Source organism: Asticcacaulis aquihabitans, from assembly GCF_032490435.1.
In the GTDB taxonomy this organism is placed as follows: domain Bacteria; phylum Pseudomonadota; class Alphaproteobacteria; order Caulobacterales; family Caulobacteraceae; genus Asticcacaulis.
Window position 1 is genome coordinate 965,269 of record NZ_JAVGWM010000001.1, and the last position, 57,671, is coordinate 1,022,939.

The window sequence follows — 57,671 nt, forward strand, 5'->3', positions numbered from 1 at the left end:
AGTTGCGATGCCAACATAAACTGCGCGCTGTCCGTTTCAGCGAAAATCAGTTGCAGACTCGGCATGATCGCCCTCAAGCGCCCAATACGCTCAGGATCACTCATCATACTGCCACCATATTGAGTAGCCAGTTCCTGGAACAATAGGGTGGCGGTCATACCCTGATGAGCCTTGGTCGCGGCTTCAAGGCGTTCCATCAGCATATCGAAATCCGGCTTAGGCGACAGTTCGGTTTCGGTCACCGAGGCAAATGCCTTGTTGAGTCCACGGGCTTTCAGGCTCTCCCCTTTGGCTTCCACGGTCAGCGCAGATATAAGGCCCGGCGGCAAAGGGTATTCGAGCGTTTGACGCGACAACGCCGTAAAATGGAAGGTTTCCGTTTCCGCCTGATCCGCATTGTAGCGTTCAATCGTAATATCCGACGGCAACTGCCCAGACGCTAGTATCGCCCGTAAGACCTGCGGATGCAGGTCCATATGTCTTGCGAGATACCGCGCAATTCTTTGGCGCTCAGCCGGGGAAAAAGGGTAAACGGTGAGACTCGTTCGTACAACCACGCGATCATCCAGGCGATAGTCCGTCGACGATGAAGTTGTGTGAACCGTCAGCGTGTCGGACGGCTTATCCTGAACTGCCAATTCCTGTTCGGCCCAGTAAGGTTCAAGATTTTCCGGCTTCTTGGTCTTATTGTCGACAGCCGCGGCCAGCATACGGTGCAGGCCTTGACGATTATACAATTCTGCAAGGCGAAAGGCCGGGCCAAAGAAGCAGCTTTGGTTGTCTAATTTGGGTTGGGCGGTTTTCCACGTCAGAACACGACAGAGCGTGAAGTCATCGAGCGTATGCTCCTGCCCCTGCTCTATTACGTTAAAATCGGAGCCGAGGGTTACAGTTCCCGTTTGGGTCGAAACTAGCTTGCCATTGGATTTAACTGTTTGCGTGAAATTGAAAACCAAGGCTTCTGAGGCCAACAGCGATCGAGCGGCTAAAATTTGGTCGGACCCTGCCGCCGGCGACATGCGAGGAACAGCTAGTGCTGGCACGCCAAAGGCCGATACCGCCAGGAAAAGAGCCAGCCCCCCAATTATAGTTTTTAACATTTAACTGCCCCCGTTCTGCGTGCAGCTTTGGTCCATGTAGAAAATATGTCAACCCTAGGTGACAGGGTCGATGCGGCCAATAGGTGGCGAAACGGGCAGGCCTTCTCGACCTGCTGGAAGCAGCCCCGCAGTGTCTTTCGCCTCAAAGACAGGGGCTTTAACGTCCTGTCAATTTGCCGGTGTCACGTTGACAACCTTCTGCATCAGGGTGTCCACTTTACGCCACTTGCATGCCTTGACGGTCTGATGGCGCTCTATCGTACATAGACGCGGCGTTACTGTGCGCCCATGATTGCCCAAAGGCCTTTGCCCCTGGGTCAGAAAAACCATCCGCTTACCGTCATGGCTGAGAAGACCGCCATCACGGGGATCTTCACAAGTTGCGACTTGGCCTTCGGCTACGTCTCCCCAGCACCTGTGGCCGTTAATATAAAAAACGATCGTCTTTTCATCGTCGCTAAATATTGGATGAAGCGTTTCCATCTTCAGAGCGACGTTGGTTTGGCCGTCTGCGGGGCCTATCCCCCAATCTGATGCCTTTGATAGGGGGACGTGCCCCTTCATGCCGATATCGCCTGTCGGCATCCGGAACAGCATACGTTCCAGGAAGCCATGGTCTTTTTCCGTATAGGTTTCGATATCGGACGGATGGTGAGCCAGGAACAGCGAAGAAAAAGCGTCGCTTACAGTCTTGCCGACCTCGTCCTGAACCTCGCTCGGTGCGGCGGGATCGTAATTGAATTCGATCGCGCGCGTTAGACCAAAGGCATAAAAGAAGATGTTGGTGGCAGTTACCTGAAGACCACTTAGCATATTGCCCTGAGGCGCCATGAAGGGACCGACAATCTCTTCTGTTTGCGTGTCCAATGCGTATCGGGCCACATAGGCGCCAGCCGAGCAGCAAAAGTACTGATGCGTATACCGGGTGACGGGGCCAGTGACATCTCGGCGGTGAATATCCTCCGTGCTGCGGGCATAAAACAGGTAGGCGCCAGTGCTGTCGAATGCGAGTTCTGGGTTATAATCGTTCGCATTCGATTTAACCGGCCTGTAGGTTCCTGCGAGTGTGTCGATGAGGATGAGACGGCGCTGCTCCTGGAAATAAGTCTTGCCGGTCGTTTGTGACTGGATGGAAGTGCGTTCGTTGACAAGAGCGGCAGCAAGCCTGCCATCCCGCGACAGGGCAACACGCACGACATCGGTATTAGGTTCCAGATTGTAAAGCGTCGCTTGTTGATTCGCCGTGTCGTAGATGACGAAGCTATTTTCGGTCCCGGCCGGCAGTTCGGCGATTTGACTGCCCGAACCGTTAATCGATTGATAAGCGCCCGACACCGAGCGCGGCCTGGGTGTCATGTTTGGCGTCTGAGCCATTACTGGCATTGCCGCAAGCCCGATCGCTATCGACAACGTGTTTAAACCTGCTCTCACAATCTGCCAATTCATTCACTTCCCCCAAACTCGTCGGCCATCAGCCTCGGACTTGATCGGCCTGTTGCAGGCGCATCCCCCCTCTGGATTGGGCATCAAGGCGTGATTCGAGACGTAAAAATTCATCGCTCGACAGGTAAGAACTGTAGCCTAGGCGCAAGGCATATATTTAGCACTGTCTTGTCAAGTGCGGGCAGGCGAATAAACAGCTTAGGGTGGCGCATTTATGGACCTGACGGTGGGGCATGCGCTACCTGCTTGGCGAAGATCCAATATGCCTTCTAATATATTGGTACGGCTAAGACGGCTTAGCGCCAACCCACCCTTCTGCCAGCAGCAGCCCCCCATCTCCACGTGCAACAAATATTAAGCCCGACCCCTTAGGCTCTGCGCTCTGGAGATGCCGAATGCAGATTGAGCAGTGCCGCAACATCATCATGCTGTACCGTTTACGGGACCGCGCGCGACGCCTTGTCGAAGCCAACCGTAAGGCCGGCAATCCGGGCGCGGCCAAGATCTACACTCAAATCGACGACTGGCTGGCCGTCCACATGTCCCACGCCATTTCACGCGCCCGGAGATAGGCGCCCCCTCACCCCTGCGCCAGAACATAGTCCAGGGCCGCGCACACTGCCGCGACCTGAGCGTCGTTGCAGTTTTGCGGGGAAACGCGGGGGCTGTCCGGATAGACCTCGGTCGTGGTGGTGTAAGGCGCGCCGGTTATGCCGGTACACATGGCATATGCCGCCACTGGATATTCAATCACCCCATGCGCCACCACCGGGCAGCCAATGATGTTACCGTTCGCATCGGCCGGCGCTATATGGGTGACGGCTTCGACGGCGGCGATAATGGCCTGTTGAAAGGCCGGTTGCGGATGGGCGCTATCGTCGACCAGGTAGAAACCGTCGGGCACCGTGTCGGGTTCATAGGTCTTGCCGTCACGCGCCGCCAAAGCCGGACGGAACTCGCTTTCGTCGCTGTCGGTCGTTTCGTGCAGGTCGATGTGCATCACAAACTGCCCGCGCAAAGGCGCAACCCGCGCCATGAGCGCCGCGGACTCCTGAACCGGCGTGCCCGCGCGGAAATTGCGGTTGGGGTCCAGGGCGTCGTAGTTCCAGCGGTTGATGCGCTCATAGGCCCACGGGCTGACGCAGGGCGCCACAATCAGGTTGATCCGGCCCGCATAAGCGGCGGCCTGAGTTTCCAGAAAAGCCAGCGCGCCCATAACGCCGCTGGTTTCGTACCCGTGCACCCCGCCCGTCACCAAGGCGGCCGGCAAAGCCGGATCCCAGTCGCGCGAACAGATGGCGAAAAGCGTGTAGGCTTCGTCCGCATAATTCAACTCGCCGTATGGCGCCACATCGAACCGGCCCGACAGCGCCAATATGCGCGGCAGAACCTCTTCGGCATAGCTGCGCAGACGCACCCGATCCTTACGCCACATTTCCCTTTCCGAGTCGTCCCAAGGGGCTCCAGGTCGTCCGATGGGATAAATGGCGTCGGTCATAATCACAGTCTCACAGGTTTACGTTTTGCCGCGTCTCACATTAGCCGCCCGGGTGCAGGCCCGGGGCTTCCTGACCCGTGCGGGCCACATATTCGCTATAGCCACCGTCATAGCGATGCACGCCTTCGGGCGTAAGTTCCAGCACGCGGTTCGACAGGGCCGCCAGGAAATGCCGGTCGTGCGACACGAACAACATGGTCCCTTCGAAATCGGCCAGGGCGGCGACCAGCATTTCCTTGGTCGCCATATCCAGGTGGTTCGTCGGTTCGTCGAGCACCAGAAGATTGGGCGGATCGAACAACATCTTGGCCATGACCAGGCGCGCCTTTTCCCCGCCGGACAGCACCCGGCATGGCTTTTCGACATCGTCACCGGAAAAGCCGAAACAGCCCGCCAGTGTCCGCAATGCCCCTTGGCCTGCCTGCGGGAATGAGCTGTCCAATGACTCGAAAATCGTCTCTTCGCCGTCCAGCAGATCCATGGAATGCTGCGCAAAATAACCCATCTTGACGCTGGCGCCGACGGTCACTGTCCCCTCATCGGGCGCCGACGCACCGGCCACCAGCTTGAGCAGCGTGGACTTACCCGCGCCATTGGCGCCCAGCACACACCACCGTTCCTTACGCCGCACCAGGAAGTCCAGCCCGGAATAGATCGACTGGCTGCCATAGCTTTTGTGCACGTTGCGCAGGTTGAGCACGTCGTCGCCCGAACGCGCCGGCGCGCGAAACTCGAACTGCACCGATTGACGCCGCCGCGGCGCTTCGACACGTTCGATCTTGTCTAGCTTCTTGACACGGCTCTGCACCTGGGCAGCGTGCGACGCGCGCGCCTTGAACCGTTCGATGAACTTGATTTCCTTGGCCAGCATCGCCTGCTGGCGCTCAAATTGCGCCTGACGCTGCTTTTCGGTCAGCGCGCGTTGCTGTTCGTAGAAATCCAGATCGCCCGAATAGGTGATGAGCGAGCCGCCGTCGATTTCCACCACCTTGCCGATGATGCGGTTCATGAAGGCGCGGTCGTGCGACGTCATCAACAAGGCGCCATCGTAATTCTTCAGGAAGGCCTCCAGCCAGATCAGGCTTTCAAGGTCAAGGTGGTTGCTCGGTTCGTCGAGCAACATGCCATCGGGCCGCATGAGCAGGATGCGGGCCAGCGCCACACGCATCTTCCAGCCGCCGGACAAAAGCCCGACATCGCCATCCATGCGTTCCTGGCTGAAACTCAAGCCCGCCAGCACTTCGCGCGCCCGCGCTTCCAACGCATAGCCGTCCAGTTCTTCGAAGCGTCCCTGCACATCGCCATAGCGTTCGATGATGGCGTCCATCTCGTCCGCCTGGTCCGGATCGACCATGGCGGCTTCCAGCTTGGCCATTTCGGTGGCCAGCGCGCTCACCGGGCCTACGCCATCCATCACCGCCGCCACGGCGCTCTGGCCCGACATTTCGCCGACGTCCTGGCTGAAATAGCCGATCGTCATGCCGGCATCGATGCCGACCTGGCCGTCATCGGGCTGCTCCTGACCCGTGATCATGCGGAAAAGCGTGGTCTTTCCGGCGCCGTTGGGCCCGACAAGCCCGACCTTCTCGCCCTTCTGAATCCCCATGGACGCATCGATGAAGAGGATCTGATGGCCGTTTTGCTTACTAATATTATCGAGACGAATCATACGGTTCTTACTGACTGAAAAACAGGGAGGCGGCGGGGAAGGCAGACGACGTGCGCCATGACCGAATAAACCATGACCTGACGCGGCATGGGCAGCGATTTACAGTGACATGCAGATTAAGGAAAGGGCGCAAACCGATTTAACACGGGGCGACGACCCTATTTCCGTTCCGTCCCGTTCCGCCACCCGGCTCTCCCTCACGAAATCCAGGCGACAAGTGCCGCGTGGGCTGATATGGCAGGAACCGGACTGACTCAGGAGTTTTCGTGCTACGACGCCTTTATAACTGGCTGCTTAATCTGGCCGGCACCAAACATGCCGAAAAGGCGCTGGCCGCCGTTTCCTTTGCCGAAGCCTCATTCTTCCCCATCCCGCCCGATATCATGCTGATCCCCATGGTGCTGGCACGGCCGGAACGCGCCTGGCGCACCGCCGCCATCTGCTCCATCGCCTCGGTGGTCGGCGGCTTTCTGGGCTACGCCATAGGCTACTATGCGGGGCCTCTGGGCGTATGGATTCTGGGCCTGTTCGGCCATCCCAACGGCCTAAAGGAATTCCACGACTGGTTCGAAAAATACGGCGTCTTCCTGATCTTCGCCAAGGGCCTTACCCCCATCCCGTATAAGCTGGTGACCATTTCCGCCGGTCTGGCGCAGTTTTCGCTGATGTGGTTCTTCATCGCCTCGGCCATTACGCGCTCCTTGCGCTTCTTCCTGGTCGCTGGCCTCGTCAAAAAATTCGGCCCTGAAATCACAGAACTGATGGAAAAGCGCTTCTATCTGGTCGGCACTATTGTTGTCGTCCTGATCGTGGTAGGGATTCTTGCCGTTAAACTCCTGCCCCATTGAGTCATGAGCGCTTCCCGCACCAGCCCCCCCAGATCGAATAAAACCCTAAAGCGCCTGGCCCTGGCGTTCAGCCGGTGGTGGAGCATCACTGCCCTGGTGCTGTCCCTGCTTATGCTGGCCACCGCCTGGTCGTTTCAGTTGTTCGCCCATCTGGCGCCGTGCCATCTATGCCTGAAACAGCGCGACATCTACTGGATCGCGGTCGGCGTCTCTCTGGTCGCCAGTGTGTGGGCGCTGTTCACCGGGGCCAAGGGCCCGCCGCGCGTCTTTTCCTTCGTGCTGTTCGCCATCTTTGCAACCGGCGCAGCCATCGCCCTCTTCCATGCCGGTGTCGAACTGAAATGGTGGACCGGCCCGCAAAGCTGCACCGCGTCGGGCCGTGACATCAGCCTGGACGACATGGCCGCCTTCATCGCCGGGGCCACGACACGGGCGCCGATGTGCGATGTGGCGCAATGGCGCATGTTCGGCGTGTCCATGGCGGGCTATAATGCCATCGTTTCCGCCATCCTGGCCCTGCTCAGCCTGATCGCCTCGCTGCGGTTCCGCCCGAAGAGCCGACACCACTACTAAAGGCCCTTTCCGAAAGGACGCCGCGCCATGTCCACCAGTTCCCCCTCTGTAAGACCCGTTCCGCCCCGCCCCGGCTATGGTGCATCGCGCCGCCGTCTGGAAGAGATCCTGCGTGTCGATCATGCCGGAGAGCTGGCCGCCGTGCAGATTTACAAAGGCCAGAGCATGGTCTTTTCCGATACCCCCAAACGCGACCTCAGCCGCCAGTTCAGCCAGATGCAGGGCGAGGAACAGGTTCACCTCGACGCGTTCGAAGGGCTGATGCGCGACAATAGGGTCCGCCCCACAGCCATGACGCCGATCTGGCGGCTGGCGGCGCTGGGCCTCGGTGTCGGCACGGCCCTGCTGGGCGAAAAGGCCGCCCACGCCTGCACCGAAGCGGTCGAAAGCGTCATCGGCGACCATTATAACGAACAGATCGACGAACTGAGCACCTCCGATCCGGACCTGGCCGCCCGCCTGCGCCAATTCCGCGACGACGAACTGGGCCACCACGACCGCGCCGTCGATCAGGGCGCGCGCGAAGCGCCGGGCTATCCGCTGCTCAGCGCCCTCATCAAAACCGGCTGCCGCGTCGCCATCAAGATCAGCGAAAAAATTTAGCCGCGCTGCCCCCGCCTTCCGTATCGACTTCCGGTCCGATCTGTGGATCATCCCCGCGGACACGCACACAACGGACTCAGCGCATGGCCGACACCGGCACGGACGACAAGAAAGAAGAAAAAGACCAAGAAGATAGGGGCCTGACGAAGTGGCTTAAGCTGCTTGGACCTGGTCTGGTGACCGGCGCCAGCGACGACGATCCTTCGGGCATTGCCACCTATAGCCAGGCCGGCGCGCAATATGGCCTCAACACCCTTTGGACCGCGCTCATCACCTTTCCGCTGATGGCCTCGATCCAGGAAATGTGCGCCCGCATCGGCATTGTGACGACGCGCGGCCTGACCGGCATTCTCAAAAAACATTACCCGGCGCCCATCCTGTGGCTGATGGTGGTGTTTAGCCTGCCCGCCATCATCCTCAATATCGGCGCCGATATCGCCGGCATGGGCGCGGTCGCCAACCTCATCATCCCCGCCGTCCCCGCCCTGTGGTTCAGCGTCATCTTCACGGTTCTGCTTCTGGGTGCCATCATCTGGCTGCCCTATGCCAAGGTGGCGTCGGTGCTGAAATGGCTATGCGCCGTGCTGCTCGTCTATCTTATCGTACCCTTCCTGGCGCATCTCGACTGGGCGAAGGTGGCACGCGACACGCTGGTGCCGCACATCGAATGGAACAAGGCCTATATCAACGTCCTGGTCGCCATTCTCGGCACCACCATCTCGCCCTACCTCTTCTTCTGGCAGGCCAATATGGAGGTCGAAAACGCCAAGCAGTCGAAGGGGCTGATCGTCGATCGCAAGCAGATCAAGGAGATGGGCTTCGACGTCGATATCGGCATGTTGTTTTCCAACGTCGTCATGTTCTTCATCATCCTGACGACCGGTACGGTGCTGTTCAATGCCGGCATCCACCAGATCGACACGGTGGAACAGGCGGCCAAGGCGCTTGAGCCCCTGGCCGGCGATGCCGCCTACTACCTGTTTGCACTCGGCATCATCGGCACCGGCTTTCTGGCCATTCCGGTGCTGTCCGGGTCTTTATCCTATATCCTGTCGGAAACCTTCGGCTGGGAAGAAGGGCTGGATAAGCGGTTCAACGAAGCCCCGGCCTTCTACGGCGTGATTATCGTGGCGCTTCTGGTCGGGCTCGCCATCAACTATGTCGGCATATCGCCGATCCAGGCACTGATCTGGTCGGCCATACTGTACGGCCTCACCTCGCCGGTCATTATCGCCATCGTACTGCATATCTCCAACAACAAGGCGGTGATGGGCGAATTCACCAATGGCCTGTGGTCGAATATCCTGGGCGCCCTGACCTTCGTGCTGATGACCGCCGCGGCGGGCTTCATGCTCTATTTCCAGTTCGCCGGTTAGGTCCTATAGTCGCCGCATCCGTACCGAGGGGGAAAAGCGTATGATAAAGACGATAGCCGTGACCGTCGCCTTGGCGCTTGCCTTCGGCGTGCCCGCCTACGCCCAGGACAAAGCCGCACCAAGTTCTTCCAAAGCCCTGTTCGCCGACATGAAGGCCCACGCACCGTGGGACACGTCGGGCGATCTGTTGTGGACCTTCTATTTCGTCGGACCGGACAAGGCGGACCTTCAGGCCGTGGCCACCCTCCTGGCCGCCAAGGGCTATACGGTGGTGGACATCCGCCCACAGGACAAAGCCGATAAGGCCGCGCCCGCCCTGCTGCAGTTACAGGTCGAAAAGGTCGAACGCCTGACCCCGGCCAAGCTCGATGCCCGCGAACAGGAACTCTATACCCTGGCCGAAGGCCATGGCGAGGTCCTCTATGACGGCATGGACGTCGGTCCCGCGCAGTAAACCCCATGAAAAGCGGCTTCAATCCCGCCCGGCGAAACCGGAACATCGGCACCTTGCCAGACCGGCCGGAGTTTGCAGCGTATACAGAGCGCCTGACAGCGCGCCCCGCGGCGATAAGGGCGCGAGAAATCGATGACGCGCTGATGTCGCTACCAAGTTGATACGACCTCATCTATTGCTGCCGATAGTCGCGATAAGATCGAAATCGGCCTTCTGGTCCGGCCCGTAGACATGGCTTTGACGTGAAGAGTCCTGCTCCGACAACATAGAGCAACGCAAATGGATACATTCCATTTTCTCCGCCTGTACGACGCTTATTTTTCGCGAAAGGCTGTTCCGGTTCGGGGTATTTCCGTTCGATCCCGATAGACGGCTCTGAGCCACCGCGACCCGGCGAAACAATAGTGATGCGCTATCGAGAGCAGGAAGTTGAAATAATATTGTACCTCCCTGGCTTTGCCGGGGAGGGGGACCGCACGACGACGCAAAGCGTCTAGATGCGGTGGTGGGGTGCCTTGCTTCTCGCTGTTTTAAGGGGAACGTCGGCAGCAAGATGTCACGATTATACCTAGGCAAGAAACCCCACCACCGCACCTAGGCAGCAAGCTGCCGTCGTGCGGTCCCCCTCCCCAAGCAAGTTGGGGAGGTACAATATTAAGTGTCCTTGTTCCTCCCCTACTCCACCAGTGCCCAGAAGGCCGCCTTGCGGCCATGGCTGGCCTTGAGACGCGCATCATAGGCCTCATGCGTCTCCACCCCGTCAAAGTCATCGATGCGCGGCGCTAACCTGCGAATATCGGCATAATAGCCGGCGGCGCGTTCGTAATCATGCGTCTGAAACCCGGTCAGGATCATGTCGATCATCCGGCGCAACAGGATCGTCGCCGCCAACGGATAACGCGTCTCCAGCTTTTCCACCGCCGGGGCCAGCACCGCGTCGGCATGGCCGTCGATCTCGCCCGCCCGGCGCAGCACCACCCGCGCCGCCCGATCGAGTGACGGCCAGCGGACCAGAAACGCCAAAGCCGCCTGCGCGTCGCGGACGGTTTCCACCTGATCCAATGCCGCATCCTCGGCTTCCACATCGTCGAAATCGGGCAGGCGTTTCAGATAGGCACGCAGATGATCGGGATTGAGCGTGCGATGGAATATCTGCAACCGGAAGGCCTGCGCCTCTTCGGTCCGCCCCAAAGCCTGCAACACCTCCAGCCGCACCGCATCCCACTCCGGCGGATGAACGCCACGCGCCACATCCAGCGCGGTCAATGCTTCCGCCGCCCGATCCGCCTTGAGCAGCCGTTCGGCGATGTGCGCCGCCACATCGGGCAGGCGCGGATCGGGCTGAAGCGCGATATAGGCATCGATATCGCCCAAGGCATCGGCGATAGCCAGCAGGGCCAGGCGCACCGCGTGGGCGCGCGGCTGACGCTGGGGCGCATCGCGGGTCTGGCTGCGACTGCGCCGCCAGCGCGACGTCTTGCGGCTGCGGCTCGGCGCGCGTGTATCGGGTTGGGCGGCACCGGCCAGGACCGCTGCCCGCACCTGACGCAAACCGTCCGCACCCAAGGCCGTCGCCACAGCGGCAATGACGCCATTGGCCTGGCCGTAGCCATTGCTAAGCACGGCATCGACCACACGCGGCGCCAGATCGTCGGTAGACGGGCGGGCTTCGGTGGCAATGGGGCCCAGATCGTCACTGGCTTGGCGAAAGATGGCCAGCACCTCGCCCGACGCATCGGCCGCCCGGTCCAGCACGCCGTCAGCCATGGCGCTGAACTGCCACATGAGGTCCAGCGCGTCGGCGGGCGACGCCTTGGCCACCTGCTCCACGATCAGGCGGCGCTGGGTATTGAGGTCGGATTTGAAGCCCTTCAGGCTGCGCCAGCCGACCGTGACCGTCGCCGCGGCAATGGCCGTCAAGCGTTTGCGGATTTCGCGGATCAGCTTGTCAGGGCTGTCCAGCCCCGCCAGCTCCATGCGTAACAGACGCTTGGCATTGGCATTGCCGGTACTGATTTCCATCAGCAGTTCCGCCAGACGCCCCGCGCCCAGGGCTTCGAGATTGCTTGCGTTCAGAGTCGTTTTTGAAGCCATCCCGCCAGTCTATAGCAGATGCGCCGCAAGGCAAATGCAGTAGGGAAAATGCGGTTCCGCCATCCTGCGCACCTGACCAAAAGACGGTCAGGCCTTTGCGGGCTTCATTTCAAAATCCAACACGGCGATGCAGCGCGCCCGGCGCACTAGTATCCCACTAAGGATCGCCAGCCCCACACATACAGCGATAAGCAGAAAGCCAAACACCAAGGCAAGACGAGCCAGCCCCCGCATGACGGCTGGCGACACAGCGCCGGGATCGTAAGTGCCATTGCCGGGCGGCTGCCCGTTCGCGGCCAACCACTCGCGCATGATCGCCGTCCGCCAGCGGAGACTATCCGTCGCATCTGCCATATGCCGAGGATCGATTGCGTCCATATGACGCTTGGCTTCGTGTACATCGCCCAGCAGATATGCCCGTTGCATGAAGACATAATGCAGGGTGTTCTGCGACCATCTTGGGTCGCAACCGACGTGTTCGATTTTGTTTTCGACGATGCGGCTGGTATCTGCAAATCCGCCAAGACACAGCCGGATATCCTTGGCGGGGTGCCTGGCGTCGACGACCGGTGTCGGTCCGAACGCGTCTTTCGTCGCAACCTGCAGGGCCGTGGGGGACAAAGCCCCGACCGGCGCGCGATCATAGCCGATGCGCACGCCGACGCCCCAGGACGCGGCAAAACTCAGATGGATCAGGATAGCAATCACAGCAAGGGCTTTGTACTTGCGGAAGATAAGGCAAAGAACGGCTGGCAGAAAAAGCACGTAGCGCCCAAACTGCGGCACAAAGTTCAAAACTTCGCCCGATACCGGGCCAAACCGATCATATTCCATGTTCCGGATCTGGACACCGAGAGTTTTCCAGTAGTCGGCGTAGGACCAACTAAAGGCCACATTTGAAAATGCCGTGTGACTTGCCGCGCCCGGCAACCCGTAAACCCAGCCCAGGCAAAGCAGATAGATGCCAATAACCGCCACCCAGGCCGCAATCACCCGATACTGGCCTGCGCGTCGCCAAAGGTGCGCAGTGAATACCGCCGTCATGAGGTTTGTGCCCCCAGATTGAGGTTTTGTAGCCGCACAACCCGCCGCCGTATAACTATCGAGAAAACCAGAAAAAGGCTGAAGATAACCAGGCCTACACAGCCGAGTGCCAGACCAACAGTCGAAATTACCCGACACACCCCCGGCGGCATGATCAATGGAAAGTAGCTGTTTTTGGCTGGCACAAAGCCCTTTGACTCCGCCCATTCACCCGCCAACCGCACCCGCCAGTTCATCATGAGGGAGTCCGGCGTCATATGAAGCGCATTCATCCCGTCGATATGGCGCTTCACCGCTGGCGCATCGCCTTTGAGATAGGCGTATTGCATGAGGACGCTATGTAGCTGGTTCTGACGCCATCTTGGATCGCACGGCACCACAAGTCCTCTGCTCGTGACGATGTAGGGCGTGTCGCTGGGGTTCGACTCGACTTGCATGGCTCCGCCACCCAGAAGGGGTATGAAGAAGGTATCTGTCTTCGGGCATAAACGCGACAGTGTGGCCGATCCTGGCTCAGCCGAGGCCATATTCGCGCTGGCGTCTGCATCTGCTTGTGCGAGGAGGTTGGCGGAGAAGGCTTGGGCGGGCAGATTAATATCGGCGCCATGGGTCTGAGATGCGGTTGAAAACTCGGACGCCAGTTGCATGGCGATCGCCACAACGATCAGCCCTTTAAATTTCTTCTTGATCAGGCAGGCGATTGCACCACCGATAATAATCAAATAGAGCACCGGGGAGACGGTCGCCAAAAAGGTCCATACCTGGATTGCGAAGGGGCGTTCGCCGCTTGGAAGTTCAATGCCCGCACGGCGCCAATAGGGGTATTCATTCCAGTCGAGACCAATGCTGCTAAAGCCGGTATTGGACGAAGCAGGCGGAAAGCTGTAAATGGCGGAAAGCAATAATCCAGCAACAGCGACGACAACCGCCCAGATGGCGATGGAGCGATACTGCCCGGCGCGTAGACGAAATTGATCGATGAAGCCTGCCCTCATCCGACGGTCCGAACGGGGCGCAATGCCTCCAGTTGACTTTCGATCTTGCCAATACGCTTGATACGCCGATGCAAAAGGCCTGTGAATATACTGAAGGCGAAGGCGCACAAAAAGAATAGTTGCATCATCAGGAACAGGACTTGCGTCCCCTGCGCCAGAAACGATTCCGGACGGGGCGAAGGGGCAAGCGCGATCAGCGACGCTTTCAGCACGCGCAACCGCGACGCCTTGTAAGGCGACGCATGGAACCCGCGGCCATCCACAGGGCCGATCGCTTTCAATTTCTCCCAGTCATGATGAATATATGCGATTTGCGCGCGAACATATTTCGCCGCACCGTCCGTGTCGTTCATCCTCGCAAGCGCGGCCTCCACCGCCTGCACCTTTCGCGCTTCCACGACGTCGGAATCACGATGGACAATGAGCGAATCCCTGGACGCTTCGGGAGTCATCATCACAATCAGGCCCCACGCAACCACAGCGGGTATCGCCACTTTCCCAATTTCCTTCGGCTGACTCTTGACCAGACACCGGCAAACCGCCAGGAAGGCGATCAGTATAACAGTATCCAGCGTCGCCCCATCGTACCCGAACGGCGCTCCAGGAATCGCCAAGCCCGCTATACAGGCCAGCAAAAGGTAATAACGCCCGCGCAAGGCCGCGATGACACCCGTAATGCCAATGATGCCGATAAAGGCGGTGTAACCCACCCATGGCATGAACGTCCTGTCCATCGCCGGGGGAATATTGCGTTGTAAATCAACGCCGCTTGCGACTAGGTATGGCGCGACGCTTGCCGGTACATCTACCAGGCTCTGCATGTAGTCGTTACGGAGCGGGTGAATTTCCGTGACATACCCGCAGAACAGAGCAAAAAGCAGTTGCGCTATCCAAATAATCTCCCCGGCATAGACAAATTTCTGCCAACGCGCCTCGAGTATCTTTCCCCCAGACGTCACTCGACACTAGCCCCGGCTGGCCGTAAGGGTGGCATCTCGCCCGGCAATCCGCTGATAACCGGCCGTCATTTCGTTGCGCAGTCCTTCAAGTTCGCCAGACAAAGCATCGCGGCGCTTGGCGCCTGCCTCGTGTGCCGCCTTGACGTCCATCAGGGTCTCAAGCACCTTTTCATGAACGTGCCGCAAGGTATCGACATCGATAACCATGCGCTGGTTTGCTTTAGCTGTGGCAACCGAATTTTCGTGTAGCAGGTCTGCATTTCGCTTCATGAATGCGTTGGTGGCATCGTCAATCGTGTTCGCCAGACCGACGGCGGCCTTTTGCTCCTCCAGGGTCAAGGCCATCAGGAAAGCCCGCTTCCACGCGGGCAAGGTCAGATTCCGTACGACGTGAAACTTGTCGATCAGGGCAATATTGTTCGCCTGCATGACGCGGATCATGGGCAAGGTTTGCAGGGCGCTATGCTGAAGAATCTTCAGATCCGCCGACCGTTTGGCCAAGGCGTTGCGCGATCCTTTCAAAACGGCGGCGCGCTCTGCCCCGTCCATGTCGTCACCAGTACTGACGATGGCAATCTGCGCGTCAACCTGCTCGATATAGTGATCGATGGCAGCAATATGCGCCGCCAAGCTCGCATGCTCGGCTCTCACCCCATCGTACATGGTTTGAAAGTCGACACTTCGCTTTTCCAGCGTGCGCGATGTCTTTTCAACGTTGTCGACCAAGTCGTCCATCTGGCCCTTGACCGTCTCAAACCGCGATAGCATTCGCTCCTTGGTCAGAACCAGCTTTTTTAACAGTCCGCCGACGACGGGCGTTCGCGACCATTTCGCGTCCAACGACGACATGTTGAAATCCTTAGCAACGACGACAATCGCGTTCAGTTGCTCTCCCATACCGTCGAGGTCGCTGGTTCGGGCGGCGGACAGCAACGTATCCGTATACGCCGCCGTCCGATCGGCGACGTCGCGGCCGAACGCCATGATCGACATGGGCGATGCCATATCCAGTGTGCCCATAAGGCGGGCAACCTCCGCCGGATCGGCTTCGGAGGACATCGCGTCCGGAAGCGTTGCTTCTGGGGCGAGGCTTATCGACACGTTAGTACGCAAATCGGTGGCGGCGGACGCTTGGGTCATTAGCGGATCTTTCAAAATAGCTTGGCGAGAAACGCGTCATGCGTTCGGACAAAGGCAAGCGCGAGCGGCGACGATTTTTTTACCGGCTTGGCCGACTGGGCCACAGCCAGAGCATCGCGTTGCCAGAGGTTGAAAAGCGTCGTCGTCACGTCATCGAGACGGTCGATTAGCGCGGTCATATTCGTATCGGCTAAAGTGATCTGCGCACAGGTGACATCATTGGACGCCTGTAACGCATCCAGATTCGCCAGGCGACGTTGAAACCTGTCCATTAGAAATGGGTCGGCGCCAGGGTCCGCGGCGATAGCGCGCCGGCCCGCAGCGATAACGCGGTGCAGTCGCTCCTGCTCGGCCAGTATTTGCGCCCGTGTACGTCGCAGATCATGCCGTAATCGCTTGGCGCTATAGGCCTTGGCCTGTAAGTCGCGAACATCGGCGCTAACCTGCCGCACCCCCAGATCAAAGCGCATTTTTGCCTCGATGTCGGCGCCGGTCAGTTGGCTGAGCGGTCCCTGGCTGCGAAACAGCTTTTCCATATTAAGGCTGCGCAACTTTTCGATAAGCGACTGCATCCCCGCCGTCAGGTCGCGAACCGGACTCTGGGTAAGGCTGTCTTCCGGCATAGGAATGCTGCGGGCCACGCGTCCCATAAAGGCGATAGACGCTTCGTCAATCGCTATCTCTCTGCCCTTGCGAGGTTCTGCGGCGGGCGGTAATTCTTGAGTTTGCAGCAAAGGCCCCTCCATTCGGATGGTAACCTTATACGACAATGCAATTAATGGTGGTTTAAGCCCGTTCGATTTTGTTATCTTCTTGACGTAAGCCGCCCACTACGCGCCTATCGACCGTAACGATGAGACGATGCCCAATTGCGCGTCGGTCTATTTTCGCCGTAGCCCAAAAACCCATCCCGCACAGTTCCCAGCAAAGGCAAGATTATGGCAGTGCCCTAATGGGGACTTTTGCATGGCTACACCACAAGCCATGCAACCGTTGGAAGCAAATCAAAATAACGCCCCCTAATGCCTTTAATAGCTGGGACGGCGCGGGCTACGCATGACAAGCCCAAGCACGATGCCGATACCCAGGCTGATCAGGGCCGCCGGCACCGGATTGCCGCGCACGCGGTCGGTCAGGTGATGCGCGGCATCCTTGACCTCATGACGGGCCTTGTCGGCGAAATGGCGTATCTTGTCATTGGCGTGGTCGGCATAGCTCGATACATCGTCCGCCGCATCGCTGATCAGCTTTTCAGCGTGGCTGGCGGCGGCATGAATGTCGTGGCGGGCGGTTTTGAACTCGTCGCGGGCGTCATTTTCGGCGCTGGCTTCGGTGGCTTCGGCGGCGCGCTTGGTAAAGGCGGAAAACATGAGCTGGGCCCTTTCTAGTGTTGAACCAGTGGCGCACAAACAGGCGCCCCGGGGCTCATCTAGACGCAGGCCGTGATCGAAAGCGATGGCGGGATATGGCTGTAAATATAAGGCGGCCGTTGGGAGAAAGGCTCTAGGCCGCCGCCCCGGCCTGCGCCCGGTTTGGCCACACCCCGGACAGGGCGGCGCGCAGGGCCACGATGACAGTCAGGCAGCCGAACAACAGCATGGCCATGGGCGTGCGGTGCCAGCCTTCGATATGCAGGATATAGGTCAGAATGCCCCAGACCATCCAACCGGAGAACAGCCACGACAGCAAAAACCGGAAGACCCCGCCGCCGACGCGATAAGCCACCGCCATCAGCAGGGCCGCGTAGGGCACGATCAGGATCATATCGTAATCGAGGATGCGCGGCGTCATCAACGGCACCAATCCCATGCCGAACAGCAACCGTTCGTCGTCGTCCATCCGGCCCCAATGGGCGATAGCCATCCCGGCAAGGGTCATGACCGCCATGAAGCCCAGCGCCAGTTGCCAGTTCAGGTCCGACTTGCCCGGCACATGAAAGACGAAATTGGTCAGTTCGAACCATCCCATGCCCGGCTGGCGCGCCAGCGTCACCGAATGGAGCGTCTTCTGCCACGCCTTGCCGTAATGGCCATCGGTCAGGATCATGATCTGGTTGACCGCGACACCCGCCACCGCGCGCCAGCCAAAGGCGAAGCCGCGCCGCCACAGGGCGATGTCATCGAGCAGGAAGATAACGAAATAGGCCAGGAAGGTCGGCTTGACGCACGAACACAGCAGCACCGTCACAGTGAACGGCCAGCGGGCATAGCGCCATCGGTCGTCACCGGCGACATGCCCTGTCCTTGGGCCCGCCCCTTGCCCCGGTTGGAAAAAGAACAGACTGGCCAGTACCATGGAGTGCATGACGATGCCGACATTGGCGCACACGAAGGTCATGGGCGTAAGGGCGGCAAAGGCCAGCCACCGCCAGCGGATGTCGATGCCATCGAAGCGCTTCACCAGCGCAAACCACAGCAGGAACAAAGTCGCCGGCGCCAGAAGGACAATAAGGAACAGGGTCCGCGCCCCATTTACCCCGAATGCGTCGATAAACGGCACGAACAGGCGCGCCACCTGGGGCGCGTAGACATAGGCCGCAGGCCGATTGCCGCCGCAGCTCGGCGGATGGATGGCATAGGGCGAATGGCCGGACGCCAGCGTCTTGGCGCCGCACAAGACGGCGTCGATATCCATCAATATCCACGCCCCATGCGTCAGCATATGGTACAAGCCCGCCACCACCGGCCAGGCACAGAACAACATGAAGAGCAGCAATAGCGGCTTGAACCGGGTCAGGCGGCGCAGAACGGTCAGGGCATCCACGGGTTAATGGGCCTCGAATTCGTGGCTCTGGCGCAGGTGCTCCAGAATGATTTCGCGCACGTCGTCATCGACCCCGGCCAGGTCAATATGGGCGTCGCCGCTATCGAGCATGCGGATTTTCACCCGCTCTCCCATATAGACGAAACTATGGATCTTGGGGCCGAACAGGCGTTCGCGGCGGACCTCGAACCGGACGCCGAGCGTCTGCTCAAGCGCGGCCTGCAACGGCTCAAGCGGAATACGCGTCCGCCCCTTGGGCCGCGGGAACGACACAAGGCCAAAACGACGTTCATCCAGGATGAAACGCACAGGTGCAGGTCTGTCAAACGACATGTTCTATGCCACTTTAAATCCGGTCAAAGCAGAAAAAGCTCCCCGATACGCCGCCGAATACCCCCTGCGCGCCGGAGATTACCCTTCCAGTAACGTATCCCAATACAGGTAGTCTATCCAACTTTCGTGAAGATAGTTAGGGGGAAAACGCCGCCCCAATTCCTGCAACTGATACATTGTCGGCCGGTGTGGGTTTTTTGTCGGCATCATGCGTGCCTGCTGGGGAGTTTTTCCCCCTTTGCGCAAGTTGCACGGTGCGCACGCGGTCAGGATGTTGGTCCAACTGCTCTTGCCGCCCTGGCTGACGGGCACGACGTGATCAAAGGTCAGGTCTTCGGCAATGCCGCAATACTGGCACGAAAACTGATCGCGCAGGAAAACATTGTATCGGGTGAAGGCCGGCGGGCGGTTCTGGTCGATATAGGTTTTGAGCGACACCACGCTGGGCAGCCGCATCTTCATCGACGGCGAATGGATTTCAATGTCGTAGGTCGACACAACGTCAACGCGGCCTTCAAAGACGGCCTTTACGACATCCTGCCACGGCTTGGTCGACAGGGGATAATAGGACAACGGGCGGAAATCGGCATTGAGCACGAGGGCGCGCCAATCCGAAGGCGGGCTTTTCAGAATCTGCATGACAGTCTCCTGTCAGCGGAAAGCACTCTCATCACAGTGTGTTTGAAGACGTATCCTCCTTAGTCAAGCAGGTTAGTCACTGTGGATAGTCTGAGCCCGATTCCGCAGAAAAGAAACCCAATTTTTTATGACGGGAACGTTAATGTGGCGGTGCGGGAAGATCGCGCGCCCGGATTCTGGACAGGGTTCTGGAAAGGTATTCGTCCCTGCCCTATGGTGCGGGCATGTTTCGCTCCCGCTTCGCCCCCTCGCCGACCGGCTACCTGCATCTCGGCCACGCCTATAGCGCCCTGACCGCGTTCGAAACCGCCCGCAGCCAGGGGGGCGAATTCATTCTGCGCCTGGAAGACATCGACCATACCCGCTGCCGTCCGCCCTACGAAGCCGCCATCTATGACGACCTGGCCTGGCTTGGGCTCGACTGGCCCCGCCCGGTCCTGCGCCAAAGCGCGCACCTGGCCGACTACGCCGCCGCGCTGGACACCTTAAAACACCTGGGCGTCCTCTATGCCGATACGCGCACCCGCAAGGGCGAGGCCGAAGCCGCCCTCAGCGCACCCCAAGGTGAGGCCATGGTGGATGACGGACCGGCCACGCCCGCCTGGAAGCTGTCGCTTGAGGCCGCCCGTCGTCATCTGGGGGGCCGTTATGACGACCTCAGCTTTACCGAACACGGCGAAGACCGCCGCGCCGATCCTTCCGTCAACGGCGATGTCGTATTGGGGCGCAAGGATATCGGCGTCGCCTATCACCTGGCCGTGGTAATCGACGATGCCCGCCAGGGCATAAGCCGCGTCATCCGCGGCCATGACCTCTACGACGCCACACACACCCAGGTGCTGATTCAGGCCCTGCTGGGCCTGCCGACGCCGCATTACGCCCATCACGCCCTGCTGCTAGACGATCAGGGCCGCCGCCTGGCCAAGCGCAAGGGCTCAAAGGCCCTGCGCGACTATCGTCAGGACGGCCTGACGCCCGACGATATCCGTGCCCTGATCGCCGCTACGCCGAAAGCACTTTAGAACTGAAACGTCCGCAAGGCTTCGGGCGCGAAGACCATCCACGCCACGAACAGGCCATAGAGCAAGCCGATCGCCGCCAGCCACCGGCTGTCGACCTTTGCCTTGTTGAGACGGAACACGCTCCACAGCACGATGATGGCCAGCCCCGTGATCAAGCCCGAGACCAGAAGCGTGCCGTCGAAGCGCCACGGCGTGAAGAACAGGCCCAGGGCCGACGGTATGGTCGCCTGGATCATCATAGCGCCGGAAATATTGGCGAGCGCCAGGCGTTCCTTGCCCTGACGGACCCAGATGATGGCGTTCATGATTTCCGGCAGCTCGGTCGCCACCGGGCTTAGCAAAAGCGCCACGATGTGCGGCGACAAGCCGGCGAAATGGCCGATGGCTTCAAGCTGGCCGACAAACAGGTGAGAGGCAAAGGCGATGACGCCGAGCGCCAGACCGGCCTGCAACCCGGCCCAGGCCAAGCTGGGATTCCCCGGTCGGATTTTCAGCGGCTCCAGATCATCTTCCTCGGCGCTGCTTTCACCGCTATTGATCTCGCGCCAGACATAGAGGGCATACGCGGCCAGGAACAGCAGGCCGAGCCACGGCTTGATGGTAAAGGCGACCAGGCCGAGCGCCACCTTGACCACGAAAATGGCCAGAAACGACAGTTGGTCGCGCGCCAAGCCCGCGGCATCGACATCGACGCCGTGATCGGCTCGCCGCAGCTTGCGTTTATTGAGCCAGAGCGCCAGCCCGACCACGCCATAGGCGACAGTGGCCAGAACCAGCGGCCCGCCCATGGCGGCGCCGACGCCGATATCCTTTTGCTGGGCTGTCTGGCCAAAGGCGACGGCGGTGAAGGTGACGGCGCTTTCCGGCAAGGCGGTGCCGAACGCAGCCAGAACGGTGCCAACGGCGGTGGCGCCCAGGTTAAGGCGTTTGCCGAACCATTCGACGCTGTTCACGAAATACTCACACGCGAAGTAAATCGCGGCGGCTGAGCCCAGGAAAAGGGCGATAGTCAGGAGCATGGTGTCATTCACGGGCCGGGCAAGCTAAAAAAACCAATGGCGCAAAGATACGGCTCACCCGGCGAAGGTGTCGCATCCCTGACCAAAGGTCTTGCCTGCTGACGAAATCGTCAGTGCCTGCGCCATGAACCTGCGGGTCCAAGTGTGTTGACGCGTGCCCGTCGCGAACGACGGCGGCTACTCCCCAATGACAGTGTCTCCGTTATGCATGATTTCGGACCTGCCGCAATCCCTAAGGCGCCAAATTTGAGGATGAACCTGAAAAACAGACCCGGATCAGGCATGAAAAAAGCGCAGAGCAGCCTTACGCCACCTGCGCTTTTCCCGTCAGGACAACGGTCCGAAGACCGGAATGCCTTAAGATGCGATCTTACAGAAGCTGAATATCGACCGCAGCGGTCTTGCCGCGCTCGTTCTGCAACTCGTAAGATACCTTCTGACCGTCGGCCAGGCCTTGCAGGCCGGCGCGTTGAACAGCGGAAATGTGAACGAAGACGTCATTGCCGCCTTCTGAGGGCTGGATGAAACCGTAGCCCTTGGTGGTGTTAAACCATTTGACCGTACCTTCGGCCATGTGCGCTCTCCTTGGGTCTCGAGCTGTTACGAGGCGTGAGGCTTTTACCCCCCACAAGACAATCGTGTATCTCGGTAGCAGCGGGCGAGACTGAACGGCATGCGGCGCGGGCACCGAACCCTTTCAAATCCCTTTAGCGTAGGCAGCCAGACTAACGGATTGTGGAGATATTAAGCCGCAGGTTTTTAAAACGGTCAAACAGAAATATGCCGCAATTGGCGAATCTGACGCGCATTTTACCGGAAATTTGATCAAAATGCCGCAGTTTGCGAGATTATTTATCGCACACCGCTGCGTTCCGGGCGCGAAAGGTGCTACATCCGTCCCCCCGCCTTGCGTTTTCGCCGAGCCTTTTCCATGCGCCTGCCCGCCTTCGACACCCGCTTTCTCAACACCTGGCTGCTGAAACGCGCCCTGTCCCTGCCGGCGGCGGTGTTGCGGTTCGTGTCGGGCGGTGGGGTTGTCCACGTCGCTGGCCGCACCCTCGATCCCCAGATTCAATGCCTGTGGCGCGCCCTGTATAGCCAGGCCTCCGGCCGCACGGGGCTCAGCCTGACCGCCAAGAGTCTGGAAACCGCGCGCCAGGAATGGCAGGAGGCTGCCGCCCTGTTTGGCCTGCCATCTGATATTCGGGTACGGTTCGAATCCATCGGCGGTGAAGGGGCCGCCGCCGGGACCATTCCGCGCGGCCTGCTGATCCGGCCGGCGCGGGTGTCCGAAGATGCCCCCCTCCTCGTCTTCTTTCATCAGGGCGGCGGCGTGCTCGGCGGCCCGGACCTCAGCCGCGCCTTCGCCGTCCGGCTGGCGCACCAAGCCCGCTGCCCGGTCTTCCTGCCCGAATACCGGCTGGCGCCTGTCTACCGTTTCCCCGCCGCGCTCGATGACGCCCGCGCCGCCTTCGACTGGGCTCAGGCCAATGCCGCACGTCTTGGCGCACCGTCGGGCCGGGTCGCCATTGGCGGCATCCTGACCGGCGCGGGGCTTGCCTTGCGCGTCAGCCTGGACCTGCGCCGCGATTTCAAGCCCTCGCCTGTGGCGCAACTGCTCGTCACGCCCCTCGCCGATCTCAGCGACACGCACAGTCCCGCCAATGCGGCGCTTGGCCTGTGGCCGCTGTCGAGCGCGGATATCGACCTGCTGATCGGACATTATGCCGGCGGCGGCGCCAGCCTGACCGATCCGCGCCTGTCTCCGGCGCTCGAACCGCTCCTGGTGGGCCAGCCGCGCACCTTCGTCGTCTCCGCCGGTCTCGACCCCCTGGCCGATCAGGCCGAAACCCTCGTGCAACGCCTGATCGCGGCGCGCGTCCCGACCGTCTATCGCCGCTATGACACCCTTCCGCTCGGCTTCGACCTGTTCGCGGCCGTGGTCGATGCGGCGGCGGAAGCCACCGACGACATCGCCGACACCTGGGTCGAGCTGCTGCGCTCGGGCCAAGGAGAGCCCGAAGCAGAGCCAGAAGCCGAAACCGACAGCGCTACGGCGGTGGCGTGATGGATCTGTCGCGCCTGTATGACGACATGACGGTTCAGGCCGGTCCGCCGCCGGTCGATACCTGGCATCCCCCGTTCTGCGGCGACATCGACATGGTGATCCGGCACGACGGCACCTGGCATTACAACGGCACGCCGATCGAGCGGCACGCCATGGTGCAATTGTTCAGCCGCATCCTGCGCCGCGACGGCGAAGCGTTTTTCCTGGTGACACCGGTCGAAAAGGTCGGCATCCGCGTCGAAGACGCGCCCTTCATCGCCGTCGAAATGACCGAGACCGCGCCTCTCACCTTTCGCACAAATGTCGGCGACATTGTCGTCGTCGGGCCGGATAATGCCCTGCGCTTCGACACCGGCGCAGACGGCTTTCGTCCCTATATCCATGTCCGCGGCGGTCTGGAGGCGCGCCTGTCGCGCGACCTCGCCCGCGAATTGGCCGATCTCGCCCAGGTCGAAGACGGCTGGTTCGGCGTGCGCGCCGGCGGCGCTTTCTTTCCTATTTCGCCTGCGGAAACTGTACCTTAAACCTGACAACAGCGTTCATGCACGGTTCAGGCGACGGGTCATATAGTGATCTTCATTGGGGGTGATTAAGAAAAGGAAATCGCCATGAAACGCTTTTTGACATCTACGGCCCTCGCTGTTCTCGCCGGCACACTGGCGTTCGGCAGCGTCGCCTCAGCAGACCCGCGCGATCACGATCGCTATGATCGCCACGAACGTTACGACCGTCATGATCGCTACGACCGAGGTGATCGCGACTGGCGCCGTGACCGCTATGACCGCCGCGACGCCTATCGCGATGGATATCGGGATGGCCGCGACCGCGGCTACCACAATGGCTGGCGCGACCGGTCCGACTGGCGCCGCGGCGGCTACGTCTCCTACGTCGACTGGCATCGCGGCTACGTGGTAGACTATCGCCACCATCACCTGCGCCGCCCGCCCTATGGCTATGAATGGCGCCGTGTCGACAACAACTATGTCCTCGCCGCCGTGGCCACCGGCCTGATCGCTTCGGTGATCATCAACAGCTACTAAATAGATACGCGGAAACGGCGCCTCTCACGGGGCGCCGTTTTTGTATCGGGGTTCAGCCCTTGACCATCTTGGCCGCGACCGCATCTTCAAGGCCCAGCGCCTTGAGCGCGGTCAAGGCAATACCGGCGGCATCCAGTCCCGCCTCGGCATACTGGTTCGCCTGACTGTTCTGATCCTGATAAATATCGGGCAAGGTCAGGGTACGGATCTTGAGCCCGGCGTCCAGCGCGCCTTCGCCCGCCAGGTAATGCAGGACGAACGCGCCGAACCCGCCGACCGCGCCTTCTTCGACCGTGATGAGGCATTCGTGGTGACGCGCCAGTTGCAGCACCAATTCCTTGTCGATCGGCTTGGCGAACCGGGCATCGGCCACCGTGGTCGACAGGCCGCGCGCCGCCAGCATGTCGGCGGCTTTGAGGGCGTCAGCCAAACGCGTGCCCAACGACAGAATGGCGATCTTGGAGCCTTCGCGCAGGATACGGCCCTTGCCGATGGCCAGAGGGCTGGCCATTTCGGGGATGGCCACGCCCGTCGCTTCACCGCGCGGATAGCGGAAGGCGGACGGACCGTCGTCATAGGCCGTGGCCGTGGCGATCATGGCCGCCAATTCGGCTTCGTCGGCCGCCGCCATGATCATCATGTTCGGCAAGGCGCCGAGATAACCGATATCGAAGCTGCCCGCATGGGTCGCCCCGTCGGCGCCCACCAGCCCCGCCCGGTCGAGCGCGAACCGCACCGGCAGGTTTTGCAGGCTGACATCGTGCGCCACCTGATCGTAGCCGCGTTGCAGGAAGGTCGAATAGATGGTGCAGAACGGCTTCATGCCATCCGCCGCCAGCCCCGCCGCAAACGTCACCGCGTGCTGTTCGGCAATGCCCACATCGTAGCAGCGCGCCGGGAAGACTTCGGCGAAACGATCCAGCCCCGTGCCCGACGGCATGGCGGCGGTGATGGCGACAATACGGTCATCTACCCGCGCCTGCTTGATCAGTTCGGAGGCGAAGACGTCGGTGTAGCTCGGCGCATTGGCCTTGGGCTTTGATTGTTCGCCGGTGATGACGTCGAACTTGGCGACGCCATGATACTTGTCCGGCGACGTTTCGGCGGGCGCGTAGCCCTTGCCCTTTTGCGTCACGACATGGACCAGCACTGGACGGTCGTTGATGTCGCGCACGCGCGTCAGGACGGTCAGCAGATGTTCCATATTGTGGCCGTCGATCGGCCCGACATAATAGAATCCCAGCTCTTCGAAGAAGGTGCCGCCCGTGACATAGGTGCGCGAAAACTCTTCGCTCTTGCGCACCAGCTCGAAGATGGAGCGCGGCAGCCGTTCGGCGACGCTCTTGCCCCAGCGGCGAACCGCCTGATAGGCCCCGCCCGACACCAGATTGGCCAGGTAGGCACTCATCCCGCCGACCGGCGGCGCAATCGACATGTCGTTGTCGTTGAGGATGACGGTCAGGTTGCGCGTCGTTTCGGCGGCGTTGTTCATCGCCTCATAGGCCATACCCGCCGACATCGATCCGTCGCCGATCACGGCGATGACCTTGTTGTGCTCGCCCTTCTGGTCGCGCGCGGCGCAGAAACCGAGCGCGGCGGAGATGGAGGTCGCCGCATGGGCCGCACCGAACGGATCGTAGACGCTTTCGCTGCGCTTGGTGAAGCCCGACAGGCCGCCACCCTGGCGCAGGGTGCGGATGCGGTCGCGCCGCCCGGTCAGTATCTTGTGCGGATAGCATTGATGCCCGACATCCCAGATCAGGATATCCTTTGGCGTCTCGAACACATGGTGCAGGGCGACGGTCAATTCGACCACGCCAAGCGCCGAGCCGAGATGGCCTCCGATCTTCGACACCACGTCAATGGTTTCGGCGCGCACTTCGTCGGCCAAGGCCTTGACCTGCACGGGGGTGAGATCGCGGATATGCTCGGGTTGGACGAGCGTATCGAGTATAGGGGTTTCAGGCATTCAATAAACGCAACCGGTTGCTGGCGTAACGGCAGTCTCAGTTGCGCCGATTAAGTACGAAGTCAACACTTTCACGCAAGTATCGCGCCCTTGCGCCGAAAATATCAAGACGGGATTTGGCCTGCTCCGATAAAATCTGTACACGGCTTTTCGCCTCGTCCAATCCAAGCAGGGTGACGAAATTCGTCTTGCCCTTGGCGGCGTCCTTGCCACCCGCCCCCTTACCCAGCAAATCGGGATCGCCTTCGACGTCCAGCAGGTCGTCGGCGATCTGGTACGCCAGCCCCAGATCCTGGGCAAAATGCATCAGGGCCATGCCGTCTTTTTCAGGCGCATCGGCGATGATCAGCGGGATCTGGAAGGCATAGACGATCAGCGCACCGGTCTTCAGCCGCTGCATACGCGCCACGCCGCCCAGATCGTCCGACACCCCGATGAGGTCGATCATCTGGCCGCCCGCCATGCCCTGCGCACCCGACGCCTGGGCCAGCATACGGATCAGGTCAACGCGGACCTGCGGGTCTTCATGCGTGTCTTCCGAGGCCAGGATTTCAAAGGCGACGCTTTGCAGCGCATCGCCGGCCAGAACAGCGGTCGCCTCGTCATAGGCGCGGTGAACGGTCAACTGCCCGCGCCGAATATCGTCGTCATCCATGCACGGCAGGTCGTCATGGATCAGCGAATAGGCGTGGATGCATTCCAGCGCGCAGGCGGCGCGCAGCACGGCGTTTTCTTCTGCATCGAACAGGCGGGCCGCCTCCAGCGCGAAGAAGGGGCGCAACCGCTTGCCGGGGCCCAGCGCCGCATAGCGCATGGCTTCGGTCAGCCGCATTTCCGGGCCTTCGCCGCGCGGCAGCAGTTCATCCAGCGCCATCGTCACCAGATCGGCCGTTTCGGCCATGCGCGCCATCAGCGGCGGCAAATCGGAATTGGCGGCGACGGGGGTCAAGATGAGACGGCTCCTGTTTTGGTGTTTCCGGATTTCGGCTTCGAAATCCGGCAAGGGCGAGGCCCGCCCGAGCTTATGCGAGGCAAGCCCCGCGGCGTTTGAGCGACCTAAGAGAACTCGGCGGGCGCCACGCCTTCGACGGCGCCGGCCTTGGTGAGCGAAATCTTTTCGACCTGCAGCCGCGCCGCTTCCAGGCGAGCCTCGCACAGAGCCTTCAATCGAGCGCCTTCCTGATAAAGTTCCAATGATTTTTCCAGCGGCGCCTGACCGGATTCCAGTTCGGTGACGATCTTTTCGAGTTGCTTCAATGCATCTTCGAAGGAGAGTTCAGTGGTTTCGCTCATGATCGTGTCCTGACTTCGTAGCGGCGGCAACCCCAGTATTTGAACCCCTGCTCCAGAGCCTTTATATAGCCCATTTTCTTCAGTTCAATACTGATCATCAAATTGAAAAAGCCGTGGGCCAGAACCAGCACGTCGCCGCCCTCGCGCGCCCGCTCCATCAGGAACTCCGCCGCGGCCCGCGCCCGCTTTTTGGCCTGGTCCCGGCTTTCCAGCCCTTGATGGACGTTGAAATACCACCACCACACCCGCGCCATGAAGCCCCATCCCCACGAATTGGGCGACAGCTTGATGAAGGAGGGAAAATGCGGCGGCGGCAGGGGCGCTTCGATCAGCATGTCGAGCGATTCGAACGCGCGCTCACCGCACACGGCGCGCGCCGTCTCAATGGAGCGCCGCAGGGTCGAAGAATAGATATAACGGGCATCGCGCGCGAAATCGTGGAGCAGCGGCGGCGGCGTCTGTCCGGCCAGAAGCCCGGCCTGATCGTATTTGGCCCACCACGCCTCGTACCCGCGCCAGTCGAACTTGACCCGCCGCGACAGATTGGGCTCCCCATGGCGGACAAGGGTAATCGCGCCGATATGCCCGGCGGCCATCTTTCCCGTATCCATCGTATTCGTGTCGCGCAACAGACCCCCAAACCGGCAGAATCCCGCAAGGCAAGATTCGCCGTTGGCCATTTCATTAAGGCCCGTAGGTAACGTCCTTACAGGTGACGGGCAAGTTTTTTGTGCTGCGTCCCGTGTTTCCTCCTGTGGGCACAGCTTGACACGCGCCAGTTTCATTTGCTTTTTTCAACAATTTCGGAAACAAATGCGGTTTTCCGTAAACCGCCCAGAACCTCAGGGTCCCGCCCTTGCCCTATTCAAAAGAAATCAGCGCCCGCACGGTTGACGCGTTGATGAGTCAGGTGCTGGACGCCGTCGTGGTCATCGATGCCGAAGGCGATGTCCTCGCCTGGAACCGCCTGGCTACGGAGATTTTCGGCTGGAACGAGTCGGAGGCATTGGGCCACTCGCTGGCCGATCTGATCGTCCCCCCGGCCCACCGCGACGGCCATCGCCTGGGGATGCAACGCCTCGCCGAAACAGGCGTGGCGCGTGTTTTGGGCCGCCGCATCGAAATCACTGCCCTGCACCGTGACGGCCACGAATTTCCGATTGAATTGTCCATTGTTGCCGCTCCGGCCGGAGGCGACGCCGCCTTTATCGGCTTTATCCGCGACATCACTGCGCGCCGGGCGTCCGAAACGCGGCTGGTCTTAAGCGAAGAATCGCTAAGACTGACCACGGATGCGGCGGAAATCGGCACCTGGGATCTCGACATGGCCACCCAGGTCCTGACCTGGTCGGACCGCACCTACCTCATGTTCGGCGTACCCACCGGCACCCCAGTCACGATGGATGATTTCTACGCCGGGCTGCATCCCGACGATTTGGCCGATACGGCTGTCGCCTTCCTGGCGGCGCTCGATCCCCAAACGCGGTCCACCTACGATGTGGAATTCCGCGTCATCGACCGCCAGGACCGGCGCGTGCGCTGGCTCGCCGCGAAGGGCAAGGGCATTTTCGATGACAGCGGCCAATGCGTCCGCGCTGTCGGCACCGCCATCGACATTACCGCACGCAAGCGCGCCGAAGTACGCCAGTCGGTGTTGCTGGAACTCACCGATCTGCTGCGCAGCGGCAATACGGCGGAGGCGCTCGAAGCCGCCTGCGCCCTCATGGGCCGTCATTTCGGCGTTTCGCGTGTCGGCTTCGGCCAGTTCGACCCGGTGGCAGACGTCTTCGACTATACGGTGTGCTGGACGGACGGCACTGTGCCGCCCCTCATGGGCGACTACCCGGCCAAGGCCTTCGGCGAAAAGATCGTAGCGCGGCTGGGCGCCGGAGGCACGGTGGTGGTCAACGACCTGTTCGCCGATACCATCAGCGACGAAGCCCGCACGCGCGAAACGGCGGGCAGCGTCGACACCCGGGCCATACTGGTCGTGCCCTTCCTGCGCGGCGACCGCCTGCGCACCATTGTTTACCTCAATTCACGCCACGCCCGCCCCTGGACCGCCGATGAGGTCGCCTTCATGGAAGCCGTCGCTGAACGGACGCGCGAATTGATCGACCGGGCCGAAGCCGAGGCCGCCCTGGCCGCTCGCGAAGCGCAGTTCCGCCTCCTGGCTCAGGCCATGCCCAACCACGTCTGGGCGGCGGGTCCCGACGGCACGGTCGACTGGTTCAACGATCAGGTCTACGCCTACAGCGGCGCACAACCGGGCGAGTTGGACGGCGGAAAATGGGCCGATATCATCCACCCCGACGACGTGACGGTCGCCGTATCGGCCTGGATGGACGCCGTGAAGGCGGGCGAGACCTATGAAACCCAGTTTCGCATTCGTCGCGCCGACGGCGTCTATCGCTGGCACCTGATCCGCGCCGTGCCGCTCCATACGCCAACAGGCAGGATTTCGACCTGGATTGGCACCAATACCGACGTCGAAGCGCAGAAATCGGAGCTCAACGACACGCGCGACTTCGTCCGCCTGGCACTGGGCGCGGTCGACGGCATCGGCGCCTGGACCTTCGATGTGGCCAGCGACACCTTCTTCTTCGACGACTCCGTGGCCGCCGTCTACGCCCTGCCCCCCGGTGCCGGCAAGACAGGCCTGCGTCGTGAGGCCTTCCTGGCCAACGTCCACCCGGAAGACATGACCGCCCTGCGCGCCACCATGGCGGCCGGACTGAAAACGGCGGGTGAACTGGAACTGGAATACCGCATCCTTCACCCCGACGGGTCGGTCCGCTGGGTGTTGTCGCGCGGCAATACCTATTTCGAAAACGGCCTGCCTGTCCGCCGCATTGGCATTGGGGTCGACATGACCGACAAACGCCGCCTGGAAGAACAGTTGCGCCAGTCGCAAAAAATGGAAGCGGTCGGTCAGCTCACGGGCGGCATTGCCCACGACTTCAACAATATGCTGGCCGTCGTGATGGGCTCACTTGACCTGCTCAATCGCCGCGTCACCCTCGAAGACCCCCGCGCCCGCCATTACGTTCAGTCGGCCGCCGACGCCGCCAAGCGCGCCGCCAACCTGACCCACCGCCTGCTCGCCTTTTCGCGCCAGCAGCCGCTCCAGCCGGAATGCATAGACCCCAACCGTCTGGTTGCGGACATGTCCGACCTTCTGCGCCATTCGATCGGCGCCGACATCCGGCTGGAAACCGTCCTGACCGGTGGTGCCTGGCGCATCGAGGTCGACCCCAACCAGCTCGAAAACGTTATCCTCAACCTGTCGGTCAATGCGCGCGACGCCATGCCGAACGGCGGCAAGCTGACCATCGAAACCCAGAACGCGCATCTCGATGCCCGCTACGTCTCCAGCGAATTGGGCGTCCCGGCCGGCCAGTACGTGATGATCGCCGTCACCGACACCGGATCGGGCATGCCGGACGAGGTGATCGCCAAGGCCTTCGACCCGTTTTTCACCACCAAGGCGGTGGGCAAGGGCACAGGCCTGGGGCTCAGCCAAGTCTACGGCTTCGTCAAGCAGTCAGGCGGCCATATCAAGATCTATTCGGAGGTTGGTCATGGCACGACGATAAAGATCTATCTGCCGCGCGGCGGCGATGCCGACACAACCGCCAATCACGACGTGGACAATACCCTCGCGCTGTCGGGCGACCACCGCGACGTCATACTGGTCGTCGATGACGAGGACGCGGTGCGCCAGTTCAGCGCCGACGCGCTCGAAGAACTGGGCTATCGCGTGCTCCAGGCCGATGGGGCCGCCGCCGCCTTGCAATGTTTGCGCGACAACCCCGATGTCGTCATGCTGTTCACCGACATCGTCATGCCGGAAACCAATGGCCGCAAGCTGGTCGATGAGGCACTCGGCCTCTATCCGCACCTGAAGGTGCTCTACACCACCGGCTATACCCGCAATGCCGTGGTCCACAACGGCGTGGTGGACAAGGGCGTCGAACTGATCGGCAAGCCGTTTAGCATCGACGAGCTGGCCGCGCGTGTCCGCGCCCTGCTCGACGCCTCCTGATCTGTTCTATTCCGAGCGCTGCAACTGAAGATGCACGACATTGGTGCGTTCGGTGCGGAATCCCGCCTCGCAATAGGCCAGATAGAACAGCCACAGCTTGCGGAAATGGGCGTCGAAGCCGGTGATACGGCCTTCCTTCCACGCCGTCTCGAACCGCTGACCCCATTGTTTCAATGTTTCGGCATAGTCCTGGCCGAACTTGAAATTGGACATGAGCTTAAGCCCGGCCGATTGGGTTTGTTCCAGCAGCTTCTGGGCCGACGGCAGCATACCGCCGGGGAAGACATATTTCTGGATGAAGTCGGCGCGCGACTTGTAATCGTCGAACATGTCGTCGGCGATGGTAATGATCTGCAAGCCCGCCTTACCGCCCTTTTTCAGGACGTCATGCAGCTTGGTGAAATAGGTGTGCCAGTAGCTTTCGCCCACCGCCTCGAACATTTCGATCGACACCACGGCGTCATATTCGCCCTTGATGTCGCGGTAGTCCATCATGACGATCTCGACCTTGTCGTCCAGGCCCAGCCGCTTCATGCGCTCGACGGCATAGTCATGCTGCGCCTGGGAGATGGTCACACCGGTGACGCGCGCGCCGATGGTTTCCGCCGCATATTGCGCGAACCCGCCCCAGCCGCAGCCAATTTCCAGCACGTGCTGACCCGGCTTGAGATCGACTAGTTTGGCCAGCTTGGCATATTTCGCCGTCTGAGCCGCGCTCAGGTCCTTGTGTTCGGCCAGCCGGTCGCCTTCGAACAGGGCCGACGAATAGGTCATGGTCGGGTCCAGCCACTGGTCATAGAAGCTGTTACCTAGGTCGTAGTGGTCGAAAATATTGCGTTTCGACCCCTGCTTGGTGTTCTTGCGAAAGGCGTGCAGGATGTTGTTGACGGTGCGGGTTATAAAATTGCCGGTGAACAACTGGCCCAGCTTTTCGCTATTAAGCGTCAGCACCTCCAGCAGGGTCGCCAGGTCGGGCGTATCCCACTCCCCTTCCTTGTAGCCGTCGCAGAAGCCGATATCGCCGGACGCCAGCACCCGCTTCATGAAGTTGAAGTCCTTGACCAGCAAGGTGGCATGCGGTCCCGGCCGTGTGCCCGATAACCGCATCTGGCCGCCATTGGGCATGACGATGTCCATCTCGCCGAATTCCCATACCTTTCGCAACGTCTCCACCCCCTTGCGCACAGCGAACGGCTGGCCCTTGAGGTCGTCGATAGCGATGGTCTGGGTGGTCATGAACGAGGCCTTTCGTTGAGAGTTATGACTCTTGTACGGTACGCCGCGCCGGGTGGATGCCCCGGCCACACAATTCAGATATGGAAACCGCCAATCAAAAAACAATAGGCAAAAACAATAGGCACAAAATCGAAAAAAACAAACGGCAAAAAGCCGCACTCAAAAGAGCAAGATGTGCGACCGCCCCGCTCCTGCCCGGCAAAGGACAAGAACGGGGCGCATCGCTATCACAGCCGCGATTAGGGCCGCTTTACAGTGATCGCCGCACCGGAATAGGCGACTTCGGCGTTGAAATCGTCGAAGGCCGCGCTGGTCGATACGCCCGGCTGGACGAAGCGAATATGGAAGACGCGGTTGGTGATCATGCCGGGATAGCTGCCGGTGCGCGCACCAATGCTCAGTTCGCCGGTCTTTTCGTTGTAGGCCAGCGGAATACGGCTGAATTCACCGCGCGTATACCCGTTGGACACACCGTCGTCTTCGTACAGGCTGAACGATCCGTCGGCGCCGGTATAGACGGTCAGGGTCAGCGGCGCATCGGGCTTTTCATCGACATATTGCGTCACCGGGCCCATCGGCACCACCGAACCCGCCTTGACGAACAACGGCATCTGGGTGAGCGGCGCAGCGACCGTGACGCTTTGGCCGCCCTTGACCTTGGCGCCGGTATAGAAATCGTACCAGTCGGCGCCGGCAGGCAGGTAGACGGCGCGCGAGCGGGCCTTGTACTCATACACCGGCGCGACCAGGAAGGCCTTACCGAACATGTATTCGTCCTTGATGTTCTTGCCCTTTTCGTCGTTCGGGAAGTCCATGGCGAAGCCGCGCATGATGGTGCCCGAGGCATGATAGGTGTCCGACGCCGTGGCGTAGATATACGGCATCAGGCGGTAACGCAGCTTGTCATACCACACCATGTTATCGCGCATATCCGAGCCTTCGGGCGCGATGATGAAGATTTCCCGCTTCACGCCTTCGCCGTGGGAACGGAACAGGGGCGAGAACGCCCCGAACTGGAACCAGCGCAGATTCATCTCACGCCATTCCCGCAGGTCTTCAGCCGTGCCCGTGCCACCGGCGGCACGGTTTTCCTGCAATCCGCCGACATCCGTGCCCTGGAAGCGCGTTTCCTGGGCGTAGCCGCCGATATCGTGCGTCCAGTTCGGCACACCGGACATCGAGAAGTTCACCCCGGCGGCGATCTGGTCGTACAGGTTGTTCCAGCGGCCGACCGTATCGCCCGACCAGACAGCAGCGGCATTGCGCTGCACGCCGGCAAAGCCTGAGCGGGTCAGGATGAATTGGCGTGTGTCCGGCTGGTCCTTGACCAGGCCCTCATACATGGCCTTCGTGTTCATCAGCGCATAGGCGTTGTGGACGATGGCGCCCGGCCCCATCTGGGTCGGGGTGATCAGGGCGGCAAAGTCTTCCGGCGAGGTGTTGGAGCGCACGTCCGGCTCAGTATTATCCATCCACCACGCGTCGAAGCCCTTCACGACCAGCTTGTCGTGCAGCGACTTGTAGTACATGTCGCGCGCTTCCTGGTTATAGGGCGAATAGTGGCTGTTGAGATAGCCCTTGCCAACCCAATCAAGCTCGCCCTCTTCGACATTCTTCGTCCACATATAGCCCTTCTTTTCAAAGGCCTTGTAATTGTCGGTATTGGCGTAGAACTTGCCCCAGATCGAGATCATGACATGGGCGTGCTGGGCATGCACCTCATCGACCATCTTCTGCGGATTGGGGAAGCGCTTGGGATCGAAATCGTGGCTGCCCCACTGGTCTTCCGGCCAGTAGAACCAGTCCTGAACCATGTTGTCGATCGGGATCTTCAGGTCGCGATAGGTCTTGAGCACGTCCAGAAGCTGGTCCTGTGTCTCGTAACGCTGACGCGACTGCCAGAAGCCATAGGCCCATTTCGGCATCATCGGCGCCTGGCCGGTCAGGTGGCGGTAGCCGCCGATCACGCCGTCAATGCTGTCCGACGCGATGAAGTAGTAGTTGAGCCCGGTCCCCGCCTCGGACGAAAATTGCAGCGAATGCTGGTCGGCGGACGATTGCGGGTTGTTATGCGTGACGGCGACCATGCCGCCCGACGGCTTCCATTCGAGATGGAACTTCACCGGCTTGCCCTTGGCAAAGTTCTGCTCGAAATTGTGGTACCACGGGTTCCAGCCCTGGCGCCAGACGCTCAAGACCTTCTTGCCGTCCAGGGTCAGGTCGGCATAGTCCGACGAATAGAGCTGCATCTTGTGCACCCCCGCCACGTCCGACGTCATCGTGCCGTCCCACACCACCAACACCTTCTTGCCCTGGGTCGCGGCCTTGCTCAGCGCCGGATCGGTCGGCCAGTTGGCAGCGACGTCTTTCAGGTATTGATAGCGGATATCGGTTTCGACGCGCGTCAGTATCAGCTTGCCATCGACATAGTATTTGGCGGTCAAGCCCTGGCTGCCGTCCTCGGCCGTCAGCTTCAGGTCGCGGCTGAACAGGGCGTAAGGCGTCGGATTGCCCCAGCGCGTGATCGAATTATTGTCCCACAGCACGCCGTAATTCTTGTCCGACACGACGAAGGGAATGGCCACGTCCATATTGTGCTGCGACAGAAGGACGTCTTCGCCATTCATGTCCATCTGGGCGTTCTGGTGCTGGCCCAGGCCGTAAAAGCTTTCGCGCGTGCCGGTATTGAACTGAGCGTGGGTGGCGACAAAGGGCTGGCCTTCGACTGTCACCGGCATGATGGCGGCGCGCGTTTCGGTCAGGACCGGCTTGCCCGCGGCGTCATAGAAGGTCACCAGGCCCGATTGCAGCGACACGACCGCCGATGCCTTGGCCGCCTTGAGCGTCACGGCGTTTTTCGTTTCGGAAACGGTGAACGAACCGCCCGGCTGGGCCACGGTCATCAGGGACGGCATTTGCTGGCGCGCCGGATCGTCGACCGCCAGGACATGGATGATGGCGTCGCTCATGACCTCAAGACGCACCTCCTTGGCCGCACCGGTATCCGGTTTGACGACAATGCCTGTCGCGGTCTTTTCATAGGTCCCGGCCAGGGCTGCGCCCGCCGACATCACCAGGGCCAACACCGATACCGTGGCCCAAATTTTTGCTGTTTTCATCTCAACTTCCTGCTTTTTGTTATGTGTGGGCGTCCGATCTGACGGCATCAGACCGGCACCCTAAGTCATTGTACTTAAGCGCTTTTATTCCTACTTTTCATACGTCCCCAAACGCACCTTAAGAATGACCGGCGCACCGGTAAAGTTCAGGCCGTAGTCAGTCTGGTCACCGTTCCAAACGTACTCCATGACCCATTTTCCGCCTTCGAAATGGCCCTGCTCGACGCGGTCCAGCACAAAGCCCCGAGCCTTATTGGCCTCGCCGGTATCGAAGGTAATGCGCGCATTGAGCCCCGCCACCAGAAATTCGTTGTCGCTCAGCTTCGCCACGGCCACGCCGCCGCTCGGCACATCCGATCCGTCCGGATAGCCGTTCTGGTTTTCCGGGTCCCATTCGGGCAGGCCGAACTGCCATTGACGATAGGTCACCTTGGCTGACCATGCCCGGCCCAGATCGAGGGACTGGGCCGAATGATCGTCGGGCTCCGACACGCCCCACACCTGGCTTTCATAGCTGAGCTTCGCCCATTCGCGGTCCATGCCGCCGAACAGCTTGTACAGGGTAGCGAACGGCTTCACCGCGTCGGCGTCGAACACCTTGGCGCCCAAGGGATAGTTGGCGTAGCCCGTATAGTCGAAACCGAACGGATCGAACCCGATGCCCTGACGCCCCAGCGCCGAGAACAGATAGCGTGCATAGATCGGCTTGTTGCCGCTTTCGGCGACATAGAGCGGATTGTCGGCGCGGGCGTACTGGCTGAGCGTCGCCTCATAGCTTTTCGAACCGGGAGAATACAGATCCGGCGCCAGGAATTCGATATGCGGGGCGGCCACCTTCCACACGTCGATGACGCTGTAGACCGGCCCGCCCGAAGCATAGGAGCCTGGGGTCTGATCGGGATTGAGCGGGTCTTTCAGCGCGGCATTAACATAGGTCGGCAACGGATAGACGGCGTCGCCCGCCGCCACGATGTCGTCAACATAGCGGGCAATCGACCAGGCGTGGAAATATTCATCGGCGTCCTTGCCGAACACCTGGTTCCAGTTGCCCGGCGACTTTTTGTAACGTGTCAGCAGGGCCTGCGGCACGGGCTGCGCCATCAGGGCATCGGCCTTCGGCGAATAGTCGCGCGCCGTGCGATAGACGCCAACCTCATTTTCCGGCTGGAGCATGATGACCGTGTGGCGGTCGCCATCTATGGCCTTGATATGCTTGACCAATTCGACATAGGCGCGCTTGTCCGCCTCGCGCGTGGACTCATAGAGCGGTGACAGGGCGTATGACGTGGTCCCGTCCTTATTGGTCAGGCGCGGAAAGCGCTTATTGTCGAGCTTGACCCACGACGGCGTATAGCTCGGCCCGGTGTTCTTCCATGTCCCGAACCACAGGATAACCAGGCGCACATTGTTTTCGCGCGCTTCCTTGACCAGTGTGTCGACGAAGCTGAAATCGAATTTGCCTTCAACCGGCTCGACCTGCTCCCACGACACCGGCATGGTCAGGGTATTGGCGTGCATGTCCTTGATCGCCGGCCACACCTTCGACAAGGCGCCGGTGTAGTTGCTGGAATTGTTGGCCTGCCCGCCCAGAACCAGGAACGGCGCACCATCGACCATCAGGGCATATTTGCCATCCGTCTGCACCAGGTGTGGAATGGCGTTGACCGCCGTTGAGGGCTTGGCCGACGTCTTGGATATGGCCTTGGCTCCGGCCGAGCCTGCGGCCATAAACGCCAAAAGTGATAGCGCTACCACGGCCAGTTTCGAATCCGTATTTCGCCTTGAGTTTATCATAATCCCTCTTCCTGTGTTCCGCTGTCCTTGACCTTAGCCCCTTTTATGGGCGATTGGACAGTCATCTGTAAAATGGATACTTATCTGTAAAAATTGTCATACAATGGGGCCAGACGAACCGGCAAGCGTCAATTCACGAATCTGGTTTTTAAATAGTATTTTTTTCTGTAAGGTTTTTTGTGACACCTGCCGAATCCCAAAAGGACTCGGTACGCGTTACAGGGATATAGACAGACTTCAAGAAAGCAATTGCATGCGCTCCGAACTCGGCGTCAGCCTCGCCTACGGGCTTCTCGCGACGCTCGGCCAATCCATCGTCACCGGTGAATTCGACAAGACAGGCTTCCCCACCGAGGCAGAGTTGTGCGTGAAATTCGGCGCCAGCCGAACCGTGATGCGCGAAGCCGTGAAAATGCTGTCGGCCAAGGGTCTCATTAGTTCGCGCCAGCGTCAGGGTACGCGCGTCGAACCGGTCGAAAACTGGAACCTGCTCGATCCGGACGTGCTGCGCTGGCTGATGGAACGCCCCTACTCCAACAAGATTTTCCTCGAATTCGCCCAGATGCGCCTCGCCATCGAACCGGCCGCGGCCGCCCTGGCTGCCGAAAACCAGGACCGACCAGCCATCGCCAGCATCCGCGAAGGCCTCCAGGCCATGATCGACCATGCCGGCCAGCCCGACCTGGCGCTAAAGGCCGATATCGACTTCCATGTCGCCATCCTTAAGGCGTCGGGGAATCCCTTCTTCTGGCGTCTCAAGCCGCTGATCACCAATGCGCTCAACCTGTCGATCCAGTTGACCAACAAGATTGCCGGCCATATGGCCGACATCCAGGCGCACGAATCCATTCTGGTCGCCATCGAAAAGGGTGACGCCGATACCGCACGACGCGCGTCCGAGGCCATACTGGTTGAATCGGTCAACCTGATCGGAAAGGTCCAAGCGGCGTAAAGCGCCAATCTGACGGACTCAGATCGGCGCCCTATTGCTTCGCTTTACGGGCTACACCGTCGGTGTGATCCGCACCATGACCACACCGTGCGACGGCACCTCCGCGGCGTAGCTGCCCTTGACGTTCTTTTTGACCGCCTTGGACCACAGGTCACGGACGCTGGCCTTCGTCCCCGCCGGCAGTTGCAGGGTCTCCCAATCGACGGCCATCGTCTTCGCTGCGCCGGAACGGTTGAACAACACTACCGCCCGGTCGCCGCCCTTGAGCGGGCGCACCCAAACCTCGAAATCGCCATCCTTGACCAGACGGCGGCCCTGCTGGCCCAACGGATCCTGATCGATCGCTATGACATCGTGATTGGTCAGTATGGCCAGGGTCTCCGGGCTCATGTTCGACAGGTCGTTGCCCGCGATCAGCGGCGCCGCCAGCATAGCCCACAGCGAGAAATGCGACCGGTATTCGGTATCGGTCATCCCGCCATTTCCGACCTCCAGCATGTCCGGATCGTTCCAGTGATTGGGGCCGGAATCCATCCAGAGGTCGGCATTGCTGTCGAGAATCCACAGGAAGGAATGGCTATAGCCTTCGTCCTTGTCCCAGGAATCGCGGATGTCGCCGGTCGTGCGCCATTGGTGCCCCGGCTTGGCGGCCCATTCGCGCGGCTTGTTATCGCCCCACTCGCAGATACTGAGCAGGATATCCCGGCCGGATTGGCGCAGCGCCTTGGCCATCAAAGTATAGGCAGCCTCGGCATTGCGCGTGCCGGTATTGCACCAGTCGTATTTGAGATAGTCCACGCCCCAAGCGGCATAGGTGCGCGCATCCTGGAATTCATAACCGGCCGATCCGGGACGGCCGCCGCAGGTCTTCACGCCGGCGTCGGAATAGATACCGAACTTGAGCCCCTTAGAATGGATATAGTCGGCAAGCGCCTTGATGCCTGACGGAAAGCGTTCGGGATCGGCCTGGATCGTGCCATCGGCGGCGCGGTCCTTTTGCCAGCAGTCGTCGATGACGACATATTGATATCCGGCCTCCTTCATGCCCGACGCCGCCATGGCATCGGCCACGGCGCGGATCTTGCCTTCATCTATATTGCAGGCGAACTTGTTCCACGAATTCCACCCCATCGGCGGCGTCAGGGCCAAGGGCGGCTTCGGTGCATCCAATTGCAGGGTTTCATGCGCCTGCGCCTGCCCGCCCAACAGTACGGGCATCAGCAGTACGGCGGCGATCGCGACGATCGCGTCCTTGACTTTCATTATGTTTGCTCCCTCTTTGGCCGGCGTGCGTCACCGGTCTTTGCGCTAATAAATAACACAATTCCAAACCTGACAATCCGTTGCGACGAATAAATAAATTTGCATTATGAATTCGCCGATGCGTTCACCAAGGCGTGGCTTTTTTGCCTTTTCCTCAAGAATTGCGTTATCTCTGTAATAAATTTTAATGACATCGGACTATTTTTTCGCCGTTCCGCTTGCCGTTTTCGCAACTGCACACTAACCTTGCTGTCTGGGCGGAGTTCGACGGCAAGGGAAGCAACCTGTATTTTCTCGCGTATCCGAGACCAAACTTTTCATTCCTGAGGTTCTTTTGTCACAAAAGCGCGTTCGTAAAGCCGTCATTCCCGTAGCCGGTCTCGGCACCCGCGTCCTTCCCGGCACCAAGGTCATCCCTAAAGAATTGCTGGTCGTCGTCGACCGGCCCATTCTGGCCTATGTCGTCGAAGAGGCGCGTGCCGCCGGCATCGAGCACTTCGTTTTCGTCACCGGCCGCGCCAAGGGCGCCATTGAGGACTATTTCGACCATCAGGTCGAACTGGAAGCTCAACTGGCCGCCAAGGGCAAGACCGCCATTCTGGACCAGCTGGTCAAGGAACTGCCCAAGGCCGGCGAAATGAGCTTCGTGCGCCAGATGCAGCCGCTGGGCCTCGGCCATGCCGTGTGGTGCGCCCGCGACATTATCGGCGACGAACCCTTCGCCGTCATCCTGCCCGACATGGTGATGGACGCCGAAGTGTCTGCCACCAAGCAGGCCATCGACGCCTACAACCAGGTCGGCGGCAACATCATCGTCGTCGAGCCCGTGCCCCACGACCAGACTCACCAATACGGTGTCGTCGCCCTCGAAGGCCAGGATGGCCGTCTGAACCGGATGTCCGGCATGGTCGAAAAACCGGCCAAGGGCACCGCGCCGTCCAACCTGATCGTGTCCGGCCGCTATATCCTGCAACCCGAAATCTTCGCGCTCCTGGCCTCTCAGGAAAAGGGCGCCGGCAATGAAATCCAGCTGACCGACTCCATGTTCCGCCTGATGGAAACGCAAAGCTTCCACGCGCTGGAATATGACGGCGTGACCTATGATTGCGGCGACAAGATCGGCCTGCTTCGTGCCAATGTAGGTCTGGCGCTTAAAAATCCTGAACTGAAGGACGCCGCCCGTGCCGCCCTTCTGCCCTTCTTCCAATAGCCTGCGTTTCCGGGCCGCCTGCCTAAACGGCGGGCGGCTTTGACAAAAGCCACTGCATTTTTACTTTCCGGCATGGCATAGCCAGCTATCGCGTCTGCCGAAAACACATCTGAGGACTACCACCCTATGCCCATGCTGCCCAAGGTCGCCATTCCCGAAAACACCTACGAATTCGAAACCGAGGTACTGGTTAAGCCGACGGGCTTCCGCGAATACGACGCACGCTGGGTGTTCGGCAAGGAAATCAACCTGCTCGGCATTCAGGCCCTGGGTCTGGGTCTCGGCACCTATATTCATGAGCGCGGCGTAACGCCGAAGCTGGTCACCGGCCACGACTTCCGGTCCTATTCGACCAATATCAAGAATGCGCTGATCATCGGCCTGATGCAGGCGGGTATCGAAGTCATCGATATCGGTCTGTGCCTGTCGCCCATCGCCTATTTTGCTCAATTCGATCAGGATGCGCCCTGCGTCGCCATGGTCACCGCCTCGCACAACGACAACGGCTGGACCGGCGTCAAGATGGGCTGCCAGGCGCCGCTGACCTTCGGCCCGGAAGAAATGACGCGCCTGAAAGAAATCGTCATGGGCGGCCTCGGTGTCGAACGGCCGGGCGGCAAGCTGACCCGCGTCGACGGCGTGCAGCAGCGCTACATGGACGACATTTCGTCGAAGCTGCAGCTCAAGCGCAAGATCAAGGTGGTCTGCGCCTGCGGCAACGGAACGGCGGGCGCCTTCGCGCCGCAAACCCTGCGCGCCATGGGCGCCGAAGTCATCGAACTCGACACCAATCTCGACTCGACCTTCCCGAAATACAATCCGAACCCCGAAGACCACGAAATGCTGGTCGATATGGCCAAGGCGGTCAAAGAACACAATGCCGACGTGGCCCTGGGCTTTGACGGCGACGGCGACCGCTGCGGCGTGGTCGACAATACGGGCCAGGAAATCTTCGCCGACAAGATCGGCTTGATGCTGGCGCGCGACCTGTCCGAAATCTACAAGGACGCGACCTTCGTGGTCGACGTCAAATCGACTGGCCTCTACGCCACCGACGAGGTGCTGAAAAAGAACGGCGCCAAGACGGTCTACTGGAAGACCGGCCACTCCTACATCAAGCGCAAGACCGACGAACTGAAGGCCTTGGCCGGGTTCGAAAAGTCGGGCCACTTCTTCCTTGCCCCGCCGATCGGCCGCGGCTATGACGACGGTCTGAAGGCCGCCGAAGCCATCCTGGCCATGCTGGATCGCAATCCGGGCAAGACCCTGTCGGAACTGAAGGATGCCCTGCCCGTCGCCTATACCTCACTCACCATGTCGCCCCATTGCGCCGACGAGGTGAAGTACCAAATTCTCGAAAAGATCGTGAAGGAATACGAGGACCTGCTGGCCACCGGCGGTTCGATCCTGGGCCGCAAGGTGACCGAGGTCATCACGGTCAATGGCGCGCGCGTCCACCTCGAAGACGGCTCCTGGGTGCTGGTTCGCGCGTCGAGCAACAAGCCTGAGCTGGTGGTCGTGGTCGAATCCCTGCGCTCCGAAGACGACATGCGCGACCTGTTCCGCAAGGAAGTGAAGCCGCGCCTGGCCAAATATTCGGAAATCACCGACTACAATCAGGAGATCTAAACATGTCTGGAGATCTGAAGGTGGTTTATACGGTCGTCCAACACGACGGCGGCTGGGCTTACAAGGCTGGCGGCACCTATTCCGAAACCTTTGCCAGCCATGACCTGGCCCTGGCGGCAGCCCGCACCGCCGCCCGCGAACAGACGGCCCCGGGCAGCGACACCGGCATCTCCTACGAAGATGCCAACGGCGTCTGGCATGAAGAACTTGCCCACGGCGACGATCGTCCGCAAACGGACGTCAAGGGCTGATACAGAGGCAGATACGGACAAGGCGGGGCCCAACCCCGCCTTTTTCATGCCCTTGTATGACCTCTCCTCATTTCAAATTTATAATTTCTATCGGTAAAAGTGCCGTTTGACGTATGGCGGTAACAAAGGCACGGGCGTGACGATCGGTTCAAAGGCGACCTTCCCGGTCGGCGGCGGAAAAATGGGGCAGGAAATCCGCGATTTCGACTGGAGCGCAACCCCGCTCGGCTCCCTGAGTGGCTGGCCCACCGCCCTCAAGGTCGTCACCGACATGATGCTGGCGTCCAAATTCCCCAGCGCCCTGTTCTGGGGCCCGGAACACACCTTCATCTATAACGACGCCTACACTCCGATGCTCGGGGAAAAGCGCAACGCGCTGGGTCAGCCGTTGTCGACGGTCTGGGCCGAAATCTGGCCGGACATCGAACCGATTGTCGCGCGCGCCCTGGCGGGCGAGGCGACCTATCTTGAAAACCTGAAGCTGGTCACAACACGCAACGGCCATCCCGAAGACAGCTGGTTCACCTTCTGCTATTCGCCGGTGCGCAGCGACGACGGCCAAATCCACGGTGTCATCGACTGGGCAATCGAAACCACCTCCCAAATGGTGGCCGAGGCCGACCGAGAACGCCAGGCGCGCGCCCTGCGCGACAGCGAACAACGCTTTCGCGACATGGCCAATTCGATCAACCAGATGATCTGGGTTGCGCAACCCGATGGCTATCACGACTACTATAACCGGCGTTGGTACGAATATACGGGTGTGCCCGAAGGCTCGACCGACGGCGAGGCGTGGAATGGTGTCTTCCACCCCGACGACCAGCCACGTGCCTGGAAGGTGTGGCGACAGTCGCTGGAAACAGGCGCCCCTTACGAAATCGAATACCGTTTGCGCCGCGCCGACGGCGTCTACCGTTGGACCCTGGGACGGGCGCAATGTGTACGTGATCGCTCCGGCGCCATAACAAAATGGTACGGCACCTGCACCGATATTCAGGAACTGGTCGACGCCCGCCACAAGGCCGAAGCCGCCAATATCGCCAAGTCGGAATTTCTCGCCAATATGAGCCACGAAATCCGCACGCCGATGAATGCCGTCATTGGCCTGTCGAGCCTTCTGTCGAAATCGACACCCCTGACCGGTCGCCAAAAGGAATTCATCCACACCCTGCAAACCAGCGCCGACAGTCTTCTGGCCCTGATCAATGACCTGCTCGACATCGCCAAGATCGAGGCGCGCACGGTCGAACTGGAACACATCCCCTTCAGCCTCGCCCGGCTTGTTCAGGAGGTGGCCAGCATGATGGCCGTTCCGGTCCGGCAAAAGGGCCTGACATTTACCGGCGAAGGCAAATGCTGCGAAACGCGCCTGTTCATGGGCGACCCCACCCGCCTGCGCCAAATTATCGTCAACCTGTGCAGCAACGCCGTCAAATTCACCGCGAAGGGCAGCATCCACGTCGCCATCACCTGCCATGCGACGAATAATCCCATTATCGAAACCGTTCGCATCGCCGTGTCCGATACCGGAATAGGCATCGCGCCCGACCAGCTCGACCATATCTTCGATAAGTTCGTCCAGGCCGACAGCTCGATCAATCGCAAATATGGCGGCACCGGCCTGGGCCTGGCCATTACCAAGACCTTGACCGAAGTCATGGGCGGGACGATTTCGGTTGAAAGCCAGCCCGGCGTCGGTTCGACCTTCACCCTGTCCGTGCCGCTGGAAATCGCGCCCGACGCCACCGTGCCTGAACCGGCGTCCTTAGCCGGCGCGGCGGAAGACGCGATCGATGACCGCGACCGGCCGCGCGTTCTGCTGGTCGAAGACTATGAACCGAACGTCCTCGTCGCCCGCAGCTTTCTCGAAGATTTCGGCTATCGCGTCGATGTCGCCGGCGACGGTCAGACCGCTGTCGAAAAAGCCAGACGGGGCGATTACGCCATCGCTCTGATGGATGTGCAGATGCATGGCATGAACGGGCTTGACGCTACTCGCCTCATTCGGCGCGACGAACAGACAACGCAGCGCCCGCCCCTGCCCATTATCGGCATGACGGCCCACGCCCTGGCCGGCGACCGCGAACGCTGCCTGGCGGCTGGCATGGATGACTATGTGTCCAAGCCGTTCAAGCCGGACGAACTCCGCGCCAAGATCAAGGCCTTGCGGCGGTAGCCCCGGAAGTGGCGCCTAGGCGCGGCACATCCGATACAGCACGATCCCGCTGGTGGTCGCGACATTGAGGCTATCGAACCCGCCCGCCATGTCGATGCGCACCGTCGTGCATTGGGCCATGATGGCGTCGGACAGCCCCGGCCCCTCGGCACCGAACAGCAGGGCGGAGCGCGCGGCAGGCGTCACCGCCTCCAAAGTCACAGCACCCGACGGGCTCAGCGCATAGGGCGTCAGGTCGAGCGCGGCCAGCGTGCCTATCAGGTCGTCCACGCGATAATGCGGCACTTCCAGCGCGCCGCCGACACTGACGCGGATCGCCTTGCGGTACAGAGGATCGCAGCAGGCGGTATCCAGTACCACCGCATCGACGCCAAACGCCGCCGCATTGCGCATCAGCCCGCCCATATTGTCGGTATTGGCGATGCCGGACAGGACCAGCACGCGAGCACGCGCACCGCCGACCGCCGCTGCCAACGACATGGGCGGCGTATAGGCCCCAAGCGCCAGATAGCCGCGATGGATCGCAAATCCCGCCACCTCGTCCATTACGGCTTGCGGCACGACATAGACCGGCGCATCAGGCAAGCGCGCCAGACCGCCCACCCGCTCCGGCGTGGTCAGGACGCTGACCGTCCGCGCCAGCCGAGAGGCGAACAGCCGTTCCAGCACCACCTTGCCCTCGGCCATGAACAAACCTTCGCGGCCCGTCAGGTCGCGGTCCTTGACGTCACGATACAGGGTAAGGCGCGGGTCGGTCGGGCTATCGATTTCGATCATCATCGGCTTCCCATATCGCGCGCGTACGCGGCAGGCAATGCGGATAGTTGGCGACGATAAAGGCCGTCAGGTGCTCGCGCACCAGACAGCGAAGATCGAAGGCGGTCGGCGAATCGACAGCGGAGACCAGCACGCGGATCTTGATGACCGTCGGCATGACCTCCGTCACCTGGACCACCTGGGTCTTTCCGTCCCACAGCATCGACCCGGCCAGCAGCCGTTTCAGCTCTTCACGCAACGGATCGATCGGCAAGGCAAAGTCAGCATAAAGCTCCACCGTACCGATGATATTGGCCGAGGTCCGCGTCCAGTTCTGAAACGGCTTTTCGATGAAATAGCTGATCGGCAAAACCAGCCGCCGCAGGTCCCACAACCGCACCACGACGTAGGTCAGGGTAATTTCCTCGACCCAGCCCCATTCGTTTTCGACCACAATGGCATCTTCGATGCGGATCGGCTGGGTCAGGGCGATCTGGATGCCGGCCAGAAGGTTGCCAAGCGTCTTCTGCGCCGCGAACCCCAGCACGATACCCGCCACCCCGGCCGAGGCCAGAAGGCTGACGCCGAGGCCACGCAGGGTATCGAACATGAGGAAAATGGCAGACAGGGCCAGCAGGAAGACGAAGACCTCGGCTATGCTCTTGATCACCGTGATCTGGGTGCGCGCCTGCCGAGCGCGCAGATTGTCCTTCACCGAAATATCGTACCGTCGGGCCGCCGCCTTGGTGACAATGTCGATGATGCGCAGCACAAGCCAGTAGACAAGGCCGACACTGACCACCTTCACAACGCCCAAAACAATTGGATTGGCCAGGGCCTGGGGGGCGGCAGCCCGCACGGCCAGGAAGGCGCACAGGATGGGAATGACGGTATAGAGCGGCGTGCGCAGCCGCTTCAAATTGACGTGCTTGAACAGGTTCGGATTGCGCCGGCACAACCATTGCGCCGCCGCCATCGCGCCCCGCCCGGCCACGGCCCCGACCGCAAAGCCGAGGACGGCCAGGCCGGTAACCACCGCCCATTGCGGCAGGTCAGGCATGGCGGGAAAGGATGGGGAGGACCATTGGATCATGCGATTTCCGTATGCTCAAGCCCTGCCCGCCCATAGCAAATCTATCCCGCGATAAAAGGTCAAGAGGCGACGGCTTGCCTTTGGCCGGAAACAGGCATATTGTGATCACATTCTTTCCGATACCCCGGCGGCCGCGTAGAGTTTGGCCGTGGACCTCGTCGCGTTTTTCCTGCGCCCTTTTGAGATAAAAAGAACGTCAGGATCAGAAGCCGAGCCTTTTCGATACGCTAGTAATCGAGAAATCTCCGGTTTCCAAAACGCTCTGGCTGGTGTCTGATCCAATGACAGAAAGCCCCAAGAGACTCACCATGTCACACGACAGCTATATGAAATCCAAGGCGAAGCGGCACAAGATGACCTTCGCGAAACGCGGCGCGCGCGATCTCGAAGAAGCCACCGCCTGGCTGGCCAGCCAGAATATCGAGGAGATCGAATGCCTGATCCCCGATCTGGCCGGGGTGGCACGCGGCAAGATCATGCCGTCGAAGAAGTTCCTCAACACGCCCTATATGAACCTGCCCCTGGCGGTATTCTACCAGACCATTACCGGTGACTATCCGGACCTTGAAGGTGTGGTCGGCACGGTGCAATCCGATACCGACATCTTCCTGCGTCCCGATTTCCGGACGCTGGCCGCCGTGCCGTGGGCCCATGATCCGACGGCCCAGGTCATCCACGACGCCTTCCATCCCGATGGCCGCCCGGTCGAAGAAAGCCCGCGCCAGGTGCTGCGCCGTGTGCTCGGCTATTATGAGGCCCGCGGCTGGAAGCCGGTCATTGCACCCGAACTGGAATTCTACCTGGTCGAAAAGAATATCGACCCCGATTACCCGCTGAAACCGCCGATCGGCCGGTCTGGCCGCCCGGAAACCGGCCGTCAGGGCTATTCGATTTCGGCGGTCAACGAATTCGATGCCCTGTTCGAAGACATGTACGAATATTCGGAAAGCCAGGGCCTGGAAATCGACACCCTGATCCACGAATCCGGCGTCGCCCAGATGGAAATCAACCTGCTGCACGGCGATCCGCTAGAGCTGGCCGACCAGGTGCTGATGTTCAAGCGGACGATCAAGGAAACGTCGCTGGAACACGACATCTACGCCACCTTCATGGCCAAGCCGATGGCCAATGAACCCGGCTCGGCCATGCACATCCACCAGTCGATCGTCGATGCCAAAACAGGCAAGAACCTGTTCTCCGATCCCAATACCGGCGAACCAACCCCGGCCTTCTTCCACTTCATCGCCGGCCAGCAAAAATACATGCCCGCCATCACCTCGCTGCTGGCGCCCTATGTCAACTCCTATCGCCGCCTGGCCAAGGGCTCGGGCGCGCCGGTCAATACACAGTGGGGCTATGACAACCGCACGGCGGGCCTGCGCGTGCCTCCGTCCGATCCGGCCAACCGCCGCCTGGAAAACCGCATTCCATCGTCGGATGCCAATCCGTACCTGGCCATCGCCGCCGTCCTGGCGTCGGGCTATCTCGGCATGGTCGATCAATTGAAGCCCGCCGAACCGGTCGATCAGGACGCCGCCACCTTGCCTCAGGGCGACCTGCCCTATTCGCTGGTCCAGGCGATCATCAAGCTGGAACGCGCCCAGCCGATCATCGACATACTGGGTCCGCAATTCGTCACGGCCTATTCCCGGGTCAAGCTGCACGAATACGAAACCTTCATGCAGACCATCAGCCCGTGGGAACGCGAATTCCTGCTGCTGAACGTGTAATCTTTTCGCCCCGAAGCCCCCTAGCCTTTCAAATCCCCTCTCCCCTCAAGAGGGGAGAGGGTTAGGGTGAGGGGCAAAAAACCGGCGCCACGCATCCCATGAAAAACACAGGCCACCCCCTTGAGTCCTGGTACGCCGCCACGGCGCCCCTGCCTGACTACCCGCCGCTGGGCGACGACATCGCCGTCGATGTCGCCATCATCGGTGGCGGCTATACCGGCCTGGGGGCGGCGCTGGAACTGGCGCAGCGCGGGGTGCGCGTGGCGGTACTGGAAGCCGCGCGCATCGGCTCCGGAGCGTCGGGCCGCAATGGCGGCCAGATACACACCGGACAACGTGTCGATCCGGAACAGATGCAAAACCAGTTGGGCGCCGACGCCGCGCGCCAGCTTTGGGACATGTCCGAAGACGCCAAGGCCAGCCTGCACGCCCTGATCCGCGACCACGCCATAGATTGCGACCTGCGCCACGGCCTTATTCATGCCTGGCACAAGCCGGCCTATGCGGCCGATGACCTCGCCTATGCCGATTTCGTCGCTGGCTACGGCTACGACAAGATCCGCCTGCTATCCAAAGAGGAGACCGCTGCCGAGCTCGGCACCGATGTCTATTACGGCGCCAGTTTCGATGCCGGTGGCGGCCACCTGCATCCGCTGAAACTGGCGCTCGGCATGGCCCGCGCGGCCCGCGACGCCGGCGCCCTGATTTTCGAAAACAGCCCGGTCGAAAGCCGCGCCCCAAACCGCCTATCGGTACGCGGCGGCGCGTCCGTGACCTTCGACCGGTTACTTATCTGCACCAATGGTTACGGCACGGGCCTGGATGCCCGCATAGACGCGCATGTCATGCCGATCAACAACTTCATCCTGACGACCGAGCCGCTGAGCGATCCCGCCATCCTGCCAAACGACTATGCGGCGGCGGATTCCCGCTTCGTCGTCAACTATTGGCGCAAGACGCCGGATAACCGCCTGCTGTTCGGTGGCGGCGAAAACTATACCCCGTGGTTCCCGAAGGATATCAAGGCCTTCGTACGCCGCAACATGCTGAAAATCTATCCGCAACTGGCCGGCATGCGCATCAGCCATGCCTGGGGCGGAACCTTAGCTATCACCTTGTCGCGGGCACCGTTCGTGCGCCGCCTCGATGACCGCACCTTCGTCAGCGCCGGCTATAGCGGCCAGGGCGTGGTCCTGGCCCCCTATTTCGGCAAATTGCTGGCCCGCGCCGTCACCGGTGACGCCCGCGATATCGATCTGCTGGCCCGCCTGCCCACCCCTACTTTCTTCGGCGGACGGCTTCTGCGCTGGCCCGCCTTGGTTGCAGGACTGAGCTATTACGCCCTGCGCGATAGGCTGTAGCATCGCACCGTCGCATTTGCGCTTTTTTACTTCAAAAAACAGCATAAAATATACTATCACCCGCCCAATATTCAGAAATGGTTAACTGTTTCCATCGCAACTAATTCCCTTCTGTATTGGGGGTTTTTTATGCAGACGGTAAGCGTTCGCGACATCATCGAACACACGGCGAAAGCCAAGTCCGTAACCAGTGATAATCTTCGCGATATCAAGGGCGTTACCGGGCTTTTGCGTATACTGGCCCTCAATGCGCTGATCGAGGCCAAGCGCGCAGGAGACGTGGGCGCGGGCTTCGCCGTCGTCGCGGATGAAGTCCGTCAGATTTCCACCCAGGTCGAAGCCATATCCAGCACCATGGCCGAAGACCTGGGACGCGAAATCGCCGCGCTCGAAAGCCTGACGCGCGACATGGCGCGCCAGACCCAGGGCACCCGGCTGGTTGATCTGGCCCAGAACGCCATCGAACTGATCGACCGCAATCTCTACGAACGCACCTGCGATGTGCGCTGGTGGGCGACCGATGCCGCCGTTGTGGACGCCGCCGCGCTATCCGATCCGGCAGTGCGCGCGCATGCTTCCCGCCGCCTGGGGGTCATTCTGGACGCCTATACGGTCTATCTCGACCTGTGGCTGTGCGATCTGGACGGTCGCATCATCGCCAATGGCCGCCCCAATACCTATGCGGTTACCGGCGCCAGCGCCGCGCACACCCCTTGGTTCCAGAAGGCGCGCGCCCTGGCATCCGGCAATGAGTTTCCCGTCGCCGACATCGCCGCCGAACCATTGCTCAACAACGCGCAGGTCGCCACATACGCTACCAGCGTACAGGCCGGCGGCGATGCAGATGGCGAACTGATCGGCATATTGGGCGTCCATTTCGACTGGCAGCCTCAGGCGCGCGCCATCACCCAGGGTATCCGCCTATCCGAAGACGAACGCCAGCGCACCCGTGTGCTGCTGGTCGACGCCACCGGTCGCGTCATTGCCGCGTCCGACGATCGCGGCCTGCTCAGCGACCGTGTCGCCTTGCGCAATGATGGCCGCGCCTTCGGCCATGACATGGCCTCTGACGGTACGGTGACCGCCTTTCACCGCACGCCGGGCTATGAAACCTATGCCGGTCTGGGCTGGTACGGCGTCATCATCCAGAAGAGCGCCTGAACCGGCCTATTATTGTTGGCGCCAGAAATGGAACCGGTCGAAGGCCCGCCCAACGGGGGTCAGATCGATATCGAACGGCGTAATGACTAGCCGCATGATCGGCATGATGATGCGGTAGCCGAGGAAGAAAACCAGGGCCAGCAGGATCAGGTTCAGCACCGCCAGGCGCTTTCCGGATAAGAACTGGCGCACGGCGCGCGGCAGGAACGGTTCGATGACGCCGAAGCCGTCGAGGCCCGGCACAGGCAGCAGGTTGAGCACGCACGCCATCAGTTCGAAAAAGGCCAGCAGCATGAGCGCATCGTGCAGCAACGGATCGGCCGCCCCCTGCGACGCCAGGTAGACCACGACCGCCAAGACGGCCGTCGTCACAGGTCTGGCCAGCGACACCAGTGACTGTTGCCAGCGATGACGGATCAGGTCCGTGCGGATGGTCACCGCCGCCCCCGGCAAGGCGATGCCGCCCAGGACGAGCGCAATGACCGGCAGGACCAGGCTGCCCGTACTGTTGATATATTTCACCGGATCGAGCGTCAGATAGCCACGATCGAGAATGGACACATCGCCAAAGGCAGAGGCCGTCGCGGCATGGGCATATTCATGCAGGCAAACACTGACGATCCACCCCAGCAGCACAAAGGCGAAAGTCGCCACGCCCGCCCCCGTCGGCAGAAAGACCAGGGCCGCGCCCGCCGCGATAAAGGCCGCGAAAAGGCCCAGGAAGTTCCAGCTTATATCGGTTTTCATGGGGCTGATATGACCTCGCCACCGGCGAAACGCAAGCCATCCCTTATGGTCAGGGGTGAATTGCCGGCGCGGGCTCCGTCAAGGCATCCGACAGATGGCATGTCTTGCCGGGCGCGATGTCCTCGATGGCCATCACCTGAAGGACATAGCCGTCCTTGTCTTCGTCAACCGTGCCATATACGGCGGCCTGGGTCGGTGTCTTTATCTCGGTGTCAGCCAGACGGGCGACGGGGCGTTCGGAAGACCCCGCCTCATCCACAAGCCGGTAACGCGTACTACCGAGATCGCAGCGGTTGAGAAACACCTCGCCGTCCGGCGCCTTTTCCAGCGTGCCGAAAAATATGTCCTGCGCCTGGGCGGTACCGGACATGGCCAAAGCCGAAATCACAACCCCCAAAACCAGCCCCAACGAAATCAGGCCGATATCCGCACGCCTCATAGGGCGCGCAGCACCGGCTCGGCTTCGTTCAGCGACTTTTCGATGGTATCGACAATCTGGTCGATTTCGGCTTCCGTGATGATCAGCGGCGGACACATGACGATGGAATCTCGGATGCCGCGCACCATCAGGCCGTTTTTGATGCACAGGTCGCGCACGATCGGACCGGCCGTGCCTTCCGCGCCTTTGAACCGCTTGTTCGTCCCTTTTTCGGCGACGATTTCGACCGCGCCGATCAGACCCAGGCTGCGCGCCTCACCGACCAGCGGATGTCCGGACAAACGTTGCAACGCCTTGGCCAGATAGGGGCCGGTGACATCGCGCGTTCGTTCGATCAGATGCTCGTTTTCCAGAATTTCGATATTGGCCAGCGCCACAGCCGCACAGGTGGGGTGGCCAGAATAGGTGTAGCCGTGCACGAAATCGCCGCCTTTTTCGAGCAGCACATCGATGATTTTCTTCGACACGCCGACCGCCGAAATCGGCAGATAGCCCGACGACATGCCCTTGGCCATGGCGATCAGGTCGGGCTTGATGCCCCAGTGCTGATGGCCGAACCAATGCCCCAGCCGCCCGAAGCCGCAGATCACTTCGTCGCAGATGAGCAGGATGCCATATTTGCGGCAGATGGCTTCGACCTTGGGCCAGTAGCTGTCGGGCGGGATGATGACACCGCCAGCCCCCTGGACCGGCTCGCCGATGAAGGCCGCGACATTTTCCGGCCCCACGGCCAGGATGCGATCCTCGATCGATTGCGCCACGCGGTCGGCAAAGGCGGCGGCGTCTTCGCCGAACCCTTCGCCAAAATGATAGGGCTGATCGACATGCTCAATACCCGGGATCGGCAGGTCGCCCTGCGCGTGCATGAAGGTCATGCCGCCGAGCGATGCCCCGGCCACCGTCGAGCCGTGATAGGCATTGCGGCGCGAAATGAAGATCTTGCGCTTCGGTTCGCCCTTGAGGTCCCAGTAATAGCGCACCAGCCGGAAGACCGTGTCATTGGCTTCCGAGCCCGACGAATTGAAGAAGACGTGCGTCAGGTCGGGATTGGACAGGGCCATCTTTTCGGCGATCTTGGCCGCCAGCTTGACCGGCGGCGGCGTCGCCGTCTTGAAGAAGGTGTTGTAATAGGGCAGTTCCAGCATCTGCTCATAGGCGACGCGGGCCAGTTCTTCGCGGCCATAGCCGACATTGACGCACCACAGCCCGGCCATGCCGTCGAGCAGCGACTTGCCTTCGGCATCGGTGATCACGCACCCGTCGGCACGCGTGATGATACGCGACCCGCCCAGTTCATGCTGAAGCTTATAATCGGTCTGGGCCGGCATATGGTGCGCCATGTCGAGTTTCTTCAACTCGTTCATGTCGTAATTGCGCAGGGGCGGAGGCGTCGGAGCGTTCATGAGAGGCGTTTCCTTGTCAAGGCCGGTGCCGTACCACACCGCCCCCCTCCCCGTCTCTGAAATGGGAGACGGTGGCCCAAAAGGGCCGGATGAAAGGCTAACCCGGTGCGCCACGATCAGGGGCGAATATGCCCCCAATCTGCGTGAAATCCGCGCCCAAGTCAAATATTGTGATCACAATTTTGCGTGCATTTAACGCAAAGGCAGGCCGCGCAACGCCTGGCCCATCATGCGGAACCAGGCCTGGCTTTCCGGCTGGGTATCGGTGTGCCATTCCGGATGCCATTGCACCCCCAGCACCTGCGATCCGCTGATATTGGCGCTGAACGCTTCGATCAATCCATCCGGCGCCACCGCCTCCACGCTCAGCCCTTCGCCGAGGCGATCCACGCCTTGATAGTGGACGGAATTGACCCGTAGCGTGTCACGGCCATAGACGCCTTCCAGCACCCCATCCGGCGTCAAGGCGACCTCATGGCTGTTGTCAAACAGGGCAAAGAAATCGGTGCCGTCCGGCGCATGGTGATCTATGCCGTTGGCCCCATTATGCGCTCCGAAACCGACATCGCCGCGTAAAGTACCGCCCAGGACAACATTGATTTCCTGAAACCCGCGACAAATGCCGAAGACGGGCTTGCCCAGGGTGACCATGCATTCGATCATGCCCATCGACACAGCGTCGCGGCCTTCGTCGAACGGACCGTCCCCGCCCTCACCGCCATAGAGCTCCGATTGCACATTGGATGGCGATCCGGTCAGCATGAGCCCATCCAGCCGCGCCGTCAGGGCCGCCGACGAAAAGCCATCGGCCATGGGCGGAATAAGCAAGGCGTGGCAATCGCCATATACGGTCGCGGCGCGCACGTATCTTTCCATGACGGCGTGGGCGTTTTCGACACCGACCGTCCGGTTGCAGGCCATGATGCCGACAACGGGCTTACTATGCGGCATGGTCAACTCAGCAAAACGGCCGGCGAACAGGCATGGAAGCTGAGCCAGACCGCTTCGCCGATGACGAAGTCTTCCTGATCCCAGCGCGTCAGGTTCGGACGCACCACCTTGATCAGCTTACCGCCGGTGATTTCGACCTCGTAGATGGTTTCAGAACCGAGGTAAACCAGATGGCGGACCGCGCCGGCAATGACGTTATAGCCTTCCGGCGCGTCGTCCACCTTTGGCGGTGTGTCGGTGCGCTTGTGCATCTCGATCTTTTCCGGCCGCACCGCCGCCCACACGGTTGCGCCGGTCGCGCCGGTGACACCGTGGTCGAGATAGATCGGCCCGGCCTCGGCGGTGGCGATAATGGCGTGATCGGGCTCATCGACGTCCAGCGTGCCTTCGAACATGTTCACGCTGCCGATGAAGTCGGCAACGAAGCGCGAATTGGGAAATTCATACAGGTCGGACGGCGTCGCCACCTGTTGCAACAGCCCCCGGTTCATCACCGCGCATCGTGTCGCCATGGCCAGGGCTTCGTCCTGATCGTGGGTCACCATGATGAAGGTGATGCCGACCTTTTGCTGCAAGGAGGTCAGTTCCGAGCGCATGGCGTCACGCAGCTTGGCGTCGAGCGCCGATAGCGGTTCATCGAGCAACAGCACGCGCGGCTTCTTGACCAGGGCCCGCGCCAGCGCGACCCGCTGTCTTTGGCCGCCCGACAACTGATCCGGCTTGCGCGCGCCATATCCGGCCAACTGTACCAGCCCCAACGCCTCTTCGGCGCGGTCGCGGCGTTCAGCCGCCGGCACACCATCCATTTTCAGGCCATAGGCGACATTATCGAGCACCGTCATATGCGGAAAGACGGCGTAGGACTGGAACACCATATTGACCGGGCGCTGGTTCGGCGGCGTCAGGGAGACGTCCTTGCCGTCGATCAGGATATGACCCTCGGTCGGCATTTCGAACCCGGCCAGCATACGCAACAACGTGGTCTTGCCGCAGCCGGACGGCCCGAGCAGCGAGAAGAACTCGCCTTCGTTTATGGTCAGCGACACATTATCGACGGCGGTCGTCTTGCCGAAACGTTTGCTCACATTCTGGAAGCTGATGATGGGATGGCTCATGTTACTTGGTCTCCGCGCCGCCGTCATGGCCGGCGGTCAGGGCGCTGGAACCCTGAAATTTCAGGGCGAGGAAGGTCAGAAGGACAGTGACGATGATAAGGATGGTCGAGGCGGCATTGACTTCGGGTGTGACCGAGAACCGCACCATGGAATAGACCTTGACCGGGAAGGTGACCGTATCCGGTCCCGCCGTGAAGAAGGTGATGACGAAATCGTCCAGGCTGAGGGTAAAGGCCAATAGCGCCCCCGCCACCAGCGACGGCTGAATATGCGGCACCAATACATCCATCAGGGTGCGGAACTCCGACGCGCCGAGGTCCTTAGCCGCCTCTTCCAGTTCGCGGTTGAAACTGGCCAGCCTTGCCCGCACGACAACGGCGACGAACGGGAAGGAAAAGGACACGTGGGCAATGATGATGGCGCCCAGATTGAATGGCCAGGTCAGGTTCTGCGGCCAGGGCAAGACCTTGGCAAAGAAGACCAGCATGCCGACGCCCATGCAGATTTCCGGCACAACGATCGGTATGGCCAGGCCCGCATTGAAGGCGGTCTTACCCGGGAAACGGAACCGCCACAGGACGATGGCGGCCATGGCCCCCAGCACCACGGAGATCAGGGTCGAGAAAAAGGCGATGGTCAACGAATTGCCAAAGGCTTCGATCAGGCTCGAATTGTGGAAAGCCTTGTCATAATATTTCAGCGTGAAGCCGCGCCAGACCGTGGTGAACCGCGAATCGTTGAAGCTGAACACCATCAGCGAAATCAGCGGGGCGTAGAGAAAGAACGCCACCAGACCCAGCCAGACCTGAAGCGGCCAGCGGCGCAGATATTCCAGCGGCCCGGGTGGCGTTTTCTTGTGCGTTATGACGGCGTCGCTCATGCGCTTCTCCTCGCGTCCTTGCGTTCCAGCAGCCCCTGAATGGCGATGCCGATGAAGGTCATGTAGACCAGGATGAAGCTTAAGGCCGCGCCGAACGGCCAGTTGTTGGCGCGCTTGAACTGGCTTTCAATGACATTGGCGATCATCTGCGAATCCGGTCCGCCCAGCATGTCCGGCGTCAGGTAGGAGCCAAGCGCGGGAATGAAGGTGATCAATATGCCCGATACGATCCCCGCTCCGGCCATCGGCACCACGACGTTGAACAGGGTCGAAATATGACCGGCGCCCAGATCAAGCGAGGCTTCCAGAAGCGAGCGGTCCATCCGGTCCAGCGTCGAATAGAGCGGCAGGATCATGAAGGGCAGATTGACAAAAACCAGACCCAGCACGACGGCGAAGTTTGTGTTCATCAATTCCA

At 60.7% G+C, this 57,671-nt stretch carries 52 protein-coding genes and 1 riboswitch (2 of these 53 only partly in view); of the genes, 19 read left to right on the forward strand and 33 right to left on the reverse strand.

Annotated elements, in window-relative coordinates; translation table 11 throughout:
- Both RCJ00_RS04695 and RCJ00_RS04700 read right to left on the reverse strand, forming a co-directional pair.
- A protein-coding gene (locus RCJ00_RS04695) for a hypothetical protein (protein ID WP_316220577.1) crosses the window boundary here: on the reverse strand, positions 1-1,100 show its 5' portion. The gene continues 397 nt to the left of window position 1, outside the view; the window shows 1,100 of its 1,497 coding nt (coding positions 1-1,100); its start codon is at positions 1,098-1,100; the stop codon falls past the left edge of the window.
- Positions 1,101-1,268: 168 nt separating this feature from the next.
- Entirely contained in the window at positions 1,269-2,546 is a 1,278-nt protein-coding gene (locus tag RCJ00_RS04700) for a hypothetical protein (protein WP_316220578.1), read from the reverse strand.
- Between the two features lie 392 nt (positions 2,547-2,938).
- Here RCJ00_RS04700 and RCJ00_RS04705 point away from each other — a divergent pair, with 392 nt between their 5' ends.
- Positions 2,939-3,115, forward strand: a complete 177-nt coding sequence (locus RCJ00_RS04705) for a hypothetical protein (protein ID WP_316220579.1) — start codon at positions 2,939-2,941, stop codon at positions 3,113-3,115.
- Between the two features lie 8 nt (positions 3,116-3,123).
- Here RCJ00_RS04705 and RCJ00_RS04710 read toward each other — a convergent pair whose 3' ends face one another.
- Positions 3,124-3,978, reverse strand: coding sequence for a M14 family metallopeptidase (locus tag RCJ00_RS04710; RefSeq protein WP_316220580.1), 855 nt, complete (start codon positions 3,976-3,978; stop codon positions 3,124-3,126).
- Positions 3,979-4,081: 103 nt separating this feature from the next.
- On the reverse strand, positions 4,082-5,710 hold the full coding sequence (locus tag RCJ00_RS04715) for an ABC-F family ATP-binding cassette domain-containing protein (protein ID WP_316220581.1): 1,629 nt from the start codon (positions 5,708-5,710) through the stop codon (positions 4,082-4,084).
- A gap of 266 nt (positions 5,711-5,976) precedes the next feature.
- Here RCJ00_RS04715 and RCJ00_RS04720 point away from each other — a divergent pair, with 266 nt between their 5' ends.
- The 5 genes from RCJ00_RS04720 (at position 5,977) to RCJ00_RS04740 (ending at position 9,564) form a co-directional block, all read left to right on the forward strand.
- A complete protein-coding gene (locus RCJ00_RS04720; RefSeq protein ID WP_316220582.1) occupies positions 5,977-6,558 on the forward strand; it encodes a YqaA family protein in 582 nt (193 codons plus the stop codon).
- A 3-nt stretch (positions 6,559-6,561) separates the two neighbouring features.
- Complete coding sequence (locus tag RCJ00_RS04725) at positions 6,562-7,131, forward strand: disulfide bond formation protein B (protein WP_316220584.1); 570 nt, start codon at positions 6,562-6,564, stop codon at positions 7,129-7,131.
- A gap of 27 nt (positions 7,132-7,158) precedes the next feature.
- Positions 7,159-7,734: a demethoxyubiquinone hydroxylase family protein gene (locus tag RCJ00_RS04730; protein ID WP_316220585.1), complete on the forward strand. Its 576-nt coding sequence runs from the start codon at positions 7,159-7,161 to the stop codon at positions 7,732-7,734.
- An 83-nt stretch (positions 7,735-7,817) separates the two neighbouring features.
- Entirely contained in the window at positions 7,818-9,110 is a 1,293-nt protein-coding gene (locus tag RCJ00_RS04735; RefSeq protein WP_316220586.1) for an NRAMP family divalent metal transporter, read from the forward strand.
- Positions 9,111-9,150: 40 nt separating this feature from the next.
- Positions 9,151-9,564, forward strand: coding sequence for a ribonuclease E inhibitor RraB (locus tag RCJ00_RS04740; protein ID WP_316220587.1), 414 nt, complete (start codon positions 9,151-9,153; stop codon positions 9,562-9,564).
- 675 nt (positions 9,565-10,239) lie between these two features.
- Here the strand turns inward: RCJ00_RS04740 and RCJ00_RS04745 are convergent.
- The 10 genes from RCJ00_RS04745 to RCJ00_RS04790 all read right to left on the reverse strand — a co-directional run bounded on the left by RCJ00_RS04745 (position 10,240) and on the right by RCJ00_RS04790 (position 19,531).
- Positions 10,240-11,658, reverse strand: a complete 1,419-nt coding sequence (locus tag RCJ00_RS04745; protein WP_316220588.1) for a DUF6880 family protein — start codon at positions 11,656-11,658, stop codon at positions 10,240-10,242.
- Positions 11,659-11,745: 87 nt separating this feature from the next.
- A complete protein-coding gene (locus RCJ00_RS04750) occupies positions 11,746-12,702 on the reverse strand; it encodes a hypothetical protein (RefSeq protein WP_316220590.1) in 957 nt (318 codons plus the stop codon).
- The gene (locus tag RCJ00_RS04755; protein ID WP_316220591.1) at positions 12,699-13,697 is read right to left on the reverse strand and encodes a hypothetical protein; all 999 of its coding nucleotides are present in this window, start codon (positions 13,695-13,697) and stop codon (positions 12,699-12,701) included. The genes RCJ00_RS04750 and RCJ00_RS04755 overlap by 4 nt, the downstream gene beginning before the upstream one ends.
- On the reverse strand, positions 13,694-14,656 hold the full coding sequence (locus tag RCJ00_RS04760; protein WP_316220592.1) for a hypothetical protein: 963 nt from the start codon (positions 14,654-14,656) through the stop codon (positions 13,694-13,696). The genes RCJ00_RS04755 and RCJ00_RS04760 overlap by 4 nt, the downstream gene beginning before the upstream one ends.
- 6 nt (positions 14,657-14,662) lie before the next feature.
- The gene (locus tag RCJ00_RS04765) at positions 14,663-15,796 is read right to left on the reverse strand and encodes a toxic anion resistance protein (RefSeq protein ID WP_316220593.1); all 1,134 of its coding nucleotides are present in this window, start codon (positions 15,794-15,796) and stop codon (positions 14,663-14,665) included.
- A gap of 11 nt (positions 15,797-15,807) precedes the next feature.
- Positions 15,808-16,530 carry a hypothetical protein gene (locus RCJ00_RS04770; protein WP_316220594.1) on the reverse strand — a complete coding sequence of 241 codons (723 nt, stop codon included), beginning with the start codon at positions 16,528-16,530 and terminating at the stop codon, positions 15,808-15,810.
- 294 nt (positions 16,531-16,824) lie between these two features.
- Positions 16,825-17,166, reverse strand: coding sequence for an ElaB/YgaM/YqjD family protein (locus RCJ00_RS04775; RefSeq protein ID WP_316220595.1), 342 nt, complete (start codon positions 17,164-17,166; stop codon positions 16,825-16,827).
- Between the two features lie 133 nt (positions 17,167-17,299).
- A complete protein-coding gene (locus RCJ00_RS04780) occupies positions 17,300-18,559 on the reverse strand; it encodes a hypothetical protein (RefSeq protein WP_316220596.1) in 1,260 nt (419 codons plus the stop codon).
- 3 nt (positions 18,560-18,562) lie between these two features.
- Positions 18,563-18,892 carry a hypothetical protein gene (locus tag RCJ00_RS04785; protein ID WP_316220597.1) on the reverse strand — a complete coding sequence of 110 codons (330 nt, stop codon included), beginning with the start codon at positions 18,890-18,892 and terminating at the stop codon, positions 18,563-18,565.
- A gap of 78 nt (positions 18,893-18,970) precedes the next feature.
- Positions 18,971-19,531 carry an HNH endonuclease gene (locus RCJ00_RS04790; protein ID WP_023458974.1) on the reverse strand — a complete coding sequence of 187 codons (561 nt, stop codon included), beginning with the start codon at positions 19,529-19,531 and terminating at the stop codon, positions 18,971-18,973.
- 224 nt (positions 19,532-19,755) lie between these two features.
- On the opposite strand from RCJ00_RS04790, the gene gluQRS reads away from it, so the two are divergent.
- A complete protein-coding gene (gene gluQRS / locus RCJ00_RS04795) occupies positions 19,756-20,553 on the forward strand; it encodes a tRNA glutamyl-Q(34) synthetase GluQRS (RefSeq protein ID WP_316220598.1) in 798 nt (265 codons plus the stop codon).
- Here gluQRS and RCJ00_RS04800 read toward each other — a convergent pair.
- Both RCJ00_RS04800 and RCJ00_RS04805 read right to left on the reverse strand, forming a co-directional pair.
- Positions 20,550-21,572 carry a sodium:calcium antiporter gene (locus tag RCJ00_RS04800; protein ID WP_316220599.1) on the reverse strand — a complete coding sequence of 341 codons (1,023 nt, stop codon included), beginning with the start codon at positions 21,570-21,572 and terminating at the stop codon, positions 20,550-20,552. The two genes, gluQRS and RCJ00_RS04800, sit on opposite strands and share 4 nt — an antisense overlap.
- 97 nt (positions 21,573-21,669) lie before the next feature.
- Positions 21,670-21,770: riboswitch (yybP-ykoY riboswitch) on the reverse strand.
- A gap of 172 nt (positions 21,771-21,942) precedes the next feature.
- Complete coding sequence (locus RCJ00_RS04805) at positions 21,943-22,146, reverse strand: cold-shock protein (RefSeq protein ID WP_023458971.1); 204 nt, start codon at positions 22,144-22,146, stop codon at positions 21,943-21,945.
- Between the two features lie 357 nt (positions 22,147-22,503).
- Here RCJ00_RS04805 and RCJ00_RS04810 point away from each other — a divergent pair, with 357 nt between their 5' ends.
- From RCJ00_RS04810 to RCJ00_RS04820, 3 genes are all read left to right on the forward strand, one after another.
- Positions 22,504-23,640 (forward strand): alpha/beta hydrolase, encoded by a 1,137-nt coding sequence (locus tag RCJ00_RS04810; RefSeq protein WP_316220600.1) that lies wholly within the window; start codon positions 22,504-22,506, stop codon positions 23,638-23,640.
- Entirely contained in the window at positions 23,640-24,164 is a 525-nt protein-coding gene (locus RCJ00_RS04815; protein ID WP_316220601.1) for a DUF1285 domain-containing protein, read from the forward strand. Before RCJ00_RS04810 ends, RCJ00_RS04815 begins: the two co-directional genes overlap by 1 nt.
- 84 nt (positions 24,165-24,248) lie before the next feature.
- A complete protein-coding gene (locus tag RCJ00_RS04820) occupies positions 24,249-24,680 on the forward strand; it encodes an RcnB family protein (protein WP_316220602.1) in 432 nt (143 codons plus the stop codon).
- A 52-nt stretch (positions 24,681-24,732) separates the two neighbouring features.
- Here RCJ00_RS04820 and dxs read toward each other — a convergent pair whose 3' ends face one another.
- The 4 genes from dxs to RCJ00_RS04840 all read right to left on the reverse strand — a co-directional run bounded on the left by dxs (position 24,733) and on the right by RCJ00_RS04840 (position 28,571).
- Entirely contained in the window at positions 24,733-26,649 is a 1,917-nt protein-coding gene (dxs, locus tag RCJ00_RS04825; protein ID WP_316220603.1) for a 1-deoxy-D-xylulose-5-phosphate synthase, read from the reverse strand.
- Between the two features lie 37 nt (positions 26,650-26,686).
- Positions 26,687-27,598, reverse strand: a complete 912-nt coding sequence (locus tag RCJ00_RS04830) for a polyprenyl synthetase family protein (RefSeq protein WP_316220605.1) — start codon at positions 27,596-27,598, stop codon at positions 26,687-26,689.
- Positions 27,599-27,705: 107 nt separating this feature from the next.
- Complete coding sequence (locus tag RCJ00_RS04835) at positions 27,706-27,942, reverse strand: exodeoxyribonuclease VII small subunit (protein WP_316220606.1); 237 nt, start codon at positions 27,940-27,942, stop codon at positions 27,706-27,708.
- Complete coding sequence (locus RCJ00_RS04840; protein WP_316220607.1) at positions 27,939-28,571, reverse strand: phosphoglycerate mutase family protein; 633 nt, start codon at positions 28,569-28,571, stop codon at positions 27,939-27,941. The genes RCJ00_RS04835 and RCJ00_RS04840 overlap by 4 nt, the downstream gene beginning before the upstream one ends.
- 227 nt (positions 28,572-28,798) lie before the next feature.
- Between RCJ00_RS04840 and RCJ00_RS04845 the strand changes: the two genes are divergently transcribed.
- The gene (locus RCJ00_RS04845; protein ID WP_316220609.1) at positions 28,799-31,987 is read left to right on the forward strand and encodes a PAS domain-containing protein; all 3,189 of its coding nucleotides are present in this window, start codon (positions 28,799-28,801) and stop codon (positions 31,985-31,987) included.
- Between the two features lie 6 nt (positions 31,988-31,993).
- Here the strand turns inward: RCJ00_RS04845 and RCJ00_RS04850 are convergent, their stop codons facing one another.
- The 3 genes from RCJ00_RS04850 to RCJ00_RS04860 all read right to left on the reverse strand — a co-directional run bounded on the left by RCJ00_RS04850 (position 31,994) and on the right by RCJ00_RS04860 (position 38,136).
- Entirely contained in the window at positions 31,994-33,223 is a 1,230-nt protein-coding gene (locus RCJ00_RS04850; RefSeq protein ID WP_316220610.1) for a class I SAM-dependent methyltransferase, read from the reverse strand.
- A 239-nt stretch (positions 33,224-33,462) separates the two neighbouring features.
- Positions 33,463-36,342, reverse strand: a complete 2,880-nt coding sequence (locus RCJ00_RS04855) for a glycoside hydrolase family 31 protein (RefSeq protein WP_316220611.1) — start codon at positions 36,340-36,342, stop codon at positions 33,463-33,465.
- A 90-nt stretch (positions 36,343-36,432) separates the two neighbouring features.
- A complete protein-coding gene (locus tag RCJ00_RS04860; protein WP_316220612.1) occupies positions 36,433-38,136 on the reverse strand; it encodes a DUF5597 domain-containing protein in 1,704 nt (567 codons plus the stop codon).
- 253 nt (positions 38,137-38,389) lie between these two features.
- Between RCJ00_RS04860 and RCJ00_RS04865 the strand changes: the two genes are divergently transcribed.
- Positions 38,390-39,088: a FadR/GntR family transcriptional regulator gene (locus RCJ00_RS04865; protein WP_316220613.1), complete on the forward strand. Its 699-nt coding sequence runs from the start codon at positions 38,390-38,392 to the stop codon at positions 39,086-39,088.
- Positions 39,089-39,139: 51 nt separating this feature from the next.
- Here the strand turns inward: RCJ00_RS04865 and RCJ00_RS04870 are convergent, their stop codons facing one another.
- Complete coding sequence (locus RCJ00_RS04870) at positions 39,140-40,351, reverse strand: glycoside hydrolase family 27 protein (RefSeq protein WP_316220614.1); 1,212 nt, start codon at positions 40,349-40,351, stop codon at positions 39,140-39,142.
- A 319-nt stretch (positions 40,352-40,670) separates the two neighbouring features.
- Here RCJ00_RS04870 and RCJ00_RS04875 point away from each other — a divergent pair, with 319 nt between their 5' ends.
- From RCJ00_RS04875 to RCJ00_RS04890, 4 genes are all read left to right on the forward strand, one after another.
- Positions 40,671-41,561 carry a UTP--glucose-1-phosphate uridylyltransferase gene (locus RCJ00_RS04875; protein WP_316221083.1) on the forward strand — a complete coding sequence of 297 codons (891 nt, stop codon included), beginning with the start codon at positions 40,671-40,673 and terminating at the stop codon, positions 41,559-41,561.
- 126 nt (positions 41,562-41,687) lie between these two features.
- Positions 41,688-43,190 carry a phosphomannomutase/phosphoglucomutase gene (locus RCJ00_RS04880; protein ID WP_316220615.1) on the forward strand — a complete coding sequence of 501 codons (1,503 nt, stop codon included), beginning with the start codon at positions 41,688-41,690 and terminating at the stop codon, positions 43,188-43,190.
- Positions 43,191-43,192: 2 nt separating this feature from the next.
- Positions 43,193-43,441 (forward strand): DUF2188 domain-containing protein, encoded by a 249-nt coding sequence (locus RCJ00_RS04885; protein ID WP_316220616.1) that lies wholly within the window; start codon positions 43,193-43,195, stop codon positions 43,439-43,441.
- Positions 43,442-43,577: 136 nt separating this feature from the next.
- Positions 43,578-45,617 (forward strand): PAS domain-containing hybrid sensor histidine kinase/response regulator, encoded by a 2,040-nt coding sequence (locus RCJ00_RS04890; protein WP_316220617.1) that lies wholly within the window; start codon positions 43,578-43,580, stop codon positions 45,615-45,617.
- Positions 45,618-45,632: 15 nt separating this feature from the next.
- On the opposite strand, the gene RCJ00_RS04895 is transcribed toward RCJ00_RS04890, so the two are convergent.
- Entirely contained in the window at positions 45,633-46,397 is a 765-nt protein-coding gene (locus RCJ00_RS04895) for a TrmH family RNA methyltransferase (RefSeq protein WP_316220618.1), read from the reverse strand.
- Positions 46,378-47,466, reverse strand: coding sequence for a mechanosensitive ion channel family protein (locus tag RCJ00_RS04900; protein WP_316220619.1), 1,089 nt, complete (start codon positions 47,464-47,466; stop codon positions 46,378-46,380). Before RCJ00_RS04900 ends, RCJ00_RS04895 begins: the two co-directional genes overlap by 20 nt.
- 326 nt (positions 47,467-47,792) lie before the next feature.
- Here RCJ00_RS04900 and RCJ00_RS04905 point away from each other — a divergent pair, with 326 nt between their 5' ends.
- The 3 genes from RCJ00_RS04905 (at position 47,793) to RCJ00_RS04915 (ending at position 51,718) form a co-directional block, all read left to right on the forward strand.
- Positions 47,793-49,196: a glutamine synthetase family protein gene (locus RCJ00_RS04905; protein WP_316221084.1), complete on the forward strand. Its 1,404-nt coding sequence runs from the start codon at positions 47,793-47,795 to the stop codon at positions 49,194-49,196.
- Positions 49,197-49,294: 98 nt separating this feature from the next.
- The gene (locus tag RCJ00_RS04910) at positions 49,295-50,557 is read left to right on the forward strand and encodes an NAD(P)/FAD-dependent oxidoreductase (RefSeq protein WP_316220620.1); all 1,263 of its coding nucleotides are present in this window, start codon (positions 49,295-49,297) and stop codon (positions 50,555-50,557) included.
- A 129-nt stretch (positions 50,558-50,686) separates the two neighbouring features.
- Entirely contained in the window at positions 50,687-51,718 is a 1,032-nt protein-coding gene (locus RCJ00_RS04915) for a methyl-accepting chemotaxis protein (RefSeq protein WP_316220621.1), read from the forward strand.
- A 9-nt stretch (positions 51,719-51,727) separates the two neighbouring features.
- Here RCJ00_RS04915 and RCJ00_RS04920 read toward each other — a convergent pair whose 3' ends face one another.
- From RCJ00_RS04920 to RCJ00_RS04950, 7 genes are all read right to left on the reverse strand, one after another.
- Complete coding sequence (locus RCJ00_RS04920; RefSeq protein WP_316220622.1) at positions 51,728-52,465, reverse strand: site-2 protease family protein; 738 nt, start codon at positions 52,463-52,465, stop codon at positions 51,728-51,730.
- A gap of 49 nt (positions 52,466-52,514) precedes the next feature.
- Complete coding sequence (locus RCJ00_RS04925; RefSeq protein WP_316220623.1) at positions 52,515-52,904, reverse strand: hypothetical protein; 390 nt, start codon at positions 52,902-52,904, stop codon at positions 52,515-52,517.
- Positions 52,901-54,307 (reverse strand): aspartate aminotransferase family protein, encoded by a 1,407-nt coding sequence (locus RCJ00_RS04930; protein ID WP_316220624.1) that lies wholly within the window; start codon positions 54,305-54,307, stop codon positions 52,901-52,903. The genes RCJ00_RS04925 and RCJ00_RS04930 overlap by 4 nt, the downstream gene beginning before the upstream one ends.
- 192 nt (positions 54,308-54,499) lie before the next feature.
- Entirely contained in the window at positions 54,500-55,258 is a 759-nt protein-coding gene (locus RCJ00_RS04935; protein ID WP_316220625.1) for a gamma-glutamyl-gamma-aminobutyrate hydrolase family protein, read from the reverse strand.
- Between the two features lie 2 nt (positions 55,259-55,260).
- Positions 55,261-56,400 (reverse strand): ABC transporter ATP-binding protein, encoded by a 1,140-nt coding sequence (locus RCJ00_RS04940; RefSeq protein WP_316220626.1) that lies wholly within the window; start codon positions 56,398-56,400, stop codon positions 55,261-55,263.
- Complete coding sequence (locus RCJ00_RS04945; RefSeq protein ID WP_316220627.1) at positions 56,375-57,253, reverse strand: ABC transporter permease; 879 nt, start codon at positions 57,251-57,253, stop codon at positions 56,375-56,377. Before RCJ00_RS04945 ends, RCJ00_RS04940 begins: the two co-directional genes overlap by 26 nt.
- On the reverse strand, positions 57,250-57,671 hold the 3' end of the coding sequence (locus RCJ00_RS04950) for an ABC transporter permease (protein WP_316220628.1). 481 nt of this gene lie beyond the right edge of the window; only the last 422 of its 903 coding nucleotides appear in the window; its start codon lies off the right edge, out of view; its stop codon occupies positions 57,250-57,252. The genes RCJ00_RS04945 and RCJ00_RS04950 overlap by 4 nt, the downstream gene beginning before the upstream one ends.

Bases quoted from the DNA above. Each gene is read 5' to 3' on its own strand.
- RCJ00_RS04880 (WP_316220615.1), top strand. From the start codon at position 41,688: ATGCCCATGCTGCCCAAGGTCGCCATTCCCGAAAACACCTACGAATTC.
- RCJ00_RS04710 (WP_316220580.1), bottom strand. From the start codon at position 3,978: ATGTGGCGTAAGGATCGGGTGCGTCTGCGCAGCTATGCCGAAGAGGTT.
- RCJ00_RS04895 (WP_316220618.1), bottom strand. From the start codon at position 46,397: ATGATGATCGAAATCGATAGCCCGACCGACCCGCGCCTTACCCTGTAT.
- RCJ00_RS04810 (WP_316220600.1), top strand. From the start codon at position 22,504: ATGCGCCTGCCCGCCTTCGACACCCGCTTTCTCAACACCTGGCTGCTG.
- RCJ00_RS04750 (WP_316220590.1), bottom strand. From the start codon at position 12,702: ATGACGGCGGTATTCACTGCGCACCTTTGGCGACGCGCAGGCCAGTAT.
- RCJ00_RS04855 (WP_316220611.1), bottom strand. From the start codon at position 36,342: ATGAAAACAGCAAAAATTTGGGCCACGGTATCGGTGTTGGCCCTGGTG.
- RCJ00_RS04860 (WP_316220612.1), bottom strand. From the start codon at position 38,136: ATGATAAACTCAAGGCGAAATACGGATTCGAAACTGGCCGTGGTAGCG.
- RCJ00_RS04730 (WP_316220585.1), top strand. From the start codon at position 7,159: ATGTCCACCAGTTCCCCCTCTGTAAGACCCGTTCCGCCCCGCCCCGGC.
- RCJ00_RS04820 (WP_316220602.1), top strand. From the start codon at position 24,249: ATGAAACGCTTTTTGACATCTACGGCCCTCGCTGTTCTCGCCGGCACA.
- RCJ00_RS04925 (WP_316220623.1), bottom strand. From the start codon at position 52,904: ATGAGGCGTGCGGATATCGGCCTGATTTCGTTGGGGCTGGTTTTGGGG.
- gluQRS (WP_316220598.1), top strand. From the start codon at position 19,756: ATGTTTCGCTCCCGCTTCGCCCCCTCGCCGACCGGCTACCTGCATCTC.
- RCJ00_RS04915 (WP_316220621.1), top strand. From the start codon at position 50,687: ATGCAGACGGTAAGCGTTCGCGACATCATCGAACACACGGCGAAAGCC.
- RCJ00_RS04755 (WP_316220591.1), bottom strand. From the start codon at position 13,697: ATGAGGGCAGGCTTCATCGATCAATTTCGTCTACGCGCCGGGCAGTAT.
- RCJ00_RS04725 (WP_316220584.1), top strand. From the start codon at position 6,562: ATGAGCGCTTCCCGCACCAGCCCCCCCAGATCGAATAAAACCCTAAAG.
- RCJ00_RS04705 (WP_316220579.1), top strand. From the start codon at position 2,939: ATGCAGATTGAGCAGTGCCGCAACATCATCATGCTGTACCGTTTACGG.
- RCJ00_RS04940 (WP_316220626.1), bottom strand. From the start codon at position 56,400: ATGACGGCGGCGCGGAGACCAAGTAACATGAGCCATCCCATCATCAGC.
- RCJ00_RS04785 (WP_316220597.1), bottom strand. From the start codon at position 18,892: ATGTCGTTTGACAGACCTGCACCTGTGCGTTTCATCCTGGATGAACGT.
- RCJ00_RS04765 (WP_316220593.1), bottom strand. From the start codon at position 15,796: ATGACCCAAGCGTCCGCCGCCACCGATTTGCGTACTAACGTGTCGATA.
- RCJ00_RS04800 (WP_316220599.1), bottom strand. From the start codon at position 21,572: ATGCTCCTGACTATCGCCCTTTTCCTGGGCTCAGCCGCCGCGATTTAC.
- RCJ00_RS04790 (WP_023458974.1), bottom strand. From the start codon at position 19,531: ATGCAGATTCTGAAAAGCCCGCCTTCGGATTGGCGCGCCCTCGTGCTC.
- RCJ00_RS04920 (WP_316220622.1), bottom strand. From the start codon at position 52,465: ATGAAAACCGATATAAGCTGGAACTTCCTGGGCCTTTTCGCGGCCTTT.
- RCJ00_RS04900 (WP_316220619.1), bottom strand. From the start codon at position 47,466: ATGATCCAATGGTCCTCCCCATCCTTTCCCGCCATGCCTGACCTGCCG.
- RCJ00_RS04850 (WP_316220610.1), bottom strand. From the start codon at position 33,223: ATGACCACCCAGACCATCGCTATCGACGACCTCAAGGGCCAGCCGTTC.
- RCJ00_RS04910 (WP_316220620.1), top strand. From the start codon at position 49,295: ATGAAAAACACAGGCCACCCCCTTGAGTCCTGGTACGCCGCCACGGCG.
- RCJ00_RS04930 (WP_316220624.1), bottom strand. From the start codon at position 54,307: ATGAACGCTCCGACGCCTCCGCCCCTGCGCAATTACGACATGAACGAG.
- RCJ00_RS04715 (WP_316220581.1), bottom strand. From the start codon at position 5,710: ATGATTCGTCTCGATAATATTAGTAAGCAAAACGGCCATCAGATCCTC.
- RCJ00_RS04905 (WP_316221084.1), top strand. From the start codon at position 47,793: ATGAAATCCAAGGCGAAGCGGCACAAGATGACCTTCGCGAAACGCGGC.
- RCJ00_RS04935 (WP_316220625.1), bottom strand. From the start codon at position 55,258: ATGCCGCATAGTAAGCCCGTTGTCGGCATCATGGCCTGCAACCGGACG.
- RCJ00_RS04805 (WP_023458971.1), bottom strand. From the start codon at position 22,146: ATGGCCGAAGGTACGGTCAAATGGTTTAACACCACCAAGGGCTACGGT.
- RCJ00_RS04700 (WP_316220578.1), bottom strand. From the start codon at position 2,546: ATGAATTGGCAGATTGTGAGAGCAGGTTTAAACACGTTGTCGATAGCG.
- RCJ00_RS04835 (WP_316220606.1), bottom strand. From the start codon at position 27,942: ATGAGCGAAACCACTGAACTCTCCTTCGAAGATGCATTGAAGCAACTC.
- RCJ00_RS04740 (WP_316220587.1), top strand. From the start codon at position 9,151: ATGATAAAGACGATAGCCGTGACCGTCGCCTTGGCGCTTGCCTTCGGC.
- dxs (WP_316220603.1), bottom strand. From the start codon at position 26,649: ATGCCTGAAACCCCTATACTCGATACGCTCGTCCAACCCGAGCATATC.
- RCJ00_RS04735 (WP_316220586.1), top strand. From the start codon at position 7,818: ATGGCCGACACCGGCACGGACGACAAGAAAGAAGAAAAAGACCAAGAA.
- RCJ00_RS04885 (WP_316220616.1), top strand. From the start codon at position 43,193: ATGTCTGGAGATCTGAAGGTGGTTTATACGGTCGTCCAACACGACGGC.
- RCJ00_RS04870 (WP_316220614.1), bottom strand. From the start codon at position 40,351: ATGAAAGTCAAGGACGCGATCGTCGCGATCGCCGCCGTACTGCTGATG.
- RCJ00_RS04775 (WP_316220595.1), bottom strand. From the start codon at position 17,166: ATGTTTTCCGCCTTTACCAAGCGCGCCGCCGAAGCCACCGAAGCCAGC.
- RCJ00_RS04815 (WP_316220601.1), top strand. From the start codon at position 23,640: ATGGATCTGTCGCGCCTGTATGACGACATGACGGTTCAGGCCGGTCCG.
- RCJ00_RS04745 (WP_316220588.1), bottom strand. From the start codon at position 11,658: ATGGCTTCAAAAACGACTCTGAACGCAAGCAATCTCGAAGCCCTGGGC.
- RCJ00_RS04865 (WP_316220613.1), top strand. From the start codon at position 38,390: ATGCGCTCCGAACTCGGCGTCAGCCTCGCCTACGGGCTTCTCGCGACG.
- RCJ00_RS04945 (WP_316220627.1), bottom strand. From the start codon at position 57,253: ATGAGCGACGCCGTCATAACGCACAAGAAAACGCCACCCGGGCCGCTG.